The sequence below is a fragment of the Corallincola spongiicola genome (assembly GCF_004284785.1).
Classification (GTDB): Bacteria; Pseudomonadota; Gammaproteobacteria; order Enterobacterales; family Neiellaceae; genus Corallincola; species Corallincola holothuriorum.
This window is the reverse complement of the sequence record NZ_SHLY01000001.1, coordinates 865,923-923,593: the sequence shown is the minus strand read 5'-3', so window position 1 is coordinate 923,593 and position 57,671 is coordinate 865,923. Positions and strand designations below refer to the sequence as shown.

Sequence of the window (57,671 nt, the reverse complement as noted above, 5' to 3'; positions counted from 1 at the left end):
AAGTGCAAAAGGCCTTTCTATTTCAAATGCCCCTTGCTTTTCACCGCTGACAGGGTCAAGTTCGTAAATAAGACCATAGCTATGACCGGTCTTTTCAAGCAACTCAGAAAAATACAGCTTCGACGCACCACAAAGTAAACACAAATTTCGCTCTTCTAGCCCATCAGTACTGCTTCGCCAACGTATTTGATTATTGGCGATATCAAAACCAACCGTCTTCTTTGCGCTGTCGATGAGCAGCAGGTCTTGGTAGGAGTATTCATAGAAATAAGAGTTTTTCGGAAATTCCTCGATAAGCTCAGAATTGCGCCATAAAATCTCGCCATCAGATAGCCGGTAACAAAGATACTCGGTCTCGGTCACCACAATCAGCCGCTCGCCCACCAGTTTAAAGCGTTTCGATTGCATCTCATCAGGCAACACGGCTTCCCATTTAAGCGTCAGCGAATCGTTGTCATAGCAGTACAGGGTGTTAGCAGGTTTTTTTCTTTCGAGTACGAGATACTCTTCATTTCTTTTGAGGGCGACGATATTTGAGATGGACAAATCATTAGATGATCGAAAAGTTTCTTCGCCGGTGCGAATATCTAGAAGTATGGCCTCTTTTTCAAAGAGGATTGACGTACAGTGCCTATACACATCAAGACAGCCCCACCACATTGATTCCTCGGTCGTGTAGTGCCATAGCAACTCGGTGGTTGAGATAGAGTAAGCGTAGATTTCTCTGCCTTTGGAGACGACCCAGATATCACCGTACTGAAGCGGACGTCGGTAATCTCCCCGACCTTTTAAATGCGCCAATTTCAGTACGCTGGGTTTCATTGCTTTTGCCATCTGTTTGTTCCAGTTACTAGGGGTTCAGTAAAAAAGATCAAATACCACATCAAACGAACAAAACACCACACCATAACGAGGCGCAGTAAATGTTCGGGTTAAGATTCATCAATAAAAACTTCTAAAGGATCATCGCTGTTATCCCTTATAAACTCAGCGATTTGCTCTAAATCTTCGTAGGGATCTATCGTCGGGGAGCATCGGTAGAAGCCGTCCAAAACCTCGCTGTCATCGGCTAAGTCCTGGAGAAATTTGGCTATCTCGTTAGCCGTTAAAATACGCTTATCAAATCGACGAAAAGCGTCTGTTTGGGACTCAAACACCTCATCGGTTTCAACATTACGAATGCTATAACAACCGACAACATCTTTATCTTTACTGAACTGACGTTTGTATTTACGTAGGTTATCCCAGTCAATATTGGGTTCTTGCTCATCATGATCGCAATGGGTGACCAGATCGTGCCCGTGGTGTTGTTCTAAAAACGCTTTGAGATCTGCAATGTCTTTAGGTACAAGACTGATCGCCTGCAATGCATCGTAAATCCAACCAAAGCTGCAAAAAACACCATCATCATGCTCAATACGATTTGGCGCTATATTTACGTTGTCCCCCACCAAGCCTGCGTCACCTACTTCTGGCCCTTCGGCATTACACGTTTCACAATAATTACTAAAAGCCAGCCCCATGATTAACTTCCTTTTTTTTAAATGACAGGCGCGCGAATAGTTCAGCCTGCAACAGTTCCACTGATGATTTGTTTTAGCTCTGATAAAGCCGGTTCATTAAATTGCGCTGTCGGCGCTGGAATACGATCATCGATCAATGGCGGTACTTGCGCGGCAAAGGCCAACAGCGCCTCGCGGTAGCCATTCGCCATCGTCTCATCATCAAGCAATGCCAGATATGTCAACGTCTCGGAGATCTGTGCGCTGTCATCGGGTCGACGCCAGACATATTTGTTTTGCAGCGCGGGGAGTTCTGGCAATAGATCGTCTAACGTCTCTTTGAGTAGCAGGCTACCCAGTTTTTTCGCTTCCCGCATGGCGGGCTTAAGCGTTTTTAACCACGCCGTCATCATGTTTTCTTTGTGTATACGAGCCATCGATGGAAATCCCTCTAAATAAGGATCCCGGGCACGGTTTACCCACAGCGCAACTAAAAACGGCAGCTCGCGCAATAATTGCCATTGTCTGTCGGTAAGTCGGCGGCGTAATGCCAGCGCCGTCTTCGCGGCGGGAGTGCTGAGCGTAAAGTCTGGTAATTGATACCACCCCAAACGCCGCCCCTCAATATCTAACACCACAAAACGATCTTCAAAGAAATCGATAAAATCAAAGTTAATGCCGTCACGTACTATCTGGCGATACAATATTTTGTGCTGTTCGGTGTCGTAAATGCTAATACAACAGCCGTCGAACAAATACAGTCGCCCCTGGTAGCTGTAATATTGATTTTCTGAAAGTGCAAAAGGCCTTTCTATTTCAAATGCCCCTTGCTTTTCACCGCTGACAGGGTCAAGTTCGTAAATAAGACCATAGCTATGACCGGTCTTTTCAAGCAACTCAGAAAAATACAGCTTCGACGCACCACAAAGTAAACACAAATTTCGCTCTTCTAGCCCATCAGTACTGCTTCGCCAACGTATTTGATTATTGGCGATATCAAAACCAACCGTCTTCTTTGCGCTGTCGATGAGCAGCAGGTCTTGGTAGGAGTATTCATAGAAATAAGAGTTTTTCGGAAATTCCTCGATAAGCTCAGAATTGCGCCATAAAATCTCGCCATCAGATAGCCGGTAACAAAGATACTCTGTCTCAGTCACCACAATCAGCAGCTCGCCCACGAGTTTAAAGCGTTTCCATTTCATCTCATCAGGCAGCACGGCCTCCCATTTAAGCGTCAGCGAATCGTAGTCATAGCAGTACAGGGTGTTAGCAGGCTTTTTTCTTTTAATAACGATATATTCTTCGCTTCTTGCTACTGCTAAGGCATTGGTGATGGAAAAGGTGTCAGAGAAGCGAACCGCTTCGGTGCCGGTGCGAATATCCAGCAACACAGTGTCAGTAGAAAGTGTCAATACCACACAGTGCTTAAACACATCATGACAAGAACCCCAACGCAGGCGTTCTTCCGCAGTATAGTGCCAAAGCAACTCCGTGGTTGAAATAGAGTAACCGTAGACTTCTGCGCCTTTGATAACCACCCAGGTATCACCGTGCAGCAATGGACGTCGCCAATCTCCCCGACCTTTTAAATGCGCCAATTTCAGTACACTGGGTTTCGCTGCTTTTGCCATCTGTTTGCTCCAGATTAGTAAGGCGTTGTTTCGCCCAAAAAGGTCAAAGTAGCGCCAAGAATATTATTTGGATCGCCGGCCTGCCCCAGTGCGCTTTTTATTGCATTGGCAGGTATCTTATATTTTGAGCGGCTCTTATTTAAGGCCTGCGATAACATCTTTAGTGTTGCCTGCGTTGTAATGGCTAAGGTTTTTAACCTTAATGCGATGCCCTTCAGCAGCCAAAATATCAAAAAAGCGTCAAATGAGTCCTTTAAAGTAATATTTAGGGCCTTTTTTACCCTCATTTAGGCGACGTATAGCTTTCACATCATCCTGATGCCTGTAGATATCTTCCAGTTTCTCTCGGGCGCTTGTTCCATTACTTGGCGAAATTTTCACTGTCCGCTTGCGTTAGTGATGCCATCGATGTGCCTTTTGGCAAGCACAAGGCTCGCACGAAAACTGTTGGTCTAGGGGCTTTGCTCTGGTGTGCATTAGGACGAAGCTATTTACTTGGCGGAACCGATTTGCGGCATCAACATCCTGACGATGACTAAAATTTCATTAGATAGATCACACCTTTGTCATTGAACCGGTCCTGCCGCACCGGGATATCTCTAATAGTGTGAATTGCCGCATTCGTTGCCAGATGGGATTTCCCTTATAGTTTCAGCATTCATCGGCAGTTATCTATTTCACTGTTGATTCGCAACTCTATTTATCGAGACCCTATTTGTTGACCCGAAGAAAACCGATAATCACTTGGCTATCAGCCGTTCTGTTATTGCTATCCATGTTGACCTTTGCGGTAGATGCTGCGGCAGATGATGCTGCGACCTTGGTTGAGATAAACTCGATAAGACAGTTGATCAAAGAGGGCGATATTGGTCATGCCAAATTGCGGTTTCAGGGGGTAGAGCGCCCAGAAGATGATTACGCCATCTGGATGGCTGAGTACTATCTGACTGAGGCAGAGTTGATGTTTGCCCTGAACCCCACTGAAGTTCGAGAGATCCGGGCTGTGATCGGTTTGGCCCAAGGGGAACTCTCTTTACGGATCGGCTCGCCGCTATATGCGGATGTATGGCTATTACAACTGCGCCTGAATGCGACAGATCGTGAACTGGATTCGGTCATGAGCCAAATTGACCAGGTCGTAGAGTTAGCGGTAAGCCACAAACGTCCAGAGCTTGCGATAGAAGCGCTGTTGTTTGCCGCCGAGTTAACGAATGAATATGGATTCAATTTGCTTGGTTTTGAGCTGCTTCAGCGTGCGTCCGCCATTGAGTCCGGTTTAGGCTCTGCGCGGATGGAAGCGGAACTCGCCCTTGCTTATGGTAAGTTTTATGGTTCCACGCTCATTTTAAAACGTTCAATATCAGAGTTGAATCTAGCGCTTGATTACTTCAAGTTGCACGGACCGTTTCGACGCTATATTGATAGCCATATTGCGATTGGTCAAAGCTACTTTCTAACGTCAGATTACCAACAAGCAGAAGCGCATATATTGCTGGCGGAACGGCTGGCCAGCGAATCGGATCTTGCCGCTCAGCACCGCGATTCTGCGTACGCATTGGCCAGGATACGTTTGGCGCAAGGAGAGTGGCTACAAGCACGCGAATATGCTCTGAAAGCATTAGCCCTTAGCATTTCTCTGACTGATCAATTTGATTTCTTTAAGATGCGCAGCAAAATCGCGCTGGCGCAAAACGACCTGTGGACGGCAGAAGCCGCGCTAAATCGTGCTTTCCAGCACTACAACCAACTTCCCCAATCAAAGCAGGAGACCCACAGCGGAATTGAAGTGTGGCAATTGTCTGCAATGCTGGCCGCGGGCAAGGAGCGCTTTCAACAGGCTTGGCACTACGCCCAAAAATATGAGGCGCTTGAACAACAGGCGCAACGAAAAGTCGGTACTAGTGGTATCGAAAGCCTATTGATTGAATTGGATGTGACGCAATTGAACAGTCGTAACCGCCGTCTGCTTGATAGCAACCACGAGTATCAAACAAAATTGGCGGTTGCAGCAGAACGCTTGCGTATGCAGAACATCATTGATCTGCTGACGGTAATTCTTGTTGTATTCATGATCGCTTTCTTTGCTCGCCTGGTTTACGAGAAGCGGCGTTTGGCCCTGCTTGCCAACACCGACGCTCTGACCGGACTAAATAATCGTCGAGTGGGCTTGGAACGCACGCAAACGTGGTTAAGCCAACACCCCGATAAAGAACTAAGCGTTGTGCTTATTGATATCGACTTTTTTAAGAAAGTTAATGACCAACATGGGCACCAAGTAGGGGATCAGGTGTTACAGCAGTTTGCGCAGATCCTTCGTGACCATTGTCGCGGCAAAGATATCGTTGCTCGTTTAGGCGGTGAGGAGTTTCTGTTGGCGCTTCCTTGTGATCAACATAATGCAATGCAACGCGCCGAAGCGTTGCGAGCGAGCTGTGAACAAGCGCAGTTTTCCAATGGCCTACGTGTTACCGCCAGTTTTGGTGTGGTCGTCGGCAAAGGTCATCCATTCGAACTGCTGTATGAAAAAGCCGACCAAGCGCTCTATCAAGCGAAGCGTGAACGGAATAAGGTGGAGCTGGTTTCAATAGCGTGAGCGTCGTTGCATCTTTCTTGCGTGCATAAACGAACCTCATAACGCCGCATTCTCGTTTTCACCGGCACAGATGGATGCAGGCAGTCTCCTCTTCCTTCTAACTGCTTGATAGTTACAAAGTCGGGAGCGTATATTGGTGAGGTGGTTGATTGGCCGACGCTGTTAAGGGGTAAGAATAGTAGGTGAAAAAATCACAAATAGTAGAAGACAAAATTATTTCAGCAGTGAGAACGTTTGCTAGCTCTATAAACCCGAGTGGCAAAGTCGTAGCTGATATGTCTGAACTAATTGAAGTGACATCTCAGTTGCCTCTTTCGAGTTTTGATTACTGGGAACGTTTTATTCGTTCAGAATTTCATTCAGCTATTAGGGAGTCTACTCCCTCGAAGTGGAAAGTATGGTCAAAACCCAAGGAATTAGTAACTTGGATTGATCTTATTAGCTGGGATGGTTACAAACGCGAGAAAGCGCTGCGAGCCTTGTCTGGGACTGCCCCGAACACTTTCTTTTTTTCTCTTGCGGTTCGTCGACTCAACGATTGGGTGCCTCAAGTCCGCAGAGTCGCAAGGGAAAAACTTCCTGAAATAGCAAGTTCGGCTGATCCTAAATATGTAGTTGAGGCTTTATGCGTCACGCTTTCGAATTGGAACTCACGGGGCAGAATAGAAGAAGCAGATAAAGAGGTGCTTTTGAAAATTATCTGTAAAAAGGAAATAGCAGAGTCCCTTCGGTCTAAGTTAGTTTCATCTGCTTCTGGACCTATGCCATCACTTTTATCTCAGCTTGGGCGCACACCGATACTTGATGGGAGAATTGAAAAAATAGCTAAGTCCGCTATTCAGCCTTCGGTGCGAGCTAAGGCATACCGCAGCTTATTTGAAGGTCGAAAGTGGGAGTGGACGGATATACGGTACTGTGAAGGCAGACTAAAACCTATCGTTGGTGAATGAGCGTTGGAAGTTGAAACTCCACTATTAGACTTACTGGAACTGTCATCTGAAGATCGCTCATCTATCGTTAGACGCGTTTCAGCAGAGATATTGATACGGGAGTTAGGCAATCTAGATTCAAAAGCCAGAGCGCTTGCTGAGCGTTTTGCCTCAGATAGCTCGCACTCTGTATCTGAAAGGGGGGATTTTGCCTTAAAGAAATTGGAGGAGGCGGCACGTGCCGATGTCTCTTAACAATCGCATGTTGTTTAGCTGTTTTTCCAGTGCGCTACCAACCATCTGTGTATGAAAGTGTTATGGTTTTATTATGAATAAAGATCAACTCTGCAGAATGTTAGAACATGACCAAGGTTTAAGTTGTTCAGTGTGTAGGAAAGAGAGCAAGAAGCACTGGACTAACTCAGATGGTCTAGAAAACGAACTCACTAAGGTTGGTGACGTTGAACCCGAAGATAGTAGGGGGTACGACGAATATAAAGAACAAGGTTCAAACCCTTTTTCGGAGACTGCGCCGCTTAGCCTATCTTATTACCCCTATAACTGTAGTAGCGTATATAAATGTGGCTCCTGTCATGCTGTCATCTTAATCTATTTAGAGACCGGTGGTCATGGTGCAAGGTATCAAGCAAGGTGGGCTCAAAGTGGCTTGGAGATAACGCCCTAAGTTAGGCATGTAGCACAGCCACTGAGTGGCTTAGGCATCTTTCTAGGTTCGTTTTGTATTTACCACTTACGTCAGCACAAAACGCTGTAAGCTACGTTTGCCGTTGATGACTATGCTAGTGGAGCGCTTTATAAATGCCTGTCTGGCAGAGTTATGTGGCAGTTTGAGGTATTGTCTGTTCCCTGAACTTTATCCCCCAAAAACAATCTCCTTACGGTTATCCAGCCACAGTGGGTGCTTTGCCATGACTTTGGTGAAAAAGGGGCTCTGCAAGTAGCTGTTCAGCCATCGTCTTAGGTTAGGGTAGGCGGACTGTAAGTACCACTGACGCTCTACTTGGGCAAACTGACGGATAAAAGGCAGCAGGGCGATGTTGGCCAGACCCTCTTGGTTATTGAATAAAAAGGCGTTGTTGATTAAGCGGCTTTCAAGTTGTTCTATATATTTCTCACAATCTATTCTGCAACGCTTCGGTTAAGACGCGGAAACCTCTATCACAGTCATTCAAAAGCACAAGTTGTTGAAGCGCTCACCTTAGAATTCCTATTACCGTCAACATTAAACATTTGAAGCTTTCGCGCCACGTAACTTGTGTTAACTATTTGTTGGTTATAGGCTGCTACAGCTGTATGGATGAATTATTAAGTTAGTAATATTTAACTTAGTTATCAATGAGATACTTGATTGCCTTAGGCGTCTTTGGCGGCATTGATTGCAGTTGTTGAAGTGGCAGTAGTAGAAGTCGTTACAGTGCTTGCAATAGGTGTTTTTACACCTGTTTTAGTGGTGAACAATTTAACAAAAATGGATTATTTTTATGACGTTAAGAACGAAGCTCTCGTTAGGTGTCGCTATGGCGATTTCCATGACCGCCTCTTTTTCTGTTTTGGCTGCGGCTGTGAGCGATGCTAACTGGCGCAATTTAGAGTTACGCCATAGTGGTATGTGTGTTGATTTGGCCGGGGGGAATACGGCAAATAAGGCTCCGTTTCATCAATGGACATGCAGTAAAGAGAACATCAATCAACGTATTGGGTTTATTGACCGTGGTAATGGCTTTTACAGCCTTAAAATCAAACAAAGCGGTAAATGTTTGGAAGTGAAAAATGCTGATACACACAATGGTGCCGAGATCCAGCAATGGCCTTGTGACGCGAATAGGTTAGCCCAGCAGTTTCAGCTTGAAGATTCGAGCGAGGCCTGGTTTAAGCTAAAAAACCTAGTGACGAACAAGTGTGTGGATGTTTACGGTGCTTTGATGAGCAGAGGTACTAAGTTCCACCAATGGGAGTGTTTAGCTGAGCATCCAAATCAGGAGTTTCGGTTTATCTACGATACAGGCAATGCGGGCGGAAGTGTTCAGCCTGAAGCGCCGGGTAATGACCTTATTAAGGTGGAAGCGGAGAATTTTGTTGATTACGGCGGCACGTTTGACGATAAACAAGCGGCGCCAGTGAGTACCTATAGCGTTGCGGGGCAAGGGGCTATTAATTACATTAATAGCCAGGACTTTGTTGATTACGTTGTTGATGTTAGCCGCGCCGGCATGTACGAAGTGGTTTTCAATGCGGCGACCAATGTTGCGGCAAATTCAGCCATTGAGCTCTTGGTGAATGAAAATAGTCGGTGGGTGTCGTATGCGCAAGTGGCGGTACCCAAATCGGGTTGGGATAACTTCGCTGAGCTAACCGCTGCCGCCAAGGTTAAGCTACCTGCAGGTAAACAAAAAGTGCGAATTCACGCGCTGGGTAGCAATGCATGGCAGTGGAACCTTGAGTCATTTACCTTCACCTGGAAAAGTGATGTGGTGACAGGTCCTGTGGACCCCGTTGATCCTGACACTCCAGTTGATGTGAATGAGATTGCAAAATCAGGTTATGCCGCACACAACTTAGATACTTATGCTGTAGCCAGCTTGCCTGTGCCTGCTCGCATTGCTGAAAATCAAAAGTGGGTTGAGCAAACAGCCCAATCGGATAACTTCAACTATGTATTCGAAGCAAAAAATACCCTCGCCAATTTTGGTCCGGGAAATAAGTGGTATAACTTCTATCACAATCAGTGGGGTGGTCCAGGCGCGACTTATTGGCAGTATGATCATGTTTCGGTCAATGGCCGAGAGCTCGAGATCCGTGCTTCTCGTAACCCAAGCTTCAGCAAGATGAATGCAGCAGGTGTTAACGCCGGTTGTATCACGTCGAACAGCCGTGTTGTCTATCCTGTGTTTGTTGAAACCAGCGTCAGTTTGGCCAATATATCGCTCGCGTCAGACGTCTGGTTGTTGAGCCCCGACGATACGCAAGAAATCGACATTATTGAGGCTTATGGCGGAGTGAACTACTTCGAGCAGTTTATTCACTTAAGCCATCACTCATTTATCCGCAGTCCATTTACTGATTATCAACCTCGTGACCATAACAGTTGGTTTGGTCGTAATGATGTCACTAGCTGGGGGGATTACACTTGGGATAACGGCAATCGTAAATATGTGCAAGTGGGTGTGAACTGGGTGTCTCCCAAACACTTTGAATACTACATCGACGGTGAGTTAGTGCGTGTTGTCTACCACAATGCATTTGCCACTAAGCTGAAAGATGGCACCTGGAGCTATACCCAACCTTATTTGGATGGCAACGGTAACGTTGCGTTTAATGGTGGTTATCAGGCCGTTAAGCTACATGGCAGTGACCAAGCGTTCTCCATGACGGCTTTGCAGACGGCGAGTGACACAAACAATGTATCGGCGATTGATCCTCTTGGGTTTCAGGGAGGGCTTGGATTTACTAAACCTATGGACATCATTATCAACATCGAATCGCAATCTTGGTTGGTTGAAGACAACAGTCCTTCTGATTCTGATTTAGCCGACCCGGCTAAAAATACTATGAAGGTGGATTGGATCCGCGTATTCAAACCCGTCGCTAAATAGCAGGCGTTGGTTAGAGTCAAAGCGCAGCTTAGGCTGCGTTTTGATTCTGTTACTATCCCTCCAAACGATCAAAGGGTCAATCAATTGGTCTTTGGTAATTATTGGGCTAGGTTGCCGCATTGATAACGATGGTAAAATGACTGTTTTTTGCTACGGACCTGATGGCGATGTGTGGCTTCAAGTGTTACTTATTAGAGCTGAATATATTTAGGATTCAGCCCTTGTTTTATTTTGATTGCTAATAAAAAATCATATGGATTGTTTTAATTCTTCCATTTTTCGAATTAAGACTGTTTTATGATCTTCATCTGTTACGTTGTCTATTAGAAACTGCAGATGCTCTGACGCTTTTTCCTTGTTTTTAATTCTACTGTAAAGTTCATACAACTCCTGATGGGCAAATATTAGCTGATTTTGGTTAAAGTTTTTACTGTCGGCATGGCCCAAATAGCGGTTTAATAGGTTGATTGCCAAGGGATAATCCCGCTCAACGAAGCCTGTGTGACTATATATCCATGCTAAATCTATAAGGGCATTTGCTTCACCGGCTTTTACGTGCTTTTTGGCTTCAGCGACATAGCGCGAACCATCGCCTGTGTGTAAACCTATAACTGACAATGATTCCCAGCTACCCATTTCATAAGCTTTTTCGCACCAAGCTTCTACTTGATCAGGGGCAAACATCAGGCTTTTTTGGCATTGACTTGCGACGGTGTTGAGGGTGAGGTTAGGATCGTTGATATCATGATCCGGCCATAGTCCGCTTGCGTAAGCAGAACTTAAACTTGTGCCTGTTAACAATAGTACGACACCTATCTTCGTTATCATTGCAGACTCCCGTCGGCATTGACACGCTTGGTTGGAAGGTGTACTTGGAAAGATTTGACTGTGGGTTCAATATTTATTTTTCGGTGAACACGGTAAAAATATTTATTTTTAAGGGCTTCTGTTTCATCAGAAAAATCCATACAGTTATTTTCATTTCTACAAAAAAAACCGCCAGTAAAATCTATGAATCTTATTTTTCTAATGTTTTGTTTCTGCATTAAGCTGTCTACTCCAGGCTGAAATTGTGCAGAAGATACAGCATGGAAACGATGCATAAATGCCACTACGCGATGAGTTGCTGACTCTTTAAGAATACTGGTAATGTTCTCTGACCAGTCAATATTTCGTTTTGTGTGTGTATTTATACACATTTTAGCTTTGGCTTGGTCATAGCTGCATCTTTTGTCAAAGACAGCCATTTGCTCAACGCTCATATCTAGCGCAACTATTTTTAGACCTACATCTCTGGCTGCTTTGACCTGTTCTTTGGTAAAAGGCAATTTTTTCTTGCATATTTTTGGGTAACATCTCAATGGCAAAATGAGTGAAACCAGCAAGTTTTAATTGTTTAATGGCCTTTATTGCTTCGAGCTTATAGCCAGGAACGTTGTGCATTGATTCTCCAATCAATACAAGTCTTGCATCACCAGCCATGGTTTTATAATCGACATTGGTTTCGATCATTAATCTCTTCCTTGTGATTATATTTAATTGTTTCAGTATCCTATTATTTCAAATGTCTATATTTAGGTGATTCTAAATCAGCTTTAGACATACATCTTTGGATATTAGATTATTCTTGAGTAATCCGTGCACCAAGTGAGAAAGTGCTCCAATCTCATTGAGGTTTTAGTTAAAACTATGACGTTCAATACTAACTGTTTAGTAAGTGCCAACCAAGCTGTATGTTAGTTGCCCAAGTTATTTTGTAAACGCTTGTTTTGGCGGGTGATACGTTTAGAGCGTTGTTCTGTTTATTCGTATGACAGTTACCATGCCGCGACTCGATAAGATGATGGTTTAGCTAAGTAGAGAAACCGTGCGGAGGTTTTAATTGGTACATAGTCAGTTCTCGGTTGGTCAGCAGTCAAGTATAAGCGGTGACTTAAGCTCAATGAATGAGGGGCGGCACCTATAGGATGCGAGAAGGTTGATGAAGCCGTGTTTTGTTAATACCTCTCTAAGGTGTCCTTTATCCTCCAAAAACAATCTCCTCACGGTTATCCAGCCACAGTGGGTGCTTTGCCATGACTTTGGTGAAAAAGGGGCTCTGCAAGTAGCTGTTCAGCCATCGTCTTAGGTTAGGGTAGGCAGACTGTAGGTACCATTGACGCTCTACTTGGGCGAATTGGCGGATAAAGGGCAGCAGGGCGATGTCGGCCAGACCCTCTTGGTTATTGAATAAAAAGGCGTTGTTGATTAAGCGGTTTTCGAGCTGTTTTATATATTTCTCACAATCTATTCTGCACTCAATCATGTTGTCTTCATGATAGCGCTTGGCGCATCTATATTTTTCTAAGCAGGTTTTAAACTCACTGTCGAATATATGAATTAGACCTAGCATCTCAGTTAGGGCATGCGGAATCTCTTTTTGTAAGAGATTATTTGGGTCTGATTGGTGTAGCGCCCAAAGCATCACGTCTAAGCTTTCGTCGATGACGCTGCCATCGCTAAGCACTACAACTGGCACGGTGGCTTTAGGTGATGCTTCGATCATCTCTTTGGGCTTATCGCTTAACACGACATTTCGCAGGGCGACGGGCTGTTTGGCCTTAAAAATCGCCATACGAGCACGCATCGCGTAGGGACAGTTTCTGAGTGAATAAAGCACGGGTAGCGCGCTAGCTTGGCTGTTGTCTGCGTTCATTGTTTTCGATTTGTTTTGATCTGGGAGTGACCCGCATAGCAACCCACTTTAAGGTATTAATCAGAGAAATACATGAGTAATATTGCGCCCTTAATACTAAGCCGACTGACTTGCTGGATCCCCTTGCCACATGACTCCTAAAATCGAACTGTTAGCGCCCGGTGGCGACATTGATGCCATTAAAGCCGCAATCATAGCGGGTGCGGATGCCGTTTATTGTGGTTTGGATACCTTTAATGCACGAAATCGTGCCGCTAACATTTCATTTGATGAGTTGGTCGGTGTCATTCGGTTAGCGCATCACTATGACTGCAAAATCTTTTTGACGCTTAATATCGTTATATTGGAGCGCGAGTTTAAGCCGTTAGTTAAGTTACTGAGTCGGTTGGCGAATACCACTCTCGACGGTGTAATTGTGCAAGACTTAGGCTTGCTTTATGTGCTTAATGAGTACTTTCCGTCATTGGATATCCATGCCTCTACCCAGTTAACTACACACAATGTTGGTCAAATACCTTTCCTTAAACGGTTCGGCGTGTCGCGTGTGAATCTGTCGAGAGAATTAAACCTACGTGAAATCACTGCCATGGCGAGCGCTGGGCGTGAACACGATGTGCTGACAGAGGTGTTTGTTCACGGGTCATTGTGTATCGCCTTTTCTGGCCTCTGTTATTCCACATCCGCCAGCGCTGGGAATTCAGGTAACCGTGGCCGTTGCAGCCAAGCGTGTCGAGAAGAGTATGAAACGACGCCATCGGGTAATAACTTTCCGCTAAATATTAAAGATAATTCAGCCTTCTTCGACCTACCTAAGCTTATCGATGCGGGGGTGCACTCTTTCAAAGTGGAGGGACGGATTAAAGGCGCTGGCTATGTTCATACGGTGATCGATAGCTTCCGCAAACAAATTGATGGTTTTGTTGCTACGGGCGAATTGCTCGAGGACGGTGAGCGACTGTATAAAGTCTTTAACCGTGATTTTTCCAACGCCTTCTTGCGTGGTGATCTAAACCAATCGATGTTTATTGAGAACCCGCGCGACAACTCTAAGTCTTACGCCATTGAGCAAAGCAATGCTATCTCTGTTGTTGAGATCCAAGAAGTTGAGCAGACGTTGGGGGATGAGAAAGAGCAAATCAATGTCGATGTATCCGAGAAAATAAAGCATTTATCGATAGAGAAGATATCCCTGCGTATCAAATTTTCCGGCACCGTCGGTCGCCCTTTATCGATCACTTGCGTCACCCAAGCGTATGTTCCCGGCAGCCTCTCGCAAGAGGAGAAAACGGTCACGCTGCAATCTCAGGGCGTGTTGGTGGCAGCGAAAGAGAACTGCATTGATCAAAGCGCCATTGAAAAACGATTTAATAGCTTTAACAACGCAAGCTTTGATTTGATAGCACTAGAGTCAGATGGGGTAGAGGAGGGCGTTAGCATTCCTTTTAAAGAGTTATCACGGTTGAAAAGAGAGCTGCATGCGGTTTTGACGAATAACACCCCTGTGTATGCTGAAGTGACTCTGCCCAAGCTGGCACGTCATCGTAAAAATGAAGACGTTAGCGCGGGCTCAGGTGCCAGTGAGTTGGCAGCTAACCCAGCCAAGCTATCCATTTTGATTTGTGACGATACCGACTTGGATCTGTCGAATGTCACTGATGCCGACATCTACTTCAAGTTGCCTGATGCCTATAAGCGGGGCTGCACCAAGTATGTTGATTTCTTCAATGAAAACCCCAATTTGATCCCGTGGTTTCCCGCCGTATTGATTGGCAAAGATTTTGATGTGGCACTTAATATTCTGGAGCAGGTGAAGCCGCCGCTGATCGTGACAAACAACACCGGGATCGCCAACCGGGCATTTGAGCTCGGCATTAAATGGATCGCCGGTCCGTTCTTAAATACAACCAATTCATACAGCTTGCTGGCGATGAAAGAATACTTTGATTGTGCAGGTGCGTTTATTTCCAATGAGATAAGCCAGCAGCAAATGAAGTCGATTGCGCGACCTGAAAACTTCAAACTGTTCTACAGCATTTACCATCCGATTTTGCTGATGACCAGCAGGCAGTGCTTCTTTCAGCAGAGTGTGGGGTGTGAGAAGCCACGTATAGATAATGGTTGTATGTTGTCTTGTGATAAGTCGACCAGCATTACCAACGTGAAGGGAGCGTCCTTTGCTATTGATAAGCAAAAAGCGGGCTACCCCAGTATTTACAACAGCGATCAGTTTTTGAATATGGCGATCATTAGCGAGCTGTCAGATCTGTTTGATGGTTTCATGATCGACCTGACCAATATCGGCTCTGGTGGCAAAGAGATGCCAGACAAAGCCACTCTGATTAAACAGTTTGAACACCTACTCAATGAGCAAGGCTCATCCGCAGTATATGAGACTGCGCAAGCGACCATCAACGATATGGTGATTGAGTCGACCAATACGCAGTATCACAAGGGGCTGTAATCTCCCGAGATTTACGCTTCTGAGTTTTATATGGCTAGCTGACTTATGAGTCCCCTTTAAGTCGGCTAATGCCTACGTAGAGCAGGCCAATAGTCAGTACTATCGGGAGCAAAGGATTTCTTCCTTCTGCTTCCGGTTGTACTTCGATAAATAGATTGTATCCAATCCACCCGCCAAGTATTAATCCCAAGCCTAAACAGATAATGCCAAATAGTTTTCCTAGCATCTGGTTTACTTCCCTTTAAACGGATAGAGCAACTGGCCAATGAACGTGCGCGGCAACCGTGATGTGGTGCCGTAGTGCGCAGGCCAATGTTGGGTTGGCATGTGGTAGGTGCCAAATAGGCGGTCAAACAGCGGGGTATGGGCGCTGTAGTTGGTATCTAACGCCGGTTTTTCCGAACTATGATGCCAATGGTGGTATTGCGGTGTGACCAGCAAATACTTGATAGGACCAAATGGAATGCCGAGGTTACTATGGATGATGATCGCCTGCAGGGCGGCAAAGGTGACGTAGAGATCCAGTGCTTCTTTGCTTGGCGCTAACAGATACAGCGGGATCATCACCAATGAGCGTTCGATAAACACCTGCACGACGTGGCCGCGAGAGCCTGCCAGCCAATCCATGCACTCTACTGAATGATGTACGGCGTGAATTCGCCACAGTTTTGGGAGCTCATGGAAGATCCTGTGTTCCCAGTACAGGACGAAATCAGCACAAATAATGATCAGAACCACCTGTCCCCACAAGGGGATGGATTGGATAAAGCTTTGTAGATCTGTACTGACGGCCCAATTGAAGTGGCTAACAAAGAAGTTCGCGACCAGCAAGATCACTGAAATCAGTAGATGATTAAAACAGAAATAGAAAAAATCCAATCCCCACTCTTCCCGCAGGATCACTTGCTCTTTGTATTTGGGGAACAGTTTTTCTAGCGTGGTAAACACGATAGTGGAGCCGAGAAACGCCAAGATCAGCCAGTCGACACCCAAAGAAAGTGGCGCAGGATCAACCGGGCCCACCGGGATCATATAGCCACCTAAAGCAAAGCTGATCAGGGTTAGGCTGATCCCTGTTGCCCCCATGCGTTTACGTTTGTTGAGGGCAAAGGTCATTACGCCAAAAAATAGTGAGAAGTACATGGCGTATTTCAGCAGGTGTTGTAACGATTCTGCATTGTAGGCTGCGCGTAATTCAGGCGTGGTGAGATACGAAGGGTATAGGTAGGCAAGCACCGCCAATAGGCTTAATCCGCCGAGAAACATTGATAGGTAGCCACTGATACGGCCTTGCCCGACCACAAACATTTTCTCGGTACGAGGGGTAACCTGGCGTTGCTGGTATTGGTAACTCATAAACGATCTATCTTCCTTAATCTAAACGCGTGAGTACGTTGCCTGTTGCTCCGTTGGCGTAACTATTGGCCTGTCCGTGACTTGCGCTGGTTGCGCTACTATAACGACACTGCTGTCTGGGAGACAAATCTAATCTGAATTGCTGATATTTGCAGTTGCTTGTGTGGCGGGTTGTTGCACAGGAAAAAATCAGATGCACGGTCAGCGGAATATTTTGTGATCGTTTCAGGGCGGTTGGGTAAGTATGGGGCTATTCAAATGAGCCCGCAGATGCGGGCTCATTTTATCATCGTGCTGTGGCTAGTTAAGATCAGAAGGCGCCGTCGGCGCTCTGAGTTTGACCGGAATTAAAGCCATTGTTACTGCCGTTTTGCCAACTAAGGCCTGCAATAGCATTGTTCTCTTCCCGCTTTAAGCATTTCCATTCAAAGTCAGTGTTATTGGGCAGATTAATGCTGCCACTCCAACTGGGGTAGCTGGTGGGATCTAACTTCACTGCTTGGGCGGGGTCCCAGTTGCCGAGTTTGTCATGGTTGCCTACCACATAAACACTTTGTCCCATGTAGGTATCCCCGTTGTGACAGGTAAAGTTGATATCGACCGTGGTTGTTTGTGTGCCTTTAAAGCTAATGGCAGTACTGGTGCCAGCACTGCCGCTATGGAAGAGCTGAGATTGCGAGGATGCCTGCCGCGCATTGGGATCTTGCTCGTCGCGTTTCAGGCAGGCCCAGCTGATATCCATATTGGCGGGTACATCAATAGTACCTGTCCACGTAGGGTAGGCGGTTGGATCCAGTTTAATTGCCTGCGCTGGGTCATTGTTGCCAAGGGCAGGGGTGTTGCCGGTGACATAAACGCTTTGGCCCCAGTCGGTTTCAGCGTCAGCACAACTAAAGTTCACCGGCACTTCTGGTGGGCAGACACCGCCGTCGCAGCTGCAATCGAGACCATAGACATCACAGGGATCTTGGATCATTGCGCCGACATGGATAGCCGATGCTGACATAGCCGGCACCGAGAAGTGTGCATTACCCGCCCCATCAACCGTAATGATGGGACCTGTACAGGTGAATTTGTTGCTGTTGAAATCGCCATTGATGATGTCACAGTAGTCTCCTTGCGGCATGTCGGTCGCAAAGGTTCGATCTAAGGTTTGATTACCTTCCCTGTTAATCGCGACAAAGCCTAAGCCGCCGCGGCTAAAGGCGATCTGATGATTGCCGTTGTCCCACCAGCGCGAGGCCACAAACTGTTCTGCGGTATGGTTTCTGAAGCTCACCATATTGGCGATGCCGCGCCAACGATGTTCACATACCCAGTCACCGTCAAAGCAGCCATTGCCACTGTAGGCACCGCTGGATGGTGGACCTTGGTCATGGTCGTCAAAGTAGTAGCTAGACATCACCTTGGGATAACCATAGGGGTAGGCCAGCATGAAAACATTTCCCAGATGATAGGCGTCACCATCTTTGTAAGTCAGGGTGTCGTTGGTTTTTTGCCGCTGATCATCGTGATTGTCAGTAAATATCACCGCGTTGTCTGATGGCAGCCAGCCACCCCAATGGGTGTCGATGTTTTTCAGATCTGCGATGGGACCTCGACCTTTAAAATAGTGGCCCATGGTGCGTTCAAAGTTGAATTCAGTGACATCGCCCAGATGCGTATATTCAGAGGGCTGGATCGGCTCATCGGCCGCGCCAATCACTTCCTGGAAGATATATGGATTACCTTGAACTTTATTCAGGATCGCTTCGATATCTTGCACCGGTATATGTTTGGCGGCATCAATTCGGAACCCTTTGACGCCCATAAAGATCAGGTCGTTAAAGTAGTCGGCGATCTTTTGGCGAACATACTCGTTTTCTGTTGCCAGATCGTTCAGGCCGACCAGATCGCAATTTTGTACCTGCCAACGGTTGCTGTAATCGATAGGCGTGGTGCAGCTATGAAAATGCTCGTTGTAGTAGGGGACGGAGGGAAAGTAGCGGTCGTGGGCTGCCATGTGGTTGATCACCATGTCGGCGTAGATATCAACCCCAACACTATTACAGCGCGCCACCATGTTCATAAATTCGGAGCGGCTGCCGCTACGGCTTTCGATGTTGTAGCTCACCGGCTGATAGCGCGTCCACCATGGTGATCCGCCGACATGTTCCTGTGGCGGTGATATCTGCACCGCACTGAAACCTTTCGGGCCCAAGTGCTGTTCGCACTCGATACCGATTTCATTCCAGCTCCATTCAAATAAGTGTACAAAAGCTGTCCTTGGCGCCGCCTGGACATTGCTTACCATACTGGCAGCGCCCAGTATCAGGGCTGCTGCCGCTGATGGGAGTTTGTTGTTCATTCCATTAATCCTGTTTCTTATGTTTATTTTTTACAGACCTTCCGCTCGTGGGAGCGGTAACATTAGGCTAGTTTTTGACTTGCTCAGCGTCAAAATTTGGTCGTTTGAATTGTGAAGATTCTCTCGGCGGGCAAAATTTATTCGCACTGTGGTGCGTAAGTTCAAGCTTGGTGAGAGGGCCTACATTGGCAGAATGGCCTTTGCTGTACCGCTCTGGTGCTGTGATTTAGTCAAGCGATTGGCGTCTAGTTTAGCTGTAATACGAAACAGATTGTGGCGCTGATATGGGGGCATCAATAGATTCTGTCGGTTTGAAACCATATACTGCTTTGCAGTTGTATTTTAGGCAAAAGGTGTCGCACGGAATGAAGCGAGAATTACTGGTTATGCTGACACTTGTGTCAGTCGTTGCTTGCAGTAGTACAGATGATGAGGTGCCAGAGCAGGTATTTAAAGGAGAGCAGCTCATCCAACCCATGCCTTTGCCTGGTGGAACCTGGGAGCGATTTATCTATACCTACCCTGATGCAAAGAGGATTAACTGGGGTTTGGTCGGTAAAAAGGATGTGCTGGAAGTCGTCGAGTTTTTTGGTGAAGAGTTAGGCGATCTCGCTGCTTATCGGATGCGCCAGGACAAAGCGGATGCGGCCAAATGTGCCAGCTTTGAGTCTGAGTTGTTAGATACGGTGGTCAGGAACGGCTATCAGGAGATGTTATGGCAGACTCAGTGTGTAGAGCTGGAAACGGAAAGATCATTATTTAGCTATCATCTGTCTATCTCCGGTCATGACTCTTTCTTCGTACTTTCTCGTCGCTGGCCTGATATGCCTAAGCAATCATCAAAGAATGCGTGGTTGGATTATTTCTCTGACGTCATGTTATGTGATGACCGACTTGAAGCGCGTCCTTGTCCATATTAGTCAGGCATCAATAATCAGGCGGCGTTAACGCCTTGGAGTTAAAGAGGAAAGCGATGGATCCTATCTCTATCACCTGTGGCGATCAGCAATTTTCCCTCCGCTTGTTGCATCGTGATGATGGCGCGGCGCTGGCTCGCTACTTTGCTCAAATGGGGGAGGATACGCGCCGCCGCTTTGGCCCTCATCCCTTGACGGAAGCATTTGCTGACGAATTGGTACAGAAGGGTGATGACAGCGCTGACCGCTTTGTGATGACCTCCGATGATGGCAAGATCGCGGCTTATTTCATTTTTGAGCGGCAAGCCTTTCCCCATGAGATGCAACGTTATGCAGAGCAAGGCATTGTTTTGGCCGCTGGTCAGGACATCAGTTTTGCACCCTCAGTGGCGGATGCATATCAGAACAGTGGTGTTGCCTCTGCGGCAATGCCTGCACTGATTGGTTATGCCCGCAGTATGGGCGCCAAATCGTTGGTGTTAATGGGCGGGACACAGGCCACGAATGAGCGTGCTGTGCGCTTCTATGAGAAGTTCGGTTTTCGTCGTCATGGCGGTTACCAAACCGAACTGTATAATCATGATATGCGGTTACTCCTCACGGAATAGATAAGATTAGGGGAAGGTATACTTGTGTTTGTTACTAAATTAACTGACCCTAGTTTTATTGATCATCATGTGGAGGGCGCGTAATGGACCATGTCACTAACGCTGTAGAACTCTCTGCATTGGAAGTGCCCGATTATTTTCCTTCATGGTTAAAGCCGTTAAGGGCTTTTCCTATTGTTCAGCATCTGATGTCATCACCAAAGCTTTCTGGGCAGGATATGGCGACTTTAGTGGCGAGCTGGCCTTGGCCTGAACCCGATGCTGAACAGACATCTGATGATAGTCCCCATTTTCGTTATAGAAATACTGACAATGATGAACAGTTTTTAAGCTGGCTTGCGGCCACCGATTGGCCTCAGGCGGGTGAGTGCTGGGTGTGGTTATGTCAGGAGAGTCCACTGTTACGTTGCCCCGTCTCTATGGTCATGCCGCTGTTACAAGAAGTGCGAGAAGCGCTGCATGCCAGCACTGATTTCTCATTGGCGATTGTTGATGTTGATGGTCGCTATGGATTGATCATGGACACTTATGTCGGTTATTTGCCCGGCGACGATGAACTACATGAACCGATTGTTCACGAAGTGACTGATTGGGGGCTGAGTAGTGTCGAATGACAGTCTGAATGACAAAGGGCAGGTGAGTTCCACACTGTGGCGCTATTGCCCACAGTGTGCCAGCCAAAGTATCAGTGTGACTGAGGGCAAGGCGTTACAATGCGGTGATTGTGGCTTTCTCTATTTTCATAATGTGGCGGCTGCTGCAGGGGTTTTGATACGTTGCGGCGATCAGTTTCTATTTGCTGAACGGGCGAAGCAACCTTCGCTAGGTATGCTCGACCTTCCCGGTGGTTTTGTTGATGCTGATGAGTCATTAGAGCAGGGCTTGTGCCGAGAGCTCCATGAGGAGCTAGGGTTAGCGTTAAAGCCCGATGCGTTGACCTACTTGGGGTCTATGCACAACCGCTACCTCTATGCCGAGGTTGAATACTGTACCGTCGATGCGATCTTCTCCCTCACCTTGGCCGACAAACCCAATCTGGTGGCTAAAGATGATATCTCTGCGTTTCAATGGCTGACGCGGCAACAAGCTGCCAGTGTCCGCTTTGCTTTTCCTGCCGTTGAACAGGCGGTTGCTCGCTGGGTGTTATCAGCCAAGTAAGCTAAATGCTTCTGTGGCTTGGTTTGAGCTTTCGCATGAATCTATTTCTATTAAAACAATATAGCGTCTATCACGCTTGACCCCCATCGGAGCAGCAATGCAGTTAAACAGGTTTTGGACGTGGTGTGGCGTTATCTTGTCTGGCACAGTGCTGATCGCTTGTGAGCCAGCGAACAAGGTCACACCAGAGAGTGCCAGCAGTTTGATGGTGCCGCAGGATAAGGCTGTTGTCACCGATCCTGTCGCCATGATGCAACCTTTGGTGGTTGATCGCTATGTCAGCTTTTATGGTGAGATCCATTGTGATGTTTGTATAGAGAAAACGATGACGGTCACGTTGCGACCCGATTATCGTTATCTGCTCAAAGTGGAATCGGCAGATCCATCGGTTGAAACTGCACTTCAACTGGGTTACTGGCAACAAATGATGGAGAGTGGTCGCCAGACCATCAAGCTGCTTGCTACCCCTTATCAATTTGCCGTTTCATCGTCCCATCAATTGCACCTGATTGCGCCCGCTAGCTTAACCTCTGATGATCCGCAAAATCATAGCGTTTTGGCGCAGAGCAACGAGCACCTGCACTCAAAGCCACTACCGATATTTGCTGTGTATCGATATATGGCAGACGCTGCGATGATGCTGGAGTGTGGCTCTGCATTGCGTTTGCCTGTACTACAGCAGGGAGACAGCCTGGCGCTTGAGCAAGCCTATTTGGCGGCTGTAGAGACACCTGGACAACCTTTGGTGGTGGCGTTACAAGCGTCCATTGTTGCTACGCCAGGAGAGGAAGGTGGCGATGAACGTTGGCTTGTCGAATCGTTTGAAGCGATTAGTGCCTTGAACTCCTGTGAGGCAAAGTTGGCAGAGCCTGGGGTTAGCCACACTTATTGGAAACTGCTATCTATCGATGGTCAGCAGATTCTGACACCAGAAAACCGTAGGGAGATACATCTTGTGTTGGGTGCTGATGGCAGAGCGCATGGTTTTGCTGGTTGTAATCGATTTTTTGCCCAATATGAGTTGTCTGGCGAGCAACTTCAGATTGATGCTATCGGTGGTACTAAGATGGCATGTCCCGATGATATGGCAGCAGAGAAAGCGTTCTTAGCCGCTCTTGGGGTGATTGACAGCTTTAAGATCGAAGGGCAAAAACTGACCTTACTGCAAAACGGTTCGCCGTTAATGCAACTGGAAGCTGTCTATCTTTACTGAGGTAGAGGGCTAGTCGGTTTGTTTGGCATCACTTGGAGCCACAATAAACCGATTCTTGCCTTGCTCTTTTGCCACATACAGCGCTTGGTCTGCAGATTTCACCATGTCGTCGGCCACGAAAGAACCTGGCGGAATGATGGTGACGCCAATACTGACGGTAATGGCGGTGGCGAACTCTTCCAGTTGCAAAGGAGCTGAGATCCGTTGCAGTAGTTGTTCCGCCAAATGATGCACATCGTCCGGCGTTGCCAGTTGCTCTAGCAGCAGTGCGAACTCATCTCCGCCCAATCGTGCGACAGTATCACCTTCGCGTACCACTGCTCGGATCCGCTTACCGACCTGGACTAGTAATTTGTCACCTGCAGGGTGGCCGTGGGCATCGTTAATGGCTTTGAAGCCGTCGAGATCCAGCATCAACAGCGCGGCGTATTGTGTTCTTCGCGTGGCGAGCGTGTGTTCTAGCCGTTCTTGTAGCAGGGCGCGATTGGCAAGCCCGGTAAGGCTGTCGTGGAAAGCCAAATAGGTCAGTTGCTTGGTGCGACTCTTCAGGTGTTTTAGTTCGGTGACATCATGCCCTGATGAGAAGTAGTAGGTTCGATGGCCATCATTCAAACTCTTAAAAGGTGTGATCACTTTCTCTTCGTAGTAAACCGAACCATCTTTGCGTCGGTTAACGAAGATAGATTGGAACGTTTGCCCTGATTCTATTTTTTTCCAAAGCTGTTTGTAGAAAGAGTCATCATGGTAGCCAGACTTCAGCATATTGACTGATCTGCCGAGGCACTCTTTTTGGCTGTAACCGGTGACTTGTTCAAATGCTGGGTTTACATAACTGATATAGCCGCGCTCATCAGTGAGACAGATGATCTCCTGACTCTCTTCGATGATCTGGGCAAGCCGCGCCATCTTCGCAACCGTGCGGCGTTGGCGTTGACTGACAATATGCCAACGGTAGGCAGCAATAATTGCGATTAGAAGGAGACCTAAGAGTATCGGTCCACCAAGCTTTGCCCGCTGGTTTGCGTAAGGGGTGAGGTTGCTTAACGGCATAGTGGAGACGACTTTGAAAAAACTCTCTTCTAGATCCAACGACGCAATGCTCTGATCTTTCGCTAACCGCTGATAGCTAATCACATCGTGGAGGTAGAGGCGGTCTTTGCCTTGGGCTACGCCGCGAGAGTTTCTAACGGGCATCGGCCAGATAGTGCCCAGTTGATCACTTCGAGTATCACTTGTTTCACCGTCTGTTTCACCAAATAACCACAACCCTTCGCCGTTGACGAAACTGAGGTGGCCATCAACGGAGTTGTCCAAAGAAACGAGGTGCTGGCGCAGGTGCTCGCCGTTGAGATTGATTACGACCCCACCAACAAATCTGTTGTCGTTGTCATAAAGTGGCATCGAAAAGCGGATCACCGGTCGAAACGGGCGCTCAATTTTGCCGTGCTCACGATTGAAGTCAAAACGGGAAATATGCACAGTCTGCGGACTTACCTTAGCCAAACGCTGAAAATAGCGCTGACCTGATTTACTCTGCAGGCGTTGACCTGTGGTGAGTTTGCTGAGGTTGCCTTTGACTTCTACTCTGACGACCTCTTTGCCGACAGCGTTGATCTGTCTGACTTGATGGTAGCGTGGGTGATGCTTGGCAAACTGCAGCAGCAGGCTCTGTGCTTCATTGGTTTTTTCTGACTCACTGAGTCCTTTCGATTTTGCTATCAGCGACAGTCGGCTTTGTAGGAAACGAACGTCTGAGATGGCGCGGTTGAGATCCTCTTCTAAATTGGTGGTAAGCAGCTGCAGAACTTTGCGTTCTTGAGTCAGGTGGCGATCTTGCTCTAGTTGCTTGGTATAAAAATGCAGAGCAACAGCAATCACCGCCAGGATGATGGAAACAAACCAGAGCCATAAATAACCGCGGCTGGGGGAAGACTCTGTGCCTACCAATTGACTCAATTTAGAATTCTCTTGATTTGAATGGGCGGGGCAAGATGCCCACTTCAACGAAAAATCACTATGATTCATCTCAAATATCATTGAGATAGTAACCAAGCGGGGCTATTTACCCAACTTGATTACTATAGCAATTTTATTTCGCGGCCAGTATTTCTTGCGCAAGTTGATCGGCTAATTCGCCAGTGGGTCGATTTTCTTGGCTGGCACGTTGATAGAGAGTGCTCAGCGTATCGTATATCTTTTCTACTTTTGTATTGGCTTTATTTGCACAGTAGCCGCTGCGCTCAAATGAGATATTGATAATACCTCCGGCGTTAATGACGTAATCCGGCGCATACAGGATCCCAGCATCGGTGAGCGCCTGATCAATGTCCGGCGTGGCTAACTGGTTATTGGCACAGCCTGCGACGATCTTCGCTTTCAGTCGTGGTAACGTCTGACTATTCAAAGTAGCGCCCAGTGCACATGGGGCGTAGATATCGACCTCTTGATCGTAAATCTCGGCTGGCTCAACGACGCTGGCGTCGAAGTCATTTACAACCCGGTTCAGATTGGCTTGATTCACATCGGTAACGATCAACTTCGCGCCAGCATTGGCTAAGTGTTTGCAGAGGTAATAACCGACGTGGCCGACCCCCTGCACAGCAACCGATTTACCCTCCAAACTATCACTGCCGGTCAGGTGTTTTACTGAGGCTTGAATGCCGACGAAGGTACCTGTGGCAGTAAAAGGTGAAGGATCACCGCTGGTATGTTCGAGACCAGCAACAAAGTTAGTCTCTTTTGCTACTTCGGCAATATCTGCCGGTGTGATTCCTACATCTTCGGCGGTGTAGTAGCGACCACCAATGCGAGCGACCGCGCGACCAAAAGCCTGCATCATCTCCGGGGTTTTCATGTTGCGGTCGGCGATAATGACCGCTTTGCCGCCGCCAAAGCCAACACCAGCAACGGCGTTTTTATAGGTCATGCCGCGGCTTAGTCGGAGTGCGTCTGTCAACGCTTCCTTATCGTCAGCATAGCGCCACAGTCGGCAACCACCGACAGCCGGGCCGAGTTTGGTGCTGTGTACTGCAATAATGGCCTTTAAGCCTGTAGCAGCGTCACTGAAATAAGCGACTTCTTCATGGTTATCGAATGCATTTAGATCGAAAAAAGACACGTAGTTACCCTTATTTACGCCGAATATGTGAACCATATCACTGTCGGTGGAAAGCATCTACTACAGGTGCTTGGCATTTTTTCTGCGGCTGTCATTCAGGCTTTACAAAAAGGTCATTCGCGCTTGAAGTCAGCGCTACTGTGTCATAAGGTTGCTGGCGATTGATTGGGAGGATGTTTGATGTCGGAAGCAGAAGAAAAACGGGACGCACTGCAGGGTTGGGTGCGAGAGCAGTTTCAGAAGGCGCAAAAACATTTAGCGTCGAAAGGCATCGTGCCCGCTCAAGTATTAGAGAAAGAGAGCCGCTATTTACCGCCTTTGGTTTCTATCTGGAAGATTGTGACTGCTGATAAGCCGGCACAAACAGTTTGGGTGATCAGTGGCGACCTGCCAACTGACCATGTTGAAGTGGGTGCTGCCGCCACAGCGCGTGATGCATTGCGCTATTTTGGTTTACGCTGGCAGCTTCAGGCCGAGCAGTTGTTTCAAGTGCCAAACAAAGATAAAACCAAGGTAGATTTCGCTAATTTGCTGGTGAGCCGAGCGGAAGGGTTGGCACAGCTGCATGAAAATGATGCGCTGTGGGTTAATGAAGGCCAGGCGTAGTTACCTGCTGCTTTAGTGATGCTGATCTGACTGGTCAAGCTCGGTGATTTTGCCGAGCTTGCACTTCATCCGCTGTCTTGGGATCCCCGCTTCCATAAATACTGGGGCGATCGCCTTAAACCCCTGCCGCTTAAAGTTGTCAGTGGCTTCCAGTGCGCTGTTAATAAATACGGCGTCCATCTGTTCCTTACGCGCGATATCTAGCAGCGCGTTCACTACAGCTTTGGCAACCCCTTTGCCCCGTGCCGGTATGATGACGGCGATACGACCAATATGACCGTTAGGTAACAAACGCCCTGAAGCGATTGGGTTTTGCGCTTCATCAACGGCGAGGATATGAAAGGCGTTTATATCCAGATCGTCAAACTCGATAGATTCAGGGATACGCCACTCGCAGCAAAATACTCGGTGACGAACCTGAAAAAGTGCATCTTTGGCAGCAAGCCAGTGGACTTGCCGGACTTCGTAGTGACTCATTTATTCTTCAAACAGTAAACCCTGATTAACAAGTGTAGTCAGTACTTCGGTGAATAGTGAACTATTGTCGGTTAACGCTAAGCGTTCTGCGTCGAACTGCAAGTTGTCGGCCAGGATCTGTTTATCATTAACTGATAGTTTTGAGTCAAAGCGTTCGCCGTTGATATAAAGCTCACCCGGTTGAAACAGCGCCGGCTTGTTGCAATAGAGCGCTTTTACGCCACTGTGCCAAGTGAGTGAGTGACCTTCCGCTAATAGGCTTGCAACATCTTCACTGGCTAGCGCTGGCTCGGGAGTGTCTATGGCAACAGTGCGATTAGGCGTTGATAGCTGTGCCAGTAAAAAGGGATAGAGTAGGGCATCATCGTCTAACAAAGCGCGCATGCTGGCTTTCAATGTTTGCATATCTGCTGCGGATAATTCGCCGTGGTGGCTAAACAGCGCTTGGCGTCCAGCATCGCTAAAACGCTGTTCACCCAGCTCATTGTCGACCATGTAGTCAGCCAGGCCATTAAATAGATCGCGCTGACTGGGAGCGCGAAAGCCAACTGAATAGTTCAGTGACGGCTCAATGGCGTAGCCTTCATGGGGGCAGCCAGGAGGAATATAGAGAATATCCCCGGGCAGCAGCTCTGCATCGATAATCGCTTTGAACGGCTTGACCTGAAGCAGATCTGGATGAGGGCAGTGAGCTTGGGTCGGCTGGTGCTCACCGACGCGCCAATGGCGTTTACCTTGACCCTGAATAATAAAGACATCGTACTGGTCGAGGTGTGGTCCAACACCCCCTCCCGGCATAGAGAAACTGACCATTAGGTCATCGATACGCCAGCTGGGGATAAAACGAAATGCGTTCAGCAGCGTTGCCGAATCGGGGATCCAGTGGTCGACCGCTTGCACTAGCAAGCTCCAATCGGTTTCTGTCAGCTGGGAAAAATCATCGAATGGACCATGGCGAACTTGCCAATTGTTTTTGTCAGTGTGGCTGACAATACGGCTGTCTACCTCTTCCTCCTGGGCTAAACCGGCTAAATCATCTGCGTCGATGGGATCGACAAACTGAGCGAAGCCCTGTCGGATCAGCAGGGGCTTTTTCTGCCAATATTCAGCAAGGAATTGTTCTAAGTCGAGGGTCAGTTGATAGCGGGCAGAGCTGCTCATGGTAGTAAGCCTTGTTGGTGGCAGGTTGAAGAGGTTTGAGGCGAGTGTCGTGCGCGCCTCATGGGTGCTTGTTTACTGAGGTTATCTAACTAATTGGAATCGCGCCAGTTGTGCTTCTTTTCTGGCTCGTAGGCATAAAAAAACCACCTGAACTCAGGTGGTTTTTTTGCCCAGATAAACGTCTATTTCAGGTCGTCAACAAAGGCGATGGCACGACCGATATAGTTCGCTGGTGTCATCGCTTTCAGATCGACTTTAACTGGCGCTGGTAGCTCCAGATTATCGATGAACTCAGCCATTGCTTGCTGGTCAACACGCTTGCCGCGAGTTAACTCTTTCAGCTTTTCGTATGGCTTTTCGATGCCGTAGCGACGCATGACTGTTTGAATTGGCTCGGCCAATACTTCCCAGTTCTGGTCTAACTCAGCCAGCAGGTTGACTTCATTCACCTGCAGCTTGCTGATCCCTTTCAGGGTAGCTTGATATGCGATCACTGCATGGGCTACACCAACGCCCAAGTTACGCAGGACGGTAGAGTCAGTCAGATCGCGCTGCCAGCGGCTGATTGGCAGTTTGGTCGCCAAGTGGCCGAACAGTGCATTGGCGATGCCTAAGTTACCTTCCGAGTTTTCAAAATCGATAGGGTTAACTTTATGCGGCATGGTGGATGAACCGATTTCACCCGCAATAGTTTTCTGTTTGAAGTGACCTAAAGCGATATAGCCCCAAACATCACGATCGAAGTCGATCAGTACGGTGTTGAAACGAGCAATGGCATCGAAGATTTCCGCGATATAGTCATGAGGCTCAATCTGGGTGGTGTATGGGTTCCAAGTGAGGCCTAAGCTAGTCACGAACTCTTCAGAAAACTTGTGCCAATCCAGTTCCGGATAAGCAGAGATGTGGGCGTTGTAATTACCGACCGCACCATTGATTTTGCCTAACAGCTCAACGGCATTGATCTGGGCGATCTGGCGCTGCATACGGATATAGACGTTGGCCATCTCTTTGCCGAGCGTTGAAGGCGATGCTGGCTGTCCATGGGTACGTGACATCAGCGGAATGCTCTTGTATTCGAAAGCGAGTGCTTTAACGGCATCGCTAACTTCGTTGAGCATAGGTACCAATACCTGGTCGCGGGCTTCGCTAAGCATCAGGCCGTGAGACAGGTTGTTGATATCTTCTGAGGTACAGGCGAAGTGGATAAACTCTGATACCGCAGCTAATTCAGCCAGGCTTTCGGTTTTTTCTTTCAGGAAGTACTCAACCGCTTTTACGTCGTGGTTGGTGGTACGTTCAATCTCTTTGACACGCAGCGCGTCAGCTTCACAAAAGTCAGTGACGATGGCATCAAGCAGGGCATTGGCTTGTGCTGAAAATGCTGGTACTTCCGCTATTTCCGCAGTGGCGGCGAGTTTTTGCAACCAACGCACTTCAACTGTGACGCGGTATTTAACCAAGCCGAATTCGCTGAAGATGCTGCGCAGTGCATCGACCTTGTTGCCGTAGCGACCGTCAACCGGTGAAATGGCGGTTAAACTGGATAATTGCATGTTTGCTCCTGCTAGAGAGTTAGATTACCTGGGTTTGGAGGTAACGGGCTGTGTCCAATATTTTTTTACGACTTAATAGTAACTGTCGACGTTTACCGCCAACTTGTCGCCACAGTACGGCTGCACGTAGGCCTGCCAGCAGCGACGCACGGATCTGGTTCTGACACAGATCCTGCTTCAGATAGGTGGGTGAACCTGCGACCTGGATCCGCGGCCCCAAGGGGCTGATCAAGTCACTGTAGATAGCTGCCATATTACGCACCACTTGTGCGTCGATCTCCGCGTTGTGATCTACCTGTCGTTTTACTTGAGAGATCCGTTCGCCCAACATGGCTAAAAGGCCACGTTGTTGCGACACCTTACGTTCAAGGCTAAGTAGATTGACAACGTATCGGGTTAGCTCGGCGTCTTTCGAATCACCACTGGGGTTGAGTTGGTTGACCAACGTATTAATTCCCAATTTGAGATTGGCTGAACCGCCGAAGACATCTTCCGTCGATTTTGGATCGGTGACTAAGATACTGCTGAGCGTGGTCTGCAGGGCCTCGTTGTCGGCCTGACCTGTTTTAGCGATCTGTTGTACTAAAGCGGTTGCCTGACAGATGCCAGAAAAACTAATCACTTGGTCAATCAACGGTGTGCTCAAGGTCTACTCCTATTAATCCCTGATAGGTGAGTCGATGATGGCGCCGCCAAGGCAAACATCGCCTTGATACACCACGACTGACTGTCCAGGGGTGACGGCTGCTTGCGGCTCGTCGAACCGTACTTCGATTGTATCTTCGCTCAACCGTTTTAGCGTACAAGGCACATCGGTTTGGCGATAACGGGTTTTTACCGTACAGCGTAATGTATCTTGTGGGCCTTGACGATCCACCCAATGCAACTGGTCGGCGATCAATCCGTTGCTAAACAGGCGAGGGTGATCATGCCCTTGGGCAACTAGCAATACATTTCTTTCTAGGTCTTTATCAACCACATACCAAGGGTTGTCATTGCTATTCTTTAAACCACCAATTCCCAAGCCTTTGCGTTGGCCTAAGGTGTGATACATCAACCCTTGGTGTTCGCCAATAATGTCACCGTCGACTGTTTCTATCTTGCCGGGCTGTGCCGGTAAGTAACGCGCCAGAAAATCACGAAACTTACGTTCACCGATAAAACAGATGCCAGTGCTGTCTTTTTTCTTTGCGGTGACTAAATCCTGCTGTTCGGCGATCCTGCGTACTTCAGGTTTTTCTAACTCACCGACCGGAAACAGGGTTTGTGCGATATGTTGCTCAGCCAACGTATAAAGAAAGTAGCTTTGATCTTTGTTGTTATCTAGTCCACGCAACATCTGCCATTTGCCGTTCACTTGCCCGCGTCTGACGTAGTGACCGGTAGCGATGTAATCAGCACCGAGTGCCTCAGCGGCAAACTCAAGAAAGGCTTTAAATTTGATTTCGCGGTTGCACATGATGTCGGGATTGGGCGTGCGCCCCGCTTTGTATTCAGCGAGGAAATACTCGAATACATTATCCCAGTATTCGGCGGCGAAATTGACCGTATGCAGTTCAATGCCCAATTTATCGCAAACCGCCTGCGCATCTTCTAGATCTTCGGCGGCAGCGCAGTACTCGTCGTTGTCATCCTCTTCCCAGTTTTTCATAAACAACCCTTCGACCTGATACCCCTGCTGGAGCAGTAGGTATGCCGATACGGAACTGTCTACGCCGCCGGACATGCCGACGATAACTTTGGTTTGACTGTTGTCTGTCATATAGGAAAAAACCGCCAAGGATCTAAGTGAATACGTTTTAAGGCGCGGGATTTTACCACAGTGGTAGGGGTCTGTTTAAGATCAAACTTTCAGAAGATTCAACTTGACCGGTCAATTTGTTGATCAGGGCAGTAGTGAAGCAGTGTGAGTGGCGCTCTTTGGCCGGACAAATAGTCTTCAATTCCCTTTAAAACAAGGCCACTGCGATGACGAGATGAGGCGGCGACTAACTCCGCTTTTGTCATCCAATGGGTGCAAGATATCTCTGGATCCAGTGGCTTACTGGCTGGTGGGAGTGAGTCATATTTGTAATAGAAACAAAATCGAAGATAACTGCGGCCTGCTTCCGCAGTCGGAGCTAGGTACACACCGACTAGGCCTTGGGGTGAAATATCGAGGCCAGTTTCTTCCAGCACTTCCCGCTGCGCGCCCTGAATTAAAGACTCCCCTGGCTCTAGATGGCCTGCCGGGTTATTGAGCAGCATCTGCCCCTGCTTTTGCTCCTCAACCAACAAAAATTTGCCATCGTATTCGATCACGCAGGCGAGGGTCACTTCAGGTTTGTACATACAATCTCTCCTGCAGACTATTGGCTGCACTGCCATGGTTGCTAAGTCGGCAGTCGTCACTAAAAGTGGTTGTGATCGTCGGCTACTCGATCAGCTTTGCTTCGCCATTAGCGAGTCCATCAATGGTCCAGTTACCAATGCGGTAGCGAATTAGGCGCAGCGTTGGGCAGCCAATGGCGGCCGTCATTCGTCTCACTTGACGGTTTCGTCCTTCGGTAAGCGTAATTGATAGCCAGCAGTCGGCAATCGATTTGCGCTCTCTTACCGGCGGAGTGCGAGGCCAGATGTCGGGGGCAGGCATGCGCTCAACAGTGGCGGGTAAGGTCATCCCATCTTTGAGCTCTATACCTTGGCGAAGTTGCTCAAGGGCTTCATCGGAAGGAATATTCTCAACTTGAACCCAATAAGTTTTACTGGTCTTACGTCCTGGCTGAGTCAATTTCGCCTGTAGTGCCCCATCATTGGTCAGAACCAAAAGTCCTTCGCTATCTCGGTCTAAGCGTCCAGCGGCATAAACACCGGTTTCTGAAACATAATCTGCGAGTGTTGCGCGGCCTTGGTCGTCAGTGAATTGGCACAACACATCAAAAGGTTTGTTAAGTAAAACGACCTTTCTTGGTGCAGCAGGTTTATCCCGTTTGGGGGATTGTTTTTTTAAACGACGGTGATGTGGTTGTTTACGAGAGGGCTGGGGCATGTTAGGCGCTTTGAATCTGTCAGACGATCTATTATGATGGCGCAACTTTAAAAACGCCAACCCTTAGAAAGGGGCCAGGAGAGAAGCTAAATGGAAAGCAAGATTGTTGTGCCTGCAGACGGCCAGAAAATCACAGTGAATGCCGATGGCAGCCTGAATGTTCCTAATAACCCAATTATTCCTTTCATTGAAGGTGATGGCATCGGTGTTGATGTTACTCCTCCGATGATGAAAGTACTTGATGCAGCGGTAGAGAAAGCCTACGGCGGCGAGAAGAAGATCTCTTGGATGGAAGTGTACTGTGGTGAGAAATCTACCCAAGTATACGGCGAAGACGTATGGTTGCCGGAAGAGACTCTGACAGCAGTTAAAGATTACGTTGTTTCAATCAAAGGTCCTTTGACTACGCCTGTTGGCGGCGGTATTCGTTCTTTGAACGTTGCTCTGCGTCAGATGCTTGACCTTTACACTTGCTTGCGCCCAGTTCGCTACTATGAGGGCACACCTAGCCCACTGAAACAGCCGGAACTGACTGACATGGTGATCTTCCGTGAAAACTCAGAAGATATCTATGCGGGTATTGAGTTTAAAGCGGGTACAGACGAAGCGAAAAAAGTTATCTCATTCCTGCAGAATGAAATGGGCGTGACTAAAATCCGTTTCTCTGAAAACTGCGGTATCGGTGTCAAGCCGGTGTCAAAAGCAGGTACTGAGCGTCTGGTTAAAGCAGCGATTGATTACGCTATCCAGAATGATCGTCCTTCTGTGACTTTGGTTCACAAAGGCAACATCATGAAGTTCACTGAAGGTTCATTCAAAGATTGGGGCTACGAGTTGGCTCTCAATGAGTATGCCGGTGAACTGCTCGATGGCGGTCCTTGGGTTAAGATCAAGAACCCTAACAACGGTAAAGAGATCATCATCAAGGATGTGATTGCTGATGCATTCCTGCAGCAGATCTTGTTACGTCCAGCAGAGTACGATGTGATCGCTACTTTGAACCTGAACGGTGATTACGTTTCTGATGCATTGGCTGCGCAAGTTGGTGGTATTGGTATTGCACCTGGTGCCAACATTGGTGACGGTATTGCTTTGTTTGAAGCAACACACGGTACAGCACCTAAGTACGCAGGTCAGGACAAGGTAAACCCTGGTTCACTGATCCTTTCTGGTGAGATGATGTTACGCCACATGGGTTGGACTGAAGCTGCTGACCTGATCGTTAAGGGCATGGAAGGTGCGATTGCCGCTAAGACTGTGACCTATGACTTTGAACGTTTGATGGAAGGCGCAACCTTGCTGAAATGTTCTGAGTTCGGCGATGCGATGATTACCAACATGTAATCATTTTTATCATCAGCAAATTAGCTGATGATAAAATGGCGAAGAACGTCAAAAAAAAGACACCTAAGGGTGTCTTTTTTATTTTGCATGTTTTATCTGCAAATAAAAAAGCAGGCTTATGCCTGCTCTTTATTCTCCCACTCCGTCACAGGAAACCTACTTAGAGGCATCCGGTACTTTTATGTCGTGGGCATGCATGCCTTTCGGACCTTCGTGAAGTTCAAACTCTACCGGTTGCCCGGCTTTAAGCGTGCGGTAGCCTTCCATTTCAATCGTTGAATAGTGAGCGAAAATATCTTCACCCCCTTCATCAGGAACGATAAAACCAAAGCCCTTAGCGTTGTTGAACCACTTAACTGTACCCGTTGCCATAAATTCTACTTCCTTACCTCAGTTCCTTAAGACTTGAACTCCTTGAACTCACGGTTGTGATGTTTTGACTCTGCCCATATATATGAGAAAGTAATATCACGCACCAGTGTCAAAAAATAGTCGATCTGGTATGACAGTCAAGGTTTTTACTGGGTTTTTTTAACGTTCGTGGCGAAAAATATATCTGAGCCAGATCAGAGTTCGCGGCGTATCTAAGACGTACTACTATTGAATTATGGCTAAGCAAGACGAGCTAGAGCAGCATCACGGTTTAGAGGTGGCACCGGCAAAACCGAAAGTACAGCCGCCGCCGATGTACAAAGTGATACTGAACAACGATGACTACACCCCGATGGATTTCGTTGTAGAGGTTTTACAAACGTTTTTTAATTTAACTGCCGAGCAGGCCACGGAAGTGATGCTGTCGGTACATTATAAAGGTAAAGGGGTTTGTGGGGTGTTTACTGCTGAGATAGCAGAGACCAAAGTGGCACAAGTGAATAGTTATGCCAGACAGCATGAGCACCCGTTGCTATGCTCTATGGAGAAGGCTTAGTTTGCTGCAGTAGCAGCTGGTATGGTGAACAATTGTGAGGTACGCCGATGTTGAATAAAGACCTCGAGATATCCCTGAACGGTGCCTTCCGCGAAGCGCGTGAAAATCGCCATGAATTTATGACCGTTGAACATTTGCTGTTGGCGTTGCTCGATAACCCAGCAGCCTCCGAGGCCCTGTCTGCTTGTGGCGTAGGTTTAGATAAGCTCCGCACTGAGCTGACCCGCTTTATTGCTGAGACAACGCCACTGATCCCTGAACATGACAACGAACGGGAAACTCAGCCTACCTTGGGTTTTCAGCGTGTACTGCAGCGTGCGGTATTTCATGTTCAGAGCTCTGGTGCCAGCGAGGTCAGCGGTGCCAATGTATTGGTCGCTATTTTCTCAGAACAGGAATCCCAGGCGGTTTACCTGTTGAAAAAAGAAGATGTCAGTCGCCTTGATGTGGTTAATTTCATCTCTCACGGTATTAGCAAGGTCGACCAGCACAGCGGCCCTGAGCAACCGCAATTAGATCAAGAGAGAGAAGGTGAGGGCGAGAACGCCAGCGAAGATAATCGCTTGGAAAGCTTCTGCACTAACCTGAATAAGCTGGCTGAAGATGGCAGCATAGATCCATTGATCGGGCGCGACCAAGAGTTAGAGCGGACGATCCAAGTGCTGTGCCGTCGCCGCAAGAATAATCCATTGCTGGTGGGCGAGGCGGGCGTAGGTAAGACTGCCATTGCTGAAGGGCTTGCATTCCGCATCGTCGAAGGCAGCGTACCGGAAGTTATCGAAAAAAGTACTATCTATTCGCTGGATATGGGTGCCTTGTTAGCTGGCACCAAATACCGTGGTGACTTTGAGAAGCGTTTTAAGAATGTGCTGAAAGAGCTGCGTAAGGACCCTGGTGCGATCCTGTTCATCGATGAGATACATACCATCATCGGTGCAGGAGCTGCCTCAGGCGGCATGATGGACGCCTCTAACCTGATAAAACCCCTGCTGTCTGGTGGTAGCCTTCGTTGTATTGGCTCTACAACCTATCAAGAGTTTCGTGGGGTATTTGAAAAAGACCGCGCTTTAGTACGTCGTTTCCAAAAAATTGATGTGCTGGAACCTAGCGTTGCCGAAACCACCAAGATCCTCAAGGGACTTAAGTCTCGTTATGAAGAACACCATGGCGTTCGGTATACGGTCAGCTCGTTGAAGGCGGCGGCAGAGCTATCTGCCAAGTATATTAATGAGCGCCATTTGCCGGACAAAGCCATTGATGTCATTGATGAGGCCGGTGCGCGTTTACGTTTAGCTCCGCAAGGCAAGCGGAAGAAAACCATCAGTGTGCATGACATCGAAGATGTGGTGGCACGTATTGCCCGTATCCCCCAAAAAACCATTAACCGTTCAGACAAAGATCTGCTGAAGAATTTGGATAAGAACCTGAAGATGGTGGTGTTTGGTCAGGATGAAGCGATCGATGTGCTGTCTGAGTCGATCAAACTTGCCCGTGCTGGATTAGGTAATGAGCAGAAACCTGTGGGTAGCTTCTTATTTGCCGGGCCAACAGGGGTGGGTAAGACGGAAGTCACGCAGCAGCTCAGTAAAGCCATGGGTGTCGAGCTTGTGCGCTTTGATATGTCTGAGTACATGGAGCGTCATGCCGTCAGCCGTTTGATTGGTGCGCCTCCTGGCTATGTTGGTTATGACCAAGGTGGCTTGCTGACTGATGCCGTTCTGAAGCACCCCCATTGTGTGGTTTTGCTGGATGAGATCGAAAAAGCCCATCAAGACGTTTACAACTTGCTATTGCAGGTGATGGACAATGGCACGCTCACCGACAATAACGGTCGCAAGGCGGATTTTCGCAACGTGATATTGGTGATGACTACCAACGCCGGCGTTCGTGAAACTGAACGCAAGTCGATGGGCTTTAAAGAGCAGGATCGTAGCTTTGATGCGCTGTCAGAGATTAAACGCATTTTCACACCTGAATTTAGGAACCGTTTGGACAGTGTGGTTTGGTTTAATCATTTAGATGAGCTGGTGATCCAGCAGGTGGTCGATAAGTTTATTGTCGAACTGCAAGCACAGCTGGATGACAAACGGGTGTCGTTGGAGGTGAGCGAAGAAGCGCGGTTATGGTTGGCTAAAAAAGGCTATGACAAGGCGATGGGCGCACGTCCGATGGCACGTTTGATCCAGGAACAGTTGAAAAAGCCGCTGGCTTCGCAGCTGTTATTTGGCGAGCTTGCTGATGGTGGTAGCGTGAAAGTTACTGTTGAAGATGATGAGTTAAACATCGACTATCACTGTCAAGACGAAACCTGCTTGGCATAATACAGGCAACAGAATAGTAAAAGCCCGGACATGATCCGGGCTTTTTTAATTTTGTAGCTAGGCGCTTAACGGGCGCGGAAGACGATACGGCCTTTTGATAAGTCGTATGGGGTCAGCTGCACAGTTACTTTGTCACCCGTTAAAATACGGATGTAGTTTTTGCGCATTTTACCGCTGATGTGTGCAGTCACTACATGCCCGTTTTCCAATTCTACACGGAACATGGTGTTTGGAAGTGTATCCAGCACAGTGCCCTGCATTTCAATATTGTCTTCTTTCGCCATCTCTAGTTGATATTCCTGTTACCGCCCAAATTTTAGACCGCGGAATTTTGCCCAAATTTAGGCTTTGTGTAAAGCACAACCCTCATTCATGTTGATGCCACTGCCCATTTTGCAATATTTGATACGGTTTATAGCGTATTTTGTAGCTCATTGCGGGACAGTCATCAATCTGGAAACCCAGATAGAGAAAAGGCTTTTGTTGTGACTTGGCTAATTCCAGTTGCCGCAGTATGGCATAGGTTCCCAGAGATAGCTTGGAATAGTCTGGGTCATAAAAAGTGTAAACAGCAGAAAGACTGTCTTCAAGGGTGTCAGTAACCGCCACAGCCACTAATTCTTCTTGATCATAAAACTGCACGAAAAGAGGGGAGTGCCAGCGGCTAAAAAGAAAATTCTCATATTGTTCGTAACTGACAGGATTCATGCTGCCTTCTGCATGCCGGGTTTCGACATAACGGCAGTAGAGAGGGAACACTTCTTGTCGGTCAATTTCTCTGCTGACAACCGTAGTCAGGTGTTGCTTGCCAAGCTTTTCCGTGCGTCGCTGACTTCGACTTGCGACAAAACTCGTGACCGGTAATCGTATCGGCTGGCATGCATTACATTCTGGACAGTGCGGGGCATATAGACTGTCGCCACAGCGCCGAAAGCCGTGTGAAAGTAGATGGCGATATCTGAAATCATCATGTTCCTCTTCAGGATCCATAATGACTAGTCGCTCAAACTCTCCCTCTAAATACTGGCAGGGAACCACTTGGGTGATGCCTAAACGAATACTAACTGAGTCCGACATAATCGAATACCTGATGGGTGATATTGCGGGGTTGCCATAGCGTGTTGTCGGTGTTGTAACAGATCTCCATGTTGAGCTGTTCGATATAGTCAGCTCTGCTGACCTCTATAGCACCTAAAGAGGTCAGGTGAGGGTTGGTAATTTGGCAGTCTATCCACTTCGCGCCGGTACCGTGCATGATACTAATAAGTGCGACTAAAGCGACTTTACTGGCATCGGTCATACGGAAAAACATCGACTCACCGGAGAACTGGCGGCCACTGCAGACACCATAGAGACCGCCCACCAAAGCATTTTCGTGCCAGATTTCGATTGAATGGGCGACCCCCTGTCGATGTAGCTGATTATACGCCAGCGCCATCTCTGGCACGATCCAAGTGCCGCTTTCCGTTACCCTTGGCGCTGCACAGCCTTGTATAACCTGATCAAATGCTTGGTTTACCGAGATGGTGAATCCACTACGGCGGAGGCTTTTACGCAGGCTGCGAGGAGTGCGGAACGTTTCTATTTCAAATACGCAACGGGGATCCGGTGACCACCACAGTAAAGGCTCGTCTTCCGAAAACCAGGGAAAAATACCTGATTGATAGGCGCGTCTTAAGCGTTCAGCAGAAAGATCACCACCAATAGCCAGCAGTCCGTTAGGATCCTGTAACGCCTGTTCTGTTGGTGGAAAAGCGTAGTTAGTTGGATCTAATTCGGTAATAAATTGGGTCATAACGTTGGTTGTTGTGAGCCTAATATCAGCATAATTGAGCTGGCGAAAAAGAAAAGCCCGGGCGAGCCGGGCTTTACTAAAGGGGAATCGTTGGTTGTGATCTATTGTGCGTCGAGAAAACGCTCTGCGTCCAAGGCTGCCATACAACCCGTTCCAGCAGAGGTAATCGCCTGGCGGTAAATATGATCCATCACATCACCAGCGGCAAAGATCCCTTCGATGCTGGTTTGTGTTGCATTTCCTTCTGTACCGCTTTCTACTTTCAGGTAGCCATCTTTCATATCTAGCTGACCAACAAATAGGTCGGTGTTTGGCTTATGACCAATAGCGATAAATACCCCTTGCAGAGTCAGTTCTTCGGTAGCGTCTGATTTGGTGTCTTTAATGCGTACACCGGTGACGCCCATATCGTCGCCTAGGACTTCGTCCAACGTCCGATCCAAGTGCAGCACGATATTGCCATCAGCAACTTTTTGCATCAGTCGGTCAGTCAGAATTTTCTCTGAACGGAACTGATCACGACGGTGGATCAGGTGCACTTCTGCAGCGATATTTGACAGGTATAGGGCCTCTTCAACCGCCGTGTTACCACCACCTACAACGGCAACTTTTTGATTGCGATAAAAGAATCCATCACAGGTCGCACAGGCAGAAACACCACGTCCTTGGAACGCCTCTTCTGATGGTAGACCCAGATACATCGCGGATGCACCGGTACAGATGATCAGTGCGTCACAGGTGTAGCTACCCGCATCCCCGGTTAGTTTGAAAGGGCGCTGGGTCAGTTCAGCGGTGTGAATATGATCGAAAATGATTTCGGTATTGAAGGCTTCAGCATGCTCCCGCATACGCTCCATCAGTGCCGGGCCAGTGAGATCCTTTGGATCACCGGGCCAGTTTTCAACCTCAGTCGTGGTGGTTAATTGACCACCTTGCTGCATACCGGTGATCAGAACCGGGTTGAGGTTAGCGCGTGCTGCATAAACGGCAGCTGTATATCCTGCAGGGCCTGAGCCTAGTATCAGGAGGCGGGCGTGTTTCACGTCACTCATGCTGCTCTCCGAGTCGAGTTACTCAAAAATCGAATCTATAAAAACGAAAGGGGCCGATAATATCGGGCCCCTTTGCTAGGGTAAAGCCTATCGTGAGACTTTATATGTGGACGTGATCACAGGGTTTCAAGGGCTGGAACAAAATCGTAACCCAGCTCTGTGGCGACAGATTCACAGGTCACTTTTCCATGGCGGACATTAAGCCCTTCTAACAAGTAGTTATCTTGCTTCAAGGCGGCTTCCGCCCCCAGGTTTGCCAGTTTGATAATATAGGGCAGGGTAGCGTTACTTAATGCATAGGTGCTGGTGCGCGCAACAGCGCCCGGCATATTGGCCACACAGTAGTGCACGACATCATCAACAATGTAAGTGGGTTCTGCGTGAGTGGTGGCCTTCGCAGTCGCAAAGCAGCCTCCTTGGTCGATGGCAACGTCAACGACGGCCGCGCCAGACTTCATCTTTTTCACCATTTCTGCACTGACCAGTTTAGGTGCTGCCGCACCGGGGATCAGCACGCTGCCGATCACCAGATCCGCCGCCAGTACTTGTTCCTCCAGCGCCAGCGAGGTGGAAAAGATGGTCTTAACACGACCATCAAATTCGGCATCAATGGCGCGCAGCACATCAATACTGCGATCCAGTATGGTGACATCAGCGCGCATGCCGACAGCCATCTGGGCAGCGTTTCGGCCAACCACGCCGCCACCAATGATGACCACTTTTGCTGGGCTAACGCCAGGCACTCCGCCAAGCAACATGCCGCGGCCAGCGCGAGATTTCTCTAATGCATAGGCTCCAGCTTGGATGGACATACGCCCTGCGACCTCTGACATTGGCGCCAGTAGCGGCAGACGACCTAACGCATCGGTTACGGTTTCATAAGCGATACAGGTGGCTTGGGAGTTAACCAGATCTGCTGTTTGTTCCGGGTCCGGCGCCAAATGCAGATAAGTGAAAAGCGTGTGCTCTTTGGTCAATCGTGCGCGTTCGACTGCTTGCGGCTCTTTTACTTTGACGATCATCTTGGCAGTGGAAAACACTGCTTCGGCGTTCTCTAGGATCTCTGCGCCAGCATGTTGATAGTCGGCATCAGCAAAACCGCTCCCTGTGCCTGCTGTGGTTTCCACTACAACGCGATGCCCATTTTTCACTAATTCAGCCACGCCTGCAGGCGTCATGGCTACTCGAAACTCGTTGTTTTTAATCTCTTTTGGTATGCCGACAATCATCTTGTAAACCTTCATCCAAGTTGGGGTTGATACACTTCAAATTATAGGGGCTATCGGTTGGGTTTTTCCTTTAAATAAGTTGTTAATTTTGTGTAAAACAGCTATAAAATAATCAATGAGTAGTGGAATTCACTAGTTTTATGCAATCAAAGCAGATTAAAACACTTGATCGTACTGACCGAAATATCCTGCGTGAGCTGCAGCAGGATGCCCGCGTCTCCAATGTGGAGTTGGCGCGTCGTGTTGGATTAAGTGCTACCCCTTGCCATGAGCGGGTCAAACGTTTAGAGCGAGATGGCTATATTCGTGGATACCAAGCAGATCTGGATCCGTTCAAGCTCGGCTCTACGCTATTGGTATTTGTCGAGATTACGCTTAACCGCGAGGCGCCAGATCTGTTTGAGAAATTTAATCGTGCCGTCATGTCATTAGATGTGCTGCAGGAGTGTCATCTGGTCTCAGGTGACTTCGATTACTTGTTAAAAGCCAGGGTAACTGACATGTCGGAATATCGCCGACTGATGAGTGATACCCTATTAAAACTGCCCGGGGTGAGCGATAGCCGCACCTATGTTGTGATGGAAGAGGTGAAACAACGCCCCGCTGTATTGATTACCTGAGCATTCAATGAGATCTTATAGGGATCTGAGTGCAGGGAGTGTGTGTGAACAGGATAACTAAGCCAGCGACCCTTAATGGCGTACAGCGCCTATTGGAAGCGGCATTAATCGTCAGCAGTGTCAGCGCAGTGTTTTTACTACTGGCGTTGTACAGCTATGCGCCTACCGATCCGGGCTGGTCTCAGACCGCATTCGGTGCTGACGTTAAAAATATGACCGGCGCTGCTGGGGCGTTAGTCGCAGATCTACTTTTCTTTATTCTGGGTTACCAAGCGTACTTGGTGCCTTTTCTCGTCGCATTTTTAGGTTGGTACAGTTTCCGCCGTTACTACCATGTGTTTGAAATTGATTACACAGCACTCTCGTTACGCCTGTTAGGCGGCTTGCTGCTGTTACTAGGGATATCAGCCCTTGCCAGTATTAATTTTGATGACTTTTACTTCTTTTCTGCCGGAGGCATGCTGGGCGATGTGATCGCTGCCAGCATGTTGCCAGCGTTTAACTTACTCGGTACCACTGTCGTACTGATGGGCTTGGTGTTAGCCGGATTTACTCTGGCAACCGGTCTGTCCTGGGTAACGATTGCTGATTTTATTGGCGCTACGCTTGTTTGGATTGCTATTCAAGGTATTTACCGTCCAATTCAAGGGTATCGTCAGCGTCGTCAGTCGCAACGCGAGGAGCAGTTTGAGAGTGATGAAGACAATATTGACGAATCACCATTACGGGTAGAAGAAGCACCGAACCAATCAGCGGTGGAGCCGTCATTGCGTTTGGAGGAGTTAGCGCCTTTTGAGCCGGAAGATATCTCCGAAGAGGAATACGACTATGAGGATGAGTTTGATCCGCTAGCCGTTGAGCCGCCGGCACCTAGTTATTCATCTCACTCTTCAGCACCTGCACCTGCTGCATCGCCAGCTGTCGCTGACGCATATCAACCGCCTAAACAGGTGGTGAATGGTAATCAACCTGCAGCGATCCCCGCTGTCGCGGCATCAGCTGAAGTCACAGATATGCCGACTATCGGATTATTGGATCGTGCAGATAAGCAGACTAATCCAGTCACTCAAGAAGAGATGGATCAAGTCAGTCGCTTGGTTGAGGCGAAACTGTTGGACTTCGGTATTCAAGCAACCGTGGTTGGCGTATTCCCCGGGCCTGTGGTGACCCGTTTTGAACTAGATCTTGCCCCAGGGGTAAAAGTTTCCCGTATCTCTAATTTGTCGAAAGATTTAGCGCGCGCATTGAGTGCCATTAGTGTGCGGGTTGTAGAAGTTATCCCTGGAAAGTCTGTTATCGGTTTAGAGCTGCCGAATGCGCATCGTGAAATAGTGCGTCTATCGGAAGTGATTGAATGCCCAGCTTTCGAAAACAATAAGTCGAACCTGACCATGGTGTTGGGTAAAGACATCGGCGGTAAGCCGGTTGCTGTCGATTTGGCAAAAATGCCGCACCTCTTGGTCGCAGGTACCACAGGCTCTGGTAAGTCTGTGGGTGTGAATGTGATGATCGTCAGTTTGCTTTATAAATCGAAGCCTGAAGATGTTCGTTTCATCATGATCGACCCGAAAATGTTGGAACTGTCAGTGTACGAGGGGATCCCTCATCTGCTTACTGAAGTGGTCACCGACATGAAAGATGCCGCCAATGCGTTGCGCTGGTGTGTTGGTGAAATGGAGCGCCGTTATAAGCTGATGAGTGCGATGGGCGTGCGAAATCTGAAAGGGTTCAACACCAAAATCTCTGAGGCGATTGAAGCAGGTACACCGATAAAAGATCCACTATGGACCGCGGCTGATAGCATGGATACCACTGCGCCGGAACTGGAAACCTTACCAAGTATTGTGGTTGTGGTGGATGAATTTGCTGACATGATGATGATTGTTGGCAAAAAAGTAGAAGAGCTAATAGCCCGCTTAGCGCAGAAGGCGCGAGCGGCTGGCATTCATTTAGTTTTGGCGACTCAACGCCCCTCTGTGGATGTGATTACAGGCTTAATCAAGGCTAATATCCCGACCCGTATGGCGTTCCAGGTATCGAGTAAAATTGACTCTCGTACCATCTTGGATCAGCCCGGAGCCGAGCAGTTGTTAGGGCAGGGCGATATGTTATATCTGCCGCCAGGCACAGGTGTGCCGACGCGTGTTCATGGGGCTTTTGTCGATGACCACGAAGTACATGCGGTGGTTGAAGATTGGAAACGTCGCGGCAAACCTAACTATATTCCTGAGATCCTCAGTGGTGAGATCACCGCTGAAACCGTTTTGCCGGGAGAGCGTCCAGAAGGTGAAGAAGAGCTGGATGTGTTGTATGACGAAGCAGTGGCGTTTGTAACTGAATCACGGCGTGGCTCGATTTCCAGTGTGCAACGCAAATTCAAGATTGGTTACAATCGCGCTGCGCGTTTGATTGAACAGATGGAAATGGACGGTGTCGTATCTTCACAGGGCCATAATGGTAATCGTGAAGTGTTGGCACCACCGCCACCAAGAGACGGATATTAATGATAAAAGTTTTGCTAAAACAGCTGACTTCTAAGTCAGCTCTTTTCGTTTTATTGACCTTGCTCGTGGGCACGGCGTCACAAGCCTATGGGGCGCCGCAGACGTTGCGAGATCGCCTCACGGCTCACCGTTCGTTTATTGCTGAATTTACTCAGCAGGTACACAGTTACGATGGTGAGTTAGTGCAGGAAGGTCAGGGGGTTATTAAAGTCTTAAGTCCGGACCATTTCATTTGGCAAACTGTGTTGCCGGATGAGCATTTAGTGCAGTCTGACGGCAACACTGTCTGGGTATTCAATCCGCTATTGGAACAGGTTAGCCTCTATTCTGCGTCCGAAGTGATGCAGGACAGCCCAATATTACTGCTAGCGGAAAGCGATCCTGAAGTGTGGGCCCAGTACCGCGTGCGCGTGGTAGGTGAACGCTATGAGGTGACGCCACAAGTCACCGGTGGCAACATCGAACGATTTGAGTTGCAGTTTCAAGGTGACAAACTGACTGAGTTGTTGATTATTGATAGCCAAGGCCAACGTAGCCAATTCACACTGACCTCTTTCACCGCCCCAGCCAAGCTGACAGAGCAAGAGTTTCTTTTTACTATTCCTGCTGACGTCGATATCGACGATCAACGCACCCAGCCTGATGCCGGATAATCTCTCTTTTAGTTTCGCTGACACCTCACAACATCAGCCCTTGGCCGCACGCATGCGGCCTGCTTGTATTGATGAATATGTTGGCCAACCTCATTTGCTGGGTGAAGGAAAGCCGCTACGCCGCGCCTTAGAGCTGGGGCAGGTTCATTCGATGATCCTTTGGGGACCACCGGGGACGGGCAAGACGACCTTAGCGGAGCTATTTGCCAGCCACTGTAATGCCGAAATCGAGCGGATCTCTGCGGTGACAGCTGGTGTTAAAGATATTCGGGCAGCGATTGAGCGTGCCCAATCAAATGCGACGGATCTTGGCCGTCGAACCTTGCTGTTTGTTGACGAGGTACATCGTTTCAACAAATCGCAACAGGATGCCTTTTTGCCACACATTGAAGCTGGCACTGTTACTTTTATTGGCGCCACCACAGAAAATCCATCATTTGAGCTAAATGCGGCATTGCTTAGCCGAGCGCGGGTCTATGTCATTAAACCGCTGGATGAAGCATCGTTACGCCTTCTGCTCAACCAAGCGATGAGTGATGCCGAGCGTGGCCTTGCGAGCCAGCAGTTGACCTTGGCTGAGGAAGCGGAAGAGCTGTTGATAGCCTTAGCATCGGGTGACGCGAGGCGCTTGCTCAATCTGCTGGAGATGGCCAGTGACCTGGTTGATGGCGATGATCGTCTGATCACTAAGCAATTGGTTGCAGATGTTTCAGGCAGTCAGGTCGCGCAGTTTGATAAGCAGGGTGATCACTACTACGACCAGATATCAGCGTTACATAAGTCGATACGAGGTTCCTCGGCTGATGGTGCCCTGTATTGGTACGCACGTATGCTCAATGCGGGCTGTGATCCTTTGTATATTGCCAGACGCTTGCTCGCTATCGCTTCTGAGGATGTCGGCAACGCTGATCCTAAGGCGATGGAAGTTGCACTGAACGCGTGGGACTGCTTTCAAAGGGTTGGCCCTGCCGAAGGTGAGCGCGCTATAGCCCAGGCGATTGTTTACCTTGCCGTTGCTCCTAAGAGCAATGCAGTTTATACCGCGTTTAAGCAAGCGCTGCGAGACGCGGCTGAGTTGCCACAATACGAAGTGCCTGTGCATCTGCGCAACGCACCGACCAAGCTGGCTAAATCGATGGGGCACGGTGCTGAATATCGCTATGCCCATGATGAACCTGGTGCCTATGCGGCGGGGGAATCCTATCTGCCGCCGGAATTAAACGGGCGCCATTACTATCAACCGACAGATCGTGGTCTGGAAAAGAAGATCCAACAGAAACTGGCTTATCTGGCCGAGTTGGATGCCACCAGCAATAAAAAGCGTTAACTGTCTGGCTAGCAAGCTTGGTTTCGCCTGTGCCTCTGGTACACTTGGCTGCCAACTAATTTGGCAGGTTGTACATTGGGTACGATCTGCTTGAAATGAATTTCAACTAACGAGTTTAAAAGCAACATGCTGGACGCTAAATTTCTTCGTAACGAGATCGATGAGACGGCAGCGCGATTAGCCACCCGTGGTTATGTGCTGGATGTAGAACGCTTTAAGGCACTGGAAGAGCAGCGCAAGTCGTTGCAGGTGAAAACAGAGCAGCTACAGAACGAGCGTAATACTCGTTCCAAATCCATTGGTCAGGCTAAGGCGCGCGGCGAAGATATCGCCCCATTGCTAGCGGAAGTTGGCTCGTTAGGTGAAGAGCTGGATAAAGCCAAAGCCGAGCTTAGCGAGTTGCTCGAAGAGATTAAAGTTCAGAGCCAAGGCATTCCTAACCTGCCTGATACGTCAGTGCCGGAAGGCAAGGATGAAGAGGAAAACCAGGAAATACGCCGCTGGGGTGAGCCGCGTCAATTCGATTTTGAACCTAAAGATCATGTGGATCTAGGTGACTTCGGCAAGAGTATGGATTTTGAAGCCGCAGTGAAGCTGTCTGGCTCTCGTTTTGTGGTGATGCGTGGCGAGATGGCACGCCTGCATCGAGCGTTGGCGCAATTTATGTTGGATCTGCACACGCAGCAGCATGGCTATCAAGAGATGTATGTTCCCTACTTGGTTAATGCCGATTCTCTGCGCGGCACTGGCCAACTACCTAAATTTGGTGAAGATCTATTCAACACGCAACCGGCGACGGAAGAGGGTGTTGGCATGTCGTTGATCCCGACGGCTGAGGTACCACTGACAAATTTGGCTCGTGATACCATTACAGACGAAGCGGATCTGCCTGTACGCATGGTTGCGCATACACCGTGCTTTCGTTCTGAAGCGGGCTCCTATGGCCGCGATGTGCGCGGTTTAATTCGTCAGCATCAGTTCGATAAAGTTGAACTCGTACACTTGGTGAAACCGGAAGATTCTTTTGCCGCGCTTGACGAACTGACGCTGCATGCCGAGAAAGTATTGCAGCTGTTGAACTTACCCTACCGGACAATGCTGTTGTGTACTGGCGATATGGGCTTTGGTGCCTGTAAGACTTATGATCTTGAAGTATGGATCCCAACTCAGGGCACTTATCGTGAGATCTCTTCTTGCAGTAATATGTTCGATTTCCAGGCGCGTCGTATGCAAGCCCGTTACCGTGCTAAAGGTGCGAAGAAGCCGGAGTTGTTGCACACGCTCAATGGTTCGGGGTTAGCGGTTGGTCGTACGTTGGTGGCGCTGCTTGAGAACTATCAGCAAGCAGATGGCTCAATTGAGATACCAGAAGTGTTGCGTGACTATATGGGTGGTAAAACCCACATTCTTAAGCGTGGTGAGTAAGCATCATTTGCTGAGGAATGAGTTAGAAATCTGATAAAAAAGGAGCTAGTTAGCTCCTTTTTTATTGCCTACTGCTGGTGTTAGATACACTTTACCGGTTTTGGTAAGCCAGCGATTTTGGTGGCTTGTTTTGCGGGTCCTTTAGGGAAGAGCTTATACAGATAGCGGCTGTTTCCTTTCTCCTCGCCATATTTCTTAGCCATTGCTTTTACCAGCACACGGATCGCCGGGCTGGTGTTGAATTCGAGATAGAAATCCCGCACAAAATGCACGACTTGCCAATGGCTTGGCGTCAATTCAATATTTTCATTGCTGGCGATCAGAGCGGCTAATGATTCGCTCCAATCATCAACATTTTCAAGGTAACCGAGTTTATCTGTGGCAATCTGTTTGCCATCAAAATCGTACATGGGTTTGTCTACCAACTGATCACGGGTTGATGGGTTAAGGTCAGATCAACCATTTCATCCATGGTGATCAAATGGAAATCTTGTGAGCCTGATCTGACGCCGCGTGCCGTCGCATCATCGGCTAACACCAAACATTCGCCCGAATGTTGCATTAACCAAGCATATTGATCGGGCTGATGAAGCATCAGGCAAGCTTCCGCTCTTAGCAGCAGGGTGCTGTCACTTGGCAAACTTGTTGCTGTCGCTGCCGGTAAGGGCTCGGATAGAATAATCAGTGGCTTCATTTAGATACTTATCACGATGTCGAATGTCGGGAGTAGGGCTGCTATCTCAGCCGCTGAACGACTTTCCACCCCAGTTCTAAGTTGATGCTCTGCTAGCCCTTGCAGCGCTAACGCATCAGCGCACACCACTGTTTCCGCTATTTCATACAGCTCAAAAGCACCAAATTGTTTAAGAAAGTCGGTAAACCCAGCTCGCACAGGCTCAGTGGATTCACAACAGGCTAATACCGCTTGCTCAGTAAAGATTAACGATACGGATTGGTCAAAAGCAGCGTAAGCTAAACCTATATCAATGGTTTCTTGTAGCTGGTTGCCTGTAAACGGGGATTGGCGCAGGAGAATCGCTATCTTTTTCATCGCAGGACAGTACTCATTTAAAGTGGATGACGCGATCAACATCTAAAGAGTGAGTCACCAACTCACCTAATCCGCCAAGCCGAAAGGCTGGATGCAGATTAAACTGAGCTGAGTCTATCTGAGCCGCTTCATCTTTATTTAATATTCCCCGGCGCAGCGCAGAGGCGACGCAGAGCACTAACTGCGTCTGTGCGCCGCTACCTGTCACTTTCTGTTGTTCTGCAAAACTTGCCCAGCGCTGAGCCCAGTTAGTTTCATCGCCAGCAGGAGAGAGCAGGGCAGAGCCCGTGTTAACGCCATCCTGAAAGAAGAATAACTGTTTAATGTCGTGACCTTGCTTCCTAGCCGCCGTCGCGAACTGGAAAGCACTATGGTGAGCTTGGTGGCTCACAGGGCTTGCATTGATGATGATAGAGAAACTAGCCATGCTGCTATTATCGGCTGGCTAGGAAAAATTGGAAGTATTTAAGTGATTGTCGGAAAAATTGATGCACTTATAGCCACGCTTGGCTAGATATTGAGCAAACGATATTGTTAGTTAAAATAGGGGCTTTACAAGCGTAATTATCCGCCGTATTATTCGCCGCGTTCCGGAGGGGTGCCAGAGTGGTTGAATGGACCGGTCTTGAAAACCGGCGTAGGCTTATACCCTACCGTGGGTTCAAATCCCACCTCCTCCGCCAAACAACGAAAAGGCCGTCTATTTAGACGGCCTTTTTGCTTTCTGCAATCAGCAAATTTTTGCTTGAACCAATATGATGCGATAGTTGATCAGCTTCACAACACTGCTATAAACCTCTGTGATCTTTTGGCAGACGTTGGTGATAGCGCAAGTTTCAGCGTCGAATGGCTTTATTTCTATCACCGCATTTCGCTATGATGTTGCCACGGATTTGTTAATGGATATCCGTGTTGCCAACGGATTAGAGGCGCAGTTTTCTCGTTTTCTTTTTTTGGAGTGCCATCCGTGATCCGAGTTTATCTCGTTGATGACCATGAACTTGTACGTACAGGTATTCGTCGCCTTTTAGAAGATGTGCGCGGTATGCAAGTCATTGGTGAAGCTGACAGTGGTGAGGCCGCAGTGAAGTGGTCTCGTGAAAATCATCCCGATGTGATCCTGATGGATATGAACATGCCGGGTATTGGTGGACTGGAAGCGACGAAAAAGATCCTTCGACATTCTCCAGACAGCAAGATCATTGTATTGACTGTTCATACCGAAAATCCGTTTCCTAGTAAGGTGATGCAGGCAGGCGCTTCTGGCTATCTGTCAAAAGGCGCAGCCCCTGAGGAAGTGGTGAATGCGATACGCTTGGTTAATAGCGGCCAGCGTTATATCTCTCCGGAGATCGCTCAGCAGATCGCCTTAAGTCAGTTTAGTCATTCCAATGAAAACCCTTTTCAGGAACTGTCTGAGCGAGAGTTGCAGATCATGCTGATGATCACCCGTGGTGAGAAAGTCGGGTATATATCAGAGCAGCTTAATCTCAGCCCCAAAACAGTGAACAGCTATCGTTATCGATTGTTTAAGAAGTTAGAGATCGATGGTGATGTTGAGCTTACCCATCTGGCTATTCGCCACGGAATGTTGGACGCCGAAAAACTCTGATTATGGATTTTGACGCGAAGGCGTTTCTGCGCTCGGTGACAGACCAACCGGGCGTATATCAGATGCTCAACGACAAAGATGAGGTTATCTATGTCGGCAAAGCGAAATCGTTAAAGAAGCGCCTTTCAAGCTATTTCCGCACTAATGTAGATTCTACAAAAACCCGCGCATTGGTTGCGAATATTGCCAATGTGACGGTGACGGTTACCCACACCGAAGCCGAAGCGCTGATCCTCGAAAACAATCTTATTAAGAAGTTTCGCCCGCGTTATAACGTATTGCTTCGTGATGACAAGAGTTATCCCTACCTGTTGATCTCCGGTCATAAACATCCTCGTTTGGCTTACCACCGTGGCGCGAAGAAGGCCGCGGGTGAATACTTTGGTCCGTTTCCAAGTGGTAGCGCCGTGCGGGAGTCATTGAATCTCCTGCAAAAGCTGTTTCAGGTTCGTCAGTGCGATGATTCCACCTATCGTAATCGGTCGCGACCTTGCTTACAGCATCAGTTGGGACGCTGCACCGCACCTTGTGTGAATGGTTTTGTGTCAGAGCAAGTGTATGCAGACCAAGTGGCTAAAACACGGCTGTTTCTTAAGGGACAAAGTGAAAAAGTGATTTCGCAGATGGTCTCGGAGATGGACCAAGCTGCGATGGCGTTAGACTTTGAACTGGCTGCCCAGCTGCGGGATCGGATCACCACCTTGCGGCAGGTCCAGGTGCAGCATAGTGTCGAAGCTGGCAAAGATGCGATGGATGTTATTGGTCTGGCGATTAACGGCAACCAATGTTGCCTCCACCTGCAGTTCATTCGTGATGGCAAATTGCTCGGAAACAAGAGCGTGTTCCCGACAGTGCCGTCAGCGACGGAGGCTGAAGAGCTCCTAGTGGCGCTGTTAACGCAGTTTTATGGTGCTGAAGGGCGGGGCGGACAGGTACCTGCGACTATCGTGTTGCCGTTTAAGCTGGCAGAGAAAGATGAATTAGCGAATGACCTGTATTTGCTGACTGAGCGAAAAGTTAAGTTGGTGGAGAGTCCACGAGGTGATCGTGCACGGTTCCAAAAGCTGGCGCAAGTGAATGCCGATACTGCACTGCAGAGCCGTTTGGCCCATAAGAAATCAATTCAGCAACGTCTACATCAATTGACAGAAACGCTGGCACTAGACAGCTTGCCAAAGCGGATGGAGTGCTTCGACATCAGTCACACCTCGGGTCAGCAGACTGTTGCATCCTGTGTCGTGTTTAATCAGGAAGGGCCGAATAAGAGCGAATATCGCCGTTACAACATCGCTGGTATTACCCCTGGTGACGATTATGCGGCAATGAAGCAAGCACTAGAGCGGCGCTTTAAGCAGTTGGGCGCTGAAAGTAAGATCCCCGATCTGCTGTTTATCGACGGCGGTTTAGGTCAGCTAGGTATTGCTGAGCAGGTGTTCGCTGAGCTCGACTGGAGTGAAGCGCCACTAAAACCTTTATTGATTGGTGTCGCGAAAGGTGAGTCTCGTAAACCAGGTTTAGAGACACTGATCATCGGGGAAAGCCACGAGACGTTTAATTTGCCGGTCGATTCCCCTGCGCTTTTACTGATTCAGCAGGTTAGGGATGAAGCGCACCGTTTTGCCATTACAGGCCATAGAGAGCGCCGGCGTAAAAATGCTAAACGCTCAACATTGGAAGATATTCCAGGGGTAGGCAGTTCCCGTCGCCAAGCACTGATTAGTTATCTTGGCGGTATGCAACAGGTCAAAAATGCATCGGTTGATGAATTAGCTAAAGTGCCAGGGATCAGCTTAAAGATGGCGCAAACCATCTATGACCAGTTTCATTAGTAAGATTGCGTGGTGATTTGTAACATTTTCGGATATAACTAACAGGTCGTTAATGAGGTATTTCTTCTTACATGTTGACTGTTCCTAATATTCTAACCGTTTTCCGTATCGCGCTTATCCCCGTCTTTCTGGTGTGTTACTACCTCCCTTGGGAGCACGCGATGTTCACCGCTGCTGTGTTTTTCTGGCTAGCGGCAGTGACAGACTATTTTGACGGCTATCTTGCTCGTCGCCTTGGGCAGGAGACTGCTTTTGGCGCTTTTCTAGACCCCGTCGCCGATAAGGTGACCGTTTGCGCTGCTTTGATTATTCTGGTGGATTTCTACAACACACTTTGGATCACTATCCCTGCTATCATCATTATCTCCCGTGAGATCCTGATCTCAGCATTAAGGGAATGGATGGCGGAAGCGGGTAAGCGTTCGGAAGTGGCCGTTGCCAATATCGGCAAGTGGAAGACAACGGCACAGATGTTGGCGCTGATTGGCCTGATATCTCATTTTAACGATTTTATTATCTACCTTGCCTATCTGTTGCTTTATATCGCTACTGCGTTGACTCTTTGGTCTATGGTGATTTACCTCAAGGTGGCATGGAAGCAGATAGTCGCTATCGATTCAGTTAAAAAATGAGCAGTTGAACCAAAAGCTGATCGAGAAATAGGCAATCAAACCAAACAGCTGTTGACTCACTTTCATTGTTAGGTAGAATGCAGCCCACGTTTGAGGGCTAACACCCGAAAACAGAGTGATGCGGCACTAGCTCAGCTGGTAGAGCGCGACCTTGCCAAGGTCGAGGTCACGAGTTCGAACCTCGTGTGCCGCTCCAATTTCTCTCTAGAGTGATTGGTATTCACAAGCAAGACCCTGGCGGGTTGGCAGAGTGGCTATGCAGCGGATTGCAAATCCGTGGACCTCGGTTCGACTCCGGGACCCGCCTCCATTATTTATCCCTTCGCTGGTTGTTTTCCGTGATTAAACGGCGCCAACGATGAGATTGAACAACAAGTTTAATCGTGGAACTCAGTGTCGCCCGGGTGGTGAAATTGGTAGACACAAGGGATTTAAAATCCCTCGCTTGAAAGAGCGTGCCGGTTCAAGTCCGGCCCCGGGCACCAATTCCTTAGTTTCCAACTTAATTCATATATATCAATATTTTATCCGCAAAAAATTGCCGTATTTCTATGCTGGCTTTTGCTCCTGATTACTCTTTAACTCAAGCTCAGGTATTCTTTTCCGAATACTTTTTCCGAATATTTTTGTCGTTGCTGCCAATTGTTGGTACTACCTCGACTTTTCGATTATAAGTAGCGACCTGTCGTTCAGTTTTGTGGCCAGAAAACTTCTGCTTTTCGCCAACAGTCCCATCAAAATCGCTGATGCCTTTGGCTTTGATACCATAAAAAGCGATTGAAATTTTTTCTTACGTGGCACGGTAAATAGGCCTTGGCTGCGGATGCATTTGTTTCAGTTTGTTGTCCTTAAAAGTTGTTGTAGATACAGGTGCAATTAGAGCTGCAATCACAGAGTTGTTCAACGGAGAAACAAGACTGCGAGTTACTTATGTTGATTTAGAGAAATGAGTCTCTGATTGCAGAGCAATCAGAGGGTGTTTTCTCTATGCAATTACAGAGTTAATGCCGTCAAAATCGCTCCTGTTTGTGGCTTTAACACGTCCTCGTCTCTATGCCAATTCAACACGCCAAAACCCGCGTTATCGACGTGCTGTATAGAGCAAAATGGGACAGCAAATTGATTCGTGATACGTCTATCAGGATAGATGATCTGATGTATCCAATTCTCATATGAACCCACTGTTACAGTTTGAGTTATAGAACTCACTGTAACGGTGTAACAGTTCCAAACAATCGACTCTAACTGTTACAGGTTTCGGGGGAAAGCTGGTGTTACTGTTAGGGTGTAGTCAAAATGATAGAAGCCCTGCTTACCGGTGGGTATATTGACAGCGACTGAAACGCCGTTGACTTTGGTCAATTTTCATCACAGAACTTACTTGCGTTAATTTTTGATTACGTGATATAAAACAGCGTCTTATGGTAAATTGAAAATTCCAACAACGCATCAAAGGAACTTATGCGTAGATATAAAATAGGGAATGCTCTTCTTTCTTCTCCCTTAATTTTGCAGATTTTTAAGTGCCTGGCCGGCAGTGTTCCTGTTATCGATGTTTTGGCGATATCTTCCCTTTTCGTGATGAGATATGGCTCTCCCATGATAAGCAAGCAGCGACTTAAGACAGCGGGTAATCAAAGCTAACCTGTTTGGGTAAATCGAGTTTATTTATGACGGCGCAGGTCAACTGATAGCGGAAGCGGACAGTGAAGGCCAGATAGTGAAGGAATATATCCCGCTGGGCGGTCAGCCGCTTGTGATGGCGGTGGAGTGAGGTGTTTTTGTGTTAAATATAAAATTTTTTCTTTTGGAAAAACTGCTGTTCTCCCTTGTTATTCTGTTTAGCATCGGGCTTATACCCGCCACCACAAGCGCTAGCCCTCAGCAAGTCAAAGCGCTGAAAACATGGAAGCACGAGTGGCAGCCTGGGGAGTGGGAATCAGCAGAAGAGTTATGCTCTCGCGTTACTGGTCAAACAGGAGGTAAATGGAACAATGCATGTTCGCTTGTGAGCGTAGAGGAAAGGGCAACTGATGCATTCTGTCATATAAGTTGTAAGGGCGGAATGAGTTATATCTTGATATACATAGATACACTAATGTGTCCCCCGCCAGAATACCCTGATTATTTTAGGGGACCAACTAGCGGTGAAAATGGTGATTGGTGGTGTAAAAAATGTGAGTTTCCATTTCAGCGAAGTGGAGGCCAATGCATCAAGCCTTGTCCAAAATGTAAGCCAGATCTTGACCTTTCTACTGGAACCTGTGTTCCACGGCCCAATCAGGAAAGCTGCCCAACCAGCTGTCCTGACCTGAAGGGTAACCCGATACATGCTGCTACAGGAGAGAAGATCCAAGCTGAGTCACCAGATTTTGTTGGTGACGGTCGTTATCCTCTTTATTTTTCAAGACTTTACAAAAGCCATCAAGACTTTGAAATTAACTCTCTACATCACCAGTCTTTTGATGAGAATGGAGGGGCACATATCTCTTTACCTCCCAAAGAATGGGTTATCCACACTCAGCCATTGGGGTATCAGGGGCCTACAAACAACGTTGGCTGGAATACGCTTGCATCCGAGTGGGTATCTCCCGAGCCAGAAGGACTCGCCTATCCAGTTAAGGGCCATAAGCTATGGCGTCATAACTACGAGTCGCGGCTCTACCAAACCTCCCGTAGTGGAGCTGCATATATCGTGATGCAACGTCCTGACTTTTCTAAACAGTGGTTCCGTAAAGACGACAGCAGTGGTCACTACCTTCACGACAACTTGGGTAACAGTCGTTTGGAGACTCTGACCGATGGCGACGGCGAGCCTGTTGGCTACCTTTACCAGTTGGCCGATGGGCAAGTTGAGCGTTACAACCTCAGTGGTTTACTGGTTGAAAAAAACAATGCCGAGGGACTGCGTCAGGAGCTGACTTATATCGGTGATCGGCTGACCTCGGTTACTGACCCTGCAGGCAGGCAGATCGCATTTAGTTATAACAGCCAGGGCTGGCTCAGTGAGCTCACAACGCCGGATGGTCAACGCATCACATACGATTATGATGCACTAGGCAACCTAACTGAAGTACGCTACCCCGATGATACACCGGCGACCAACAACGATAACCCGCGCCAGGTCTATCGCTACGGCAGAGAATCGCAGCAGACCCCGGATGGCTGGCAGGAAAGGATCGTTTCCCCCTATTTGTTGACAGAAAAATGGGATGAAAATGGCGATGCCCATGCACGCTGGACATTTGATGAGTTTGGACGGGGTACGTCGAGTCGGCGAGAAGATGACTTTGAAAGAGTTACCTTGGCTTACGACTGGGATGCAGCCAGTCAAACCCAGATCACTACTGTCACAGAAGCGGGTGGTCGCGTCAGTCGGTTGCACTACAAAAATGGACGTCAGATCAAAGCCGAAGGCGGTGATTGTGGTGGTTGTGGTAGCAGTGATGTGGCCGAGTCTGTGTATGACGGTGCCGGTCGCCTGACACAACAAACGGATTTTAATGGTCATGTGACTCGCTATAGCTACAACAGTCGGGGATTAGTGACGTCAAAAATCTCGGCCTATGGTACTGCGGATGCTGTGACTATTACTACCGAATGGCACAGCGATTACGCACTGCCTACCGAGGTTGTTACAGCGTACAAACGCACAGAATATCAATATGGTGACCGGGGAAGGTTAACGCAGGTAAAAGAAGTGAGCTTATCTGCCAACCCGGCGGCGCCAGCGGAGCGTGTGACCACCTATCAATACAATACCCAAGGTCAGCTGCTCAGTATCAATGGACCTCGCACTGATGTCAGTGATATCACTACCTTTACCTATGATGCTGGGCATGATGTAAAAACTATCAGTAATGCGCTGGGGCACATCAGTACGATCAACCGCCGGGATCTGAATGGCCGCCCACTCAGTGTGACTGATCCCAATGGTGTGGAAACTACGCTGGCGTATGATGTGCGCGGTCGCTTTGTTCGTAGCACAACAGCAGGCGAGATCACCGAGTACGACTATGATCCGGTCGGGCAATTGATCCAACTGACACTGCCCGGCGGAGAAACACTGCACTATCGCTACAACGGCGCGCGCTATCTGACTCAGGTGCGTGATAGCGCAGGCAACACCCTGAACTATCAGTACGATTTGGCAGGCAATGTCACCGTTGTGGAAGTCAAAGACAGCACCGATAGGTTAGTACAAACACAGCAACAGGCCTATGACAGTCTGGGGCGCTTGGCCAGCATGACGGACGCGCTGGGCAATACCACCGCTTATGAATATGATCCGCTGGGTAATCTGCTGCGAAGCACCAGCCCGCTACTCAACGTCACGAAGTATGACTACAACGGCTTAGGTCAACAGACTGAAAGTACCGATC

At 48.2% G+C, this 57,671-nt stretch carries 55 protein-coding genes and 4 tRNA genes (1 of these 59 only partly in view); 28 read left to right on the top strand and 31 right to left on the bottom strand.

Translation table 11 applies throughout. The annotated features are described in order from the left end of the window. The 4 genes from EXY25_RS04100 to EXY25_RS04085 all read right to left on the bottom strand — a co-directional run. Nucleotides 1-834 carry the 5' portion of an outer membrane protein assembly factor BamB family protein gene (locus EXY25_RS04100; RefSeq protein ID WP_130565806.1) on the bottom strand. 732 nt of this gene lie to the left of the window's left edge, so only the first 834 of its 1,566 coding nucleotides appear in the window; its start codon is at nt 832-834; the stop codon falls past the left edge of the window. 98 nt (nt 835-932) lie between these two features. Continuing rightward, nucleotides 933-1,523: a hypothetical protein gene (locus EXY25_RS04095; protein WP_130565805.1), complete on the bottom strand. Its 591-nt coding sequence runs from the start codon at nt 1,521-1,523 to the stop codon at nt 933-935. 41 nt (nt 1,524-1,564) lie between these two features. Continuing rightward, nucleotides 1,565-3,133: a PQQ-binding-like beta-propeller repeat protein gene (locus EXY25_RS04090; protein ID WP_130565804.1), complete on the bottom strand. Its 1,569-nt coding sequence runs from the start codon at nt 3,131-3,133 to the stop codon at nt 1,565-1,567. 14 nt (nt 3,134-3,147) lie between these two features. Beyond that, nucleotides 3,148-3,420 (bottom strand): hypothetical protein, encoded by a 273-nt coding sequence (locus EXY25_RS04085; protein ID WP_130565803.1) that lies wholly within the window; start codon nt 3,418-3,420, stop codon nt 3,148-3,150. 431 nt (nt 3,421-3,851) lie between these two features. Between EXY25_RS04085 and EXY25_RS04080 the strand changes: the two genes are divergently transcribed. The 3 genes from EXY25_RS04080 (at nt 3,852) to EXY25_RS18865 (ending at nt 6,910) form a co-directional block, all read left to right on the top strand. Beyond that, a complete protein-coding gene (locus tag EXY25_RS04080) occupies nt 3,852-5,726 on the top strand; it encodes a GGDEF domain-containing protein (protein WP_130565802.1) in 1,875 nt (624 codons plus the stop codon). A 182-nt stretch (nt 5,727-5,908) separates the two neighbouring features. Then, nucleotides 5,909-6,676 carry a hypothetical protein gene (locus EXY25_RS04075; RefSeq protein ID WP_246019494.1) on the top strand — a complete coding sequence of 256 codons (768 nt, stop codon included), beginning with the start codon at nt 5,909-5,911 and terminating at the stop codon, nt 6,674-6,676. 3 nt (nt 6,677-6,679) lie between these two features. Beyond that, nucleotides 6,680-6,910 (top strand): hypothetical protein, encoded by a 231-nt coding sequence (locus EXY25_RS18865; RefSeq protein WP_246019493.1) that lies wholly within the window; start codon nt 6,680-6,682, stop codon nt 6,908-6,910. A gap of 619 nt (nt 6,911-7,529) precedes the next feature. On the opposite strand, the gene EXY25_RS04070 is transcribed toward EXY25_RS18865, so the two are convergent. Beyond that, on the bottom strand, nt 7,530-7,799 hold the full coding sequence (locus EXY25_RS04070; protein WP_130566048.1) for a glutathione S-transferase C-terminal domain-containing protein: 270 nt from the start codon (nt 7,797-7,799) through the stop codon (nt 7,530-7,532). 358 nt (nt 7,800-8,157) lie between these two features. Here EXY25_RS04070 and EXY25_RS04065 point away from each other — a divergent pair, with 358 nt between their 5' ends. Beyond that, a complete protein-coding gene (locus EXY25_RS04065) occupies nt 8,158-10,269 on the top strand; it encodes an RICIN domain-containing protein (RefSeq protein WP_130565801.1) in 2,112 nt (703 codons plus the stop codon). Between the two features lie 249 nt (nt 10,270-10,518). Here EXY25_RS04065 and EXY25_RS04060 read toward each other — a convergent pair whose 3' ends face one another. The 4 genes from EXY25_RS04060 to EXY25_RS04050 all read right to left on the bottom strand — a co-directional run bounded on the left by EXY25_RS04060 (nt 10,519) and on the right by EXY25_RS04050 (nt 12,964). Continuing rightward, nucleotides 10,519-11,097, bottom strand: coding sequence for an SEL1-like repeat protein (locus EXY25_RS04060; protein WP_130565800.1), 579 nt, complete (start codon nt 11,095-11,097; stop codon nt 10,519-10,521). Next, entirely contained in the window at nt 11,094-11,531 is a 438-nt protein-coding gene (locus tag EXY25_RS18860) for a hypothetical protein (protein WP_246019492.1), read from the bottom strand. Before EXY25_RS18860 ends, EXY25_RS04060 begins: the two co-directional genes overlap by 4 nt. Next, nucleotides 11,521-11,781: a hypothetical protein gene (locus tag EXY25_RS18855; RefSeq protein WP_246019491.1), complete on the bottom strand. Its 261-nt coding sequence runs from the start codon at nt 11,779-11,781 to the stop codon at nt 11,521-11,523. Before EXY25_RS18855 ends, EXY25_RS18860 begins: the two co-directional genes overlap by 11 nt. Nucleotides 11,782-12,289: 508 nt before the next feature. After that, nucleotides 12,290-12,964 (bottom strand): glutathione S-transferase, encoded by a 675-nt coding sequence (locus tag EXY25_RS04050; RefSeq protein WP_130565799.1) that lies wholly within the window; start codon nt 12,962-12,964, stop codon nt 12,290-12,292. A gap of 130 nt (nt 12,965-13,094) precedes the next feature. Between EXY25_RS04050 and EXY25_RS04045 the strand changes: the two genes are divergently transcribed. Continuing rightward, complete coding sequence (locus EXY25_RS04045) at nt 13,095-15,425, top strand: peptidase U32 family protein (protein WP_130565798.1); 2,331 nt, start codon at nt 13,095-13,097, stop codon at nt 15,423-15,425. Between the two features lie 43 nt (nt 15,426-15,468). Here the strand turns inward: EXY25_RS04045 and EXY25_RS04040 are convergent, their stop codons facing one another. From EXY25_RS04040 to EXY25_RS04030, 3 genes are all read right to left on the bottom strand, one after another. Further along, the gene (locus EXY25_RS04040; RefSeq protein ID WP_114336314.1) at nt 15,469-15,651 is read right to left on the bottom strand and encodes a hypothetical protein; all 183 of its coding nucleotides are present in this window, start codon (nt 15,649-15,651) and stop codon (nt 15,469-15,471) included. A 5-nt stretch (nt 15,652-15,656) separates the two neighbouring features. Further along, nucleotides 15,657-16,781, bottom strand: coding sequence for a sterol desaturase family protein (locus EXY25_RS04035; protein WP_130565797.1), 1,125 nt, complete (start codon nt 16,779-16,781; stop codon nt 15,657-15,659). A gap of 310 nt (nt 16,782-17,091) precedes the next feature. Continuing rightward, nucleotides 17,092-19,128, bottom strand: coding sequence for a carbohydrate-binding module family 20 domain-containing protein (locus tag EXY25_RS04030; RefSeq protein ID WP_207232100.1), 2,037 nt, complete (start codon nt 19,126-19,128; stop codon nt 17,092-17,094). A gap of 365 nt (nt 19,129-19,493) precedes the next feature. Between EXY25_RS04030 and EXY25_RS04025 the strand changes: the two genes are divergently transcribed. The 5 genes from EXY25_RS04025 (at nt 19,494) to EXY25_RS04005 (ending at nt 23,024) form a co-directional block, all read left to right on the top strand. Further along, complete coding sequence (locus EXY25_RS04025; RefSeq protein ID WP_114336316.1) at nt 19,494-20,048, top strand: hypothetical protein; 555 nt, start codon at nt 19,494-19,496, stop codon at nt 20,046-20,048. Between the two features lie 53 nt (nt 20,049-20,101). Next, nucleotides 20,102-20,653, top strand: coding sequence for a GNAT family N-acetyltransferase (locus tag EXY25_RS04020; protein ID WP_130565796.1), 552 nt, complete (start codon nt 20,102-20,104; stop codon nt 20,651-20,653). Between the two features lie 83 nt (nt 20,654-20,736). Continuing rightward, on the top strand, nt 20,737-21,267 hold the full coding sequence (locus EXY25_RS04015) for a hypothetical protein (protein WP_114336318.1): 531 nt from the start codon (nt 20,737-20,739) through the stop codon (nt 21,265-21,267). Beyond that, the gene (locus EXY25_RS04010) at nt 21,257-21,811 is read left to right on the top strand and encodes an NUDIX domain-containing protein (RefSeq protein WP_130565795.1); all 555 of its coding nucleotides are present in this window, start codon (nt 21,257-21,259) and stop codon (nt 21,809-21,811) included. The genes EXY25_RS04015 and EXY25_RS04010 overlap by 11 nt, the downstream gene beginning before the upstream one ends. Before the next feature lie 97 nt (nt 21,812-21,908). Next, nucleotides 21,909-23,024 carry an META domain-containing protein gene (locus EXY25_RS04005; protein WP_130565794.1) on the top strand — a complete coding sequence of 372 codons (1,116 nt, stop codon included), beginning with the start codon at nt 21,909-21,911 and terminating at the stop codon, nt 23,022-23,024. Between the two features lie 9 nt (nt 23,025-23,033). Here the strand turns inward: EXY25_RS04005 and EXY25_RS04000 are convergent, their stop codons facing one another. Together EXY25_RS04000 and EXY25_RS03995 are read right to left on the bottom strand one after the other, a co-directional pair. Further along, complete coding sequence (locus EXY25_RS04000; protein ID WP_165419253.1) at nt 23,034-24,980, bottom strand: diguanylate cyclase domain-containing protein; 1,947 nt, start codon at nt 24,978-24,980, stop codon at nt 23,034-23,036. 133 nt (nt 24,981-25,113) lie between these two features. Then, the gene (locus tag EXY25_RS03995) at nt 25,114-26,142 is read right to left on the bottom strand and encodes a Glu/Leu/Phe/Val dehydrogenase family protein (RefSeq protein WP_130566047.1); all 1,029 of its coding nucleotides are present in this window, start codon (nt 26,140-26,142) and stop codon (nt 25,114-25,116) included. Between the two features lie 180 nt (nt 26,143-26,322). Between EXY25_RS03995 and EXY25_RS03990 the strand changes: the two genes are divergently transcribed. Then, a complete protein-coding gene (locus tag EXY25_RS03990) occupies nt 26,323-26,748 on the top strand; it encodes a DUF4826 family protein (RefSeq protein WP_130565792.1) in 426 nt (141 codons plus the stop codon). 12 nt (nt 26,749-26,760) lie between these two features. Here the strand turns inward: EXY25_RS03990 and EXY25_RS03985 are convergent, their stop codons facing one another. From EXY25_RS03985 to EXY25_RS03955, 7 genes are all read right to left on the bottom strand, one after another. After that, nucleotides 26,761-27,225, bottom strand: coding sequence for a GNAT family N-acetyltransferase (locus tag EXY25_RS03985; protein WP_114336323.1), 465 nt, complete (start codon nt 27,223-27,225; stop codon nt 26,761-26,763). Continuing rightward, nucleotides 27,226-28,386 (bottom strand): cupin domain-containing protein, encoded by a 1,161-nt coding sequence (locus EXY25_RS03980; protein WP_130565791.1) that lies wholly within the window; start codon nt 28,384-28,386, stop codon nt 27,226-27,228. It abuts the gene before it with no gap. A 182-nt stretch (nt 28,387-28,568) separates the two neighbouring features. After that, a complete protein-coding gene (gene purB / locus EXY25_RS03975; RefSeq protein WP_130565790.1) occupies nt 28,569-29,939 on the bottom strand; it encodes an adenylosuccinate lyase in 1,371 nt (456 codons plus the stop codon). 19 nt (nt 29,940-29,958) lie between these two features. Continuing rightward, the gene (hflD, locus tag EXY25_RS03970; RefSeq protein WP_130565789.1) at nt 29,959-30,585 is read right to left on the bottom strand and encodes a high frequency lysogenization protein HflD; all 627 of its coding nucleotides are present in this window, start codon (nt 30,583-30,585) and stop codon (nt 29,959-29,961) included. A gap of 12 nt (nt 30,586-30,597) precedes the next feature. Further along, nucleotides 30,598-31,701, bottom strand: a complete 1,104-nt coding sequence (gene mnmA, locus EXY25_RS03965) for a tRNA 2-thiouridine(34) synthase MnmA (RefSeq protein ID WP_130565788.1) — start codon at nt 31,699-31,701, stop codon at nt 30,598-30,600. Nucleotides 31,702-31,799: 98 nt separating this feature from the next. Continuing rightward, nucleotides 31,800-32,270, bottom strand: a complete 471-nt coding sequence (locus EXY25_RS03960; protein WP_130565787.1) for an NUDIX hydrolase — start codon at nt 32,268-32,270, stop codon at nt 31,800-31,802. 82 nt (nt 32,271-32,352) lie between these two features. Further along, nucleotides 32,353-32,967, bottom strand: coding sequence for a pseudouridine synthase (locus EXY25_RS03955; protein WP_130565786.1), 615 nt, complete (start codon nt 32,965-32,967; stop codon nt 32,353-32,355). A 90-nt stretch (nt 32,968-33,057) separates the two neighbouring features. Here EXY25_RS03955 and icd point away from each other — a divergent pair, with 90 nt between their 5' ends. After that, nucleotides 33,058-34,311: an NADP-dependent isocitrate dehydrogenase gene (gene icd, locus EXY25_RS03950; RefSeq protein ID WP_114336330.1), complete on the top strand. Its 1,254-nt coding sequence runs from the start codon at nt 33,058-33,060 to the stop codon at nt 34,309-34,311. Nucleotides 34,312-34,467: 156 nt separating this feature from the next. Here the strand turns inward: icd and cspD are convergent, their stop codons facing one another. Beyond that, nucleotides 34,468-34,683, bottom strand: coding sequence for a cold shock domain-containing protein CspD (gene cspD, locus EXY25_RS03945; RefSeq protein ID WP_114336331.1), 216 nt, complete (start codon nt 34,681-34,683; stop codon nt 34,468-34,470). Between the two features lie 235 nt (nt 34,684-34,918). Here cspD and clpS point away from each other — a divergent pair, with 235 nt between their 5' ends. After that, a complete protein-coding gene (clpS, locus tag EXY25_RS03940) occupies nt 34,919-35,239 on the top strand; it encodes an ATP-dependent Clp protease adapter ClpS (protein ID WP_114336332.1) in 321 nt (106 codons plus the stop codon). 47 nt (nt 35,240-35,286) lie between these two features. After that, entirely contained in the window at nt 35,287-37,560 is a 2,274-nt protein-coding gene (gene clpA / locus EXY25_RS03935; RefSeq protein WP_130565785.1) for an ATP-dependent Clp protease ATP-binding subunit ClpA, read from the top strand. A 65-nt stretch (nt 37,561-37,625) separates the two neighbouring features. On the opposite strand, the gene infA is transcribed toward clpA, so the two are convergent. The 5 genes from infA to ald all read right to left on the bottom strand — a co-directional run bounded on the left by infA (nt 37,626) and on the right by ald (nt 41,636). Then, entirely contained in the window at nt 37,626-37,844 is a 219-nt protein-coding gene (gene infA / locus EXY25_RS03930; RefSeq protein ID WP_016401030.1) for a translation initiation factor IF-1, read from the bottom strand. A gap of 82 nt (nt 37,845-37,926) precedes the next feature. Continuing rightward, nucleotides 37,927-38,637, bottom strand: coding sequence for an arginyltransferase (locus tag EXY25_RS03925; protein WP_114336334.1), 711 nt, complete (start codon nt 38,635-38,637; stop codon nt 37,927-37,929). Continuing rightward, nucleotides 38,621-39,355 carry a leucyl/phenylalanyl-tRNA--protein transferase gene (gene aat / locus EXY25_RS03920; RefSeq protein ID WP_130565784.1) on the bottom strand — a complete coding sequence of 245 codons (735 nt, stop codon included), beginning with the start codon at nt 39,353-39,355 and terminating at the stop codon, nt 38,621-38,623. The genes EXY25_RS03925 and aat overlap by 17 nt, the downstream gene beginning before the upstream one ends. A 101-nt stretch (nt 39,356-39,456) precedes the next feature. After that, nucleotides 39,457-40,407 (bottom strand): thioredoxin-disulfide reductase, encoded by a 951-nt coding sequence (trxB, locus tag EXY25_RS03915; RefSeq protein ID WP_130565783.1) that lies wholly within the window; start codon nt 40,405-40,407, stop codon nt 39,457-39,459. 116 nt (nt 40,408-40,523) lie between these two features. Further along, entirely contained in the window at nt 40,524-41,636 is a 1,113-nt protein-coding gene (gene ald, locus EXY25_RS03910; RefSeq protein ID WP_130565782.1) for an alanine dehydrogenase, read from the bottom strand. A gap of 140 nt (nt 41,637-41,776) precedes the next feature. Here ald and lrp point away from each other — a divergent pair, with 140 nt between their 5' ends. The 5 genes from lrp to serS all read left to right on the top strand — a co-directional run bounded on the left by lrp (nt 41,777) and on the right by serS (nt 48,165). Continuing rightward, nucleotides 41,777-42,256, top strand: coding sequence for a leucine-responsive transcriptional regulator Lrp (gene lrp, locus EXY25_RS03905; RefSeq protein ID WP_114336338.1), 480 nt, complete (start codon nt 41,777-41,779; stop codon nt 42,254-42,256). Nucleotides 42,257-42,300: 44 nt separating this feature from the next. Beyond that, complete coding sequence (locus tag EXY25_RS03900; RefSeq protein ID WP_246019489.1) at nt 42,301-44,760, top strand: DNA translocase FtsK; 2,460 nt, start codon at nt 42,301-42,303, stop codon at nt 44,758-44,760. Beyond that, complete coding sequence (gene lolA, locus EXY25_RS03895) at nt 44,760-45,413, top strand: outer membrane lipoprotein periplasmic chaperone LolA (RefSeq protein ID WP_130565781.1); 654 nt, start codon at nt 44,760-44,762, stop codon at nt 45,411-45,413. Before EXY25_RS03900 ends, lolA begins: the two co-directional genes overlap by 1 nt. Further along, on the top strand, nt 45,403-46,740 hold the full coding sequence (locus EXY25_RS03890) for a replication-associated recombination protein A (protein WP_130565780.1): 1,338 nt from the start codon (nt 45,403-45,405) through the stop codon (nt 46,738-46,740). The genes lolA and EXY25_RS03890 overlap by 11 nt, the downstream gene beginning before the upstream one ends. Before the next feature lie 126 nt (nt 46,741-46,866). Continuing rightward, nucleotides 46,867-48,165, top strand: a complete 1,299-nt coding sequence (gene serS / locus EXY25_RS03885; RefSeq protein WP_130565779.1) for a serine--tRNA ligase — start codon at nt 46,867-46,869, stop codon at nt 48,163-48,165. Between the two features lie 80 nt (nt 48,166-48,245). Here the strand turns inward: serS and tusE are convergent, their stop codons facing one another. The 4 genes from tusE to tusD are packed head-to-tail and all read right to left on the bottom strand — an operon-like array spanning nt 48,246 to nt 49,643. After that, nucleotides 48,246-48,575: a sulfurtransferase TusE gene (gene tusE / locus EXY25_RS03880; protein ID WP_130565778.1), complete on the bottom strand. Its 330-nt coding sequence runs from the start codon at nt 48,573-48,575 to the stop codon at nt 48,246-48,248. 8 nt (nt 48,576-48,583) lie between these two features. After that, nucleotides 48,584-48,859, bottom strand: a complete 276-nt coding sequence (locus EXY25_RS03875; protein WP_130565777.1) for a DsrH/TusB family sulfur metabolism protein — start codon at nt 48,857-48,859, stop codon at nt 48,584-48,586. After that, nucleotides 48,860-49,216, bottom strand: coding sequence for a DsrE family protein (locus EXY25_RS03870; protein WP_165419252.1), 357 nt, complete (start codon nt 49,214-49,216; stop codon nt 48,860-48,862). 13 nt (nt 49,217-49,229) lie between these two features. Further along, entirely contained in the window at nt 49,230-49,643 is a 414-nt protein-coding gene (tusD, locus tag EXY25_RS03865) for a sulfurtransferase complex subunit TusD (protein ID WP_130565775.1), read from the bottom strand. Nucleotides 49,644-49,808: 165 nt separating this feature from the next. Between tusD and EXY25_RS03860 the strand changes: the two genes are divergently transcribed. The 9 genes from EXY25_RS03860 to EXY25_RS03820 all read left to right on the top strand — a co-directional run. After that, a tRNA-Ser gene (locus tag EXY25_RS03860) sits at nt 49,809-49,899 on the top strand. A gap of 138 nt (nt 49,900-50,037) precedes the next feature. Beyond that, nucleotides 50,038-50,187 (top strand): hypothetical protein, encoded by a 150-nt coding sequence (locus tag EXY25_RS18725; RefSeq protein ID WP_165419251.1) that lies wholly within the window; start codon nt 50,038-50,040, stop codon nt 50,185-50,187. Next, nucleotides 50,184-50,828, top strand: coding sequence for a UvrY/SirA/GacA family response regulator transcription factor (uvrY, locus tag EXY25_RS03855; RefSeq protein WP_114336346.1), 645 nt, complete (start codon nt 50,184-50,186; stop codon nt 50,826-50,828). The genes EXY25_RS18725 and uvrY overlap by 4 nt, the downstream gene beginning before the upstream one ends. 2 nt (nt 50,829-50,830) lie before the next feature. After that, nucleotides 50,831-52,657, top strand: coding sequence for an excinuclease ABC subunit UvrC (uvrC, locus tag EXY25_RS03850; RefSeq protein ID WP_130565774.1), 1,827 nt, complete (start codon nt 50,831-50,833; stop codon nt 52,655-52,657). Between the two features lie 71 nt (nt 52,658-52,728). Next, nucleotides 52,729-53,289, top strand: a complete 561-nt coding sequence (pgsA, locus tag EXY25_RS03845; RefSeq protein ID WP_114336348.1) for a CDP-diacylglycerol--glycerol-3-phosphate 3-phosphatidyltransferase — start codon at nt 52,729-52,731, stop codon at nt 53,287-53,289. A gap of 120 nt (nt 53,290-53,409) precedes the next feature. Further along, nucleotides 53,410-53,485: transfer RNA gene (locus tag EXY25_RS03840), tRNA-Gly, on the top strand. A gap of 40 nt (nt 53,486-53,525) precedes the next feature. Further along, a tRNA-Cys gene (locus EXY25_RS03835) sits at nt 53,526-53,599 on the top strand. 88 nt (nt 53,600-53,687) lie between these two features. Next, nucleotides 53,688-53,774: transfer RNA gene (locus tag EXY25_RS03830), tRNA-Leu, on the top strand. Nucleotides 53,775-55,387: 1,613 nt separating this feature from the next. After that, on the top strand, nt 55,388-57,671 hold a 2,284-nt coding region (locus EXY25_RS03820; protein ID WP_165419250.1), incomplete at its 3' end, for a DUF6531 domain-containing protein.

Excerpts from the sequence above, each read along its gene's own strand:
- pgsA (WP_114336348.1), top strand. The coding sequence starts at position 52,729 with ATGTTGACTGTTCCTAATATTCTAACCGTTTTCCGTATCGCGCTTATC.
- EXY25_RS04050 (WP_130565799.1), bottom strand. The coding sequence starts at position 12,964 with ATGAACGCAGACAACAGCCAAGCTAGCGCGCTACCCGTGCTTTATTCA.
- lolA (WP_130565781.1), top strand. The coding sequence starts at position 44,760 with ATGATAAAAGTTTTGCTAAAACAGCTGACTTCTAAGTCAGCTCTTTTC.
- serS (WP_130565779.1), top strand. The coding sequence starts at position 46,867 with ATGCTGGACGCTAAATTTCTTCGTAACGAGATCGATGAGACGGCAGCG.
- lrp (WP_114336338.1), top strand. The coding sequence starts at position 41,777 with ATGCAATCAAAGCAGATTAAAACACTTGATCGTACTGACCGAAATATC.
- EXY25_RS03925 (WP_114336334.1), bottom strand. The coding sequence starts at position 38,637 with ATGTCGGACTCAGTTAGTATTCGTTTAGGCATCACCCAAGTGGTTCCC.
- EXY25_RS03985 (WP_114336323.1), bottom strand. The coding sequence starts at position 27,225 with ATGAGTCACTACGAAGTCCGGCAAGTCCACTGGCTTGCTGCCAAAGAT.
- EXY25_RS03890 (WP_130565780.1), top strand. The coding sequence starts at position 45,403 with ATGCCGGATAATCTCTCTTTTAGTTTCGCTGACACCTCACAACATCAG.
- uvrC (WP_130565774.1), top strand. The coding sequence starts at position 50,831 with ATGGATTTTGACGCGAAGGCGTTTCTGCGCTCGGTGACAGACCAACCG.
- EXY25_RS04005 (WP_130565794.1), top strand. The coding sequence starts at position 21,909 with ATGCAGTTAAACAGGTTTTGGACGTGGTGTGGCGTTATCTTGTCTGGC.
- EXY25_RS04045 (WP_130565798.1), top strand. The coding sequence starts at position 13,095 with ATGACTCCTAAAATCGAACTGTTAGCGCCCGGTGGCGACATTGATGCC.
- tusD (WP_130565775.1), bottom strand. The coding sequence starts at position 49,643 with ATGGCTAGTTTCTCTATCATCATCAATGCAAGCCCTGTGAGCCACCAA.
- cspD (WP_114336331.1), bottom strand. The coding sequence starts at position 34,683 with ATGGCAACGGGTACAGTTAAGTGGTTCAACAACGCTAAGGGCTTTGGT.
- EXY25_RS18855 (WP_246019491.1), bottom strand. The coding sequence starts at position 11,781 with ATGATCGAAACCAATGTCGATTATAAAACCATGGCTGGTGATGCAAGA.
- infA (WP_016401030.1), bottom strand. The coding sequence starts at position 37,844 with ATGGCGAAAGAAGACAATATTGAAATGCAGGGCACTGTGCTGGATACA.
- EXY25_RS03990 (WP_130565792.1), top strand. The coding sequence starts at position 26,323 with ATGTCGGAAGCAGAAGAAAAACGGGACGCACTGCAGGGTTGGGTGCGA.
- EXY25_RS04040 (WP_114336314.1), bottom strand. The coding sequence starts at position 15,651 with ATGCTAGGAAAACTATTTGGCATTATCTGTTTAGGCTTGGGATTAATA.
- clpA (WP_130565785.1), top strand. The coding sequence starts at position 35,287 with ATGTTGAATAAAGACCTCGAGATATCCCTGAACGGTGCCTTCCGCGAA.
- EXY25_RS04060 (WP_130565800.1), bottom strand. The coding sequence starts at position 11,097 with ATGATAACGAAGATAGGTGTCGTACTATTGTTAACAGGCACAAGTTTA.
- EXY25_RS04090 (WP_130565804.1), bottom strand. The coding sequence starts at position 3,133 with ATGGCAAAAGCAGCGAAACCCAGTGTACTGAAATTGGCGCATTTAAAA.
- EXY25_RS03955 (WP_130565786.1), bottom strand. The coding sequence starts at position 32,967 with ATGCCCCAGCCCTCTCGTAAACAACCACATCACCGTCGTTTAAAAAAA.
- EXY25_RS03980 (WP_130565791.1), bottom strand. The coding sequence starts at position 28,386 with ATGAGCAGCTCTGCCCGCTATCAACTGACCCTCGACTTAGAACAATTC.
- EXY25_RS04085 (WP_130565803.1), bottom strand. The coding sequence starts at position 3,420 with ATGAGGGTAAAAAAGGCCCTAAATATTACTTTAAAGGACTCATTTGAC.
- EXY25_RS04035 (WP_130565797.1), bottom strand. The coding sequence starts at position 16,781 with ATGAGTTACCAATACCAGCAACGCCAGGTTACCCCTCGTACCGAGAAA.
- EXY25_RS04025 (WP_114336316.1), top strand. The coding sequence starts at position 19,494 with ATGAAGCGAGAATTACTGGTTATGCTGACACTTGTGTCAGTCGTTGCT.
- EXY25_RS04030 (WP_207232100.1), bottom strand. The coding sequence starts at position 19,128 with ATGAACAACAAACTCCCATCAGCGGCAGCAGCCCTGATACTGGGCGCT.
- EXY25_RS03875 (WP_130565777.1), bottom strand. The coding sequence starts at position 48,859 with ATGAAGCCACTGATTATTCTATCCGAGCCCTTACCGGCAGCGACAGCA.
- icd (WP_114336330.1), top strand. The coding sequence starts at position 33,058 with ATGGAAAGCAAGATTGTTGTGCCTGCAGACGGCCAGAAAATCACAGTG.
- clpS (WP_114336332.1), top strand. The coding sequence starts at position 34,919 with ATGGCTAAGCAAGACGAGCTAGAGCAGCATCACGGTTTAGAGGTGGCA.
- EXY25_RS04065 (WP_130565801.1), top strand. The coding sequence starts at position 8,158 with ATGACGTTAAGAACGAAGCTCTCGTTAGGTGTCGCTATGGCGATTTCC.
- aat (WP_130565784.1), bottom strand. The coding sequence starts at position 39,355 with ATGACCCAATTTATTACCGAATTAGATCCAACTAACTACGCTTTTCCA.
- tusE (WP_130565778.1), bottom strand. The coding sequence starts at position 48,575 with ATGTACGATTTTGATGGCAAACAGATTGCCACAGATAAACTCGGTTAC.
- EXY25_RS04015 (WP_114336318.1), top strand. The coding sequence starts at position 20,737 with ATGGACCATGTCACTAACGCTGTAGAACTCTCTGCATTGGAAGTGCCC.
- purB (WP_130565790.1), bottom strand. The coding sequence starts at position 29,939 with ATGCAATTATCCAGTTTAACCGCCATTTCACCGGTTGACGGTCGCTAC.
- EXY25_RS03960 (WP_130565787.1), bottom strand. The coding sequence starts at position 32,270 with ATGTACAAACCTGAAGTGACCCTCGCCTGCGTGATCGAATACGATGGC.
- EXY25_RS03870 (WP_165419252.1), bottom strand. The coding sequence starts at position 49,216 with ATGAAAAAGATAGCGATTCTCCTGCGCCAATCCCCGTTTACAGGCAAC.
- ald (WP_130565782.1), bottom strand. The coding sequence starts at position 41,636 with ATGATTGTCGGCATACCAAAAGAGATTAAAAACAACGAGTTTCGAGTA.
- EXY25_RS04095 (WP_130565805.1), bottom strand. The coding sequence starts at position 1,523 with ATGGGGCTGGCTTTTAGTAATTATTGTGAAACGTGTAATGCCGAAGGG.
- trxB (WP_130565783.1), bottom strand. The coding sequence starts at position 40,407 with ATGAGTGACGTGAAACACGCCCGCCTCCTGATACTAGGCTCAGGCCCT.
- mnmA (WP_130565788.1), bottom strand. The coding sequence starts at position 31,701 with ATGACAGACAACAGTCAAACCAAAGTTATCGTCGGCATGTCCGGCGGC.
- EXY25_RS04020 (WP_130565796.1), top strand. The coding sequence starts at position 20,102 with ATGGATCCTATCTCTATCACCTGTGGCGATCAGCAATTTTCCCTCCGC.
- EXY25_RS18860 (WP_246019492.1), bottom strand. The coding sequence starts at position 11,531 with ATGAGCGTTGAGCAAATGGCTGTCTTTGACAAAAGATGCAGCTATGAC.